At 71.2% G+C, this 57,671-nt stretch carries 50 protein-coding genes and 1 tRNA gene (2 of these 51 only partly in view); 27 read left to right on the top strand and 24 right to left on the bottom strand.

What is annotated here, in order from left to right; translation table 11 throughout:
• From K318_RS18600 to K318_RS24520, 3 genes are all read right to left on the bottom strand, one after another.
• On the bottom strand, positions 1–157 hold the 5' end (the start) of the coding sequence (locus K318_RS18600; RefSeq protein ID WP_084499494.1) for a DUF3027 domain-containing protein. It extends 896 nt beyond the left edge of the window; only the first 157 of its 1,053 coding nucleotides appear in the window; its start codon is at positions 155–157; its stop codon lies off the left edge, out of view.
• A complete protein-coding gene (locus K318_RS0101615; RefSeq protein ID WP_029088181.1) occupies positions 157–525 on the bottom strand; it encodes a cold-shock protein in 369 nt (122 codons plus the stop codon). Before K318_RS0101615 ends, K318_RS18600 begins: the two co-directional genes overlap by 1 nt.
• A 448-nt stretch (positions 526–973) precedes the next feature.
• Positions 974–1,243 (bottom strand): hypothetical protein, encoded by a 270-nt coding sequence (locus K318_RS24520; protein WP_156913735.1) that lies wholly within the window; start codon positions 1,241–1,243, stop codon positions 974–976.
• Between the two features lie 214 nt (positions 1,244–1,457).
• On the opposite strand from K318_RS24520, the gene K318_RS0101625 reads away from it, so the two are divergent.
• From K318_RS0101625 to K318_RS0101650, 6 genes are all read left to right on the top strand, one after another.
• Positions 1,458–4,196, top strand: coding sequence for a helicase-associated domain-containing protein (locus tag K318_RS0101625; RefSeq protein WP_029088182.1), 2,739 nt, complete (start codon positions 1,458–1,460; stop codon positions 4,194–4,196).
• 19 nt (positions 4,197–4,215) lie between these two features.
• A complete protein-coding gene (locus K318_RS0101630; RefSeq protein WP_029088183.1) occupies positions 4,216–5,862 on the top strand; it encodes a DNA repair helicase XPB in 1,647 nt (548 codons plus the stop codon).
• A gap of 247 nt (positions 5,863–6,109) precedes the next feature.
• Positions 6,110–8,053, top strand: coding sequence for an aconitate hydratase (locus tag K318_RS0101635; RefSeq protein WP_029088184.1), 1,944 nt, complete (start codon positions 6,110–6,112; stop codon positions 8,051–8,053).
• Positions 8,054–8,310: 257 nt separating this feature from the next.
• Entirely contained in the window at positions 8,311–9,234 is a 924-nt protein-coding gene (locus tag K318_RS0101640) for a MetQ/NlpA family ABC transporter substrate-binding protein (protein WP_051297325.1), read from the top strand.
• On the top strand, positions 9,231–10,259 hold the full coding sequence (locus tag K318_RS0101645) for a methionine ABC transporter ATP-binding protein (RefSeq protein ID WP_029088186.1): 1,029 nt from the start codon (positions 9,231–9,233) through the stop codon (positions 10,257–10,259). The genes K318_RS0101640 and K318_RS0101645 overlap by 4 nt, the downstream gene beginning before the upstream one ends.
• Entirely contained in the window at positions 10,256–10,933 is a 678-nt protein-coding gene (locus K318_RS0101650; RefSeq protein WP_029088187.1) for a methionine ABC transporter permease, read from the top strand. Before K318_RS0101645 ends, K318_RS0101650 begins: the two co-directional genes overlap by 4 nt.
• A 98-nt stretch (positions 10,934–11,031) precedes the next feature.
• Here the strand turns inward: K318_RS0101650 and K318_RS0101655 are convergent, their stop codons facing one another.
• Positions 11,032–11,940 (bottom strand): macrolide 2'-phosphotransferase, encoded by a 909-nt coding sequence (locus K318_RS0101655; RefSeq protein ID WP_035280155.1) that lies wholly within the window; start codon positions 11,938–11,940, stop codon positions 11,032–11,034.
• A gap of 264 nt (positions 11,941–12,204) precedes the next feature.
• Positions 12,205–13,407, bottom strand: a complete 1,203-nt coding sequence (locus K318_RS18605; RefSeq protein WP_084499495.1) for an EamA family transporter — start codon at positions 13,405–13,407, stop codon at positions 12,205–12,207.
• Positions 13,408–13,677: 270 nt separating this feature from the next.
• Here K318_RS18605 and K318_RS0101665 point away from each other — a divergent pair, with 270 nt between their 5' ends.
• The 10 genes from K318_RS0101665 to K318_RS18610 all read left to right on the top strand — a co-directional run bounded on the left by K318_RS0101665 (position 13,678) and on the right by K318_RS18610 (position 23,577).
• Positions 13,678–14,232, top strand: coding sequence for a CGNR zinc finger domain-containing protein (locus K318_RS0101665; protein ID WP_029088189.1), 555 nt, complete (start codon positions 13,678–13,680; stop codon positions 14,230–14,232).
• 152 nt (positions 14,233–14,384) lie between these two features.
• The gene (locus tag K318_RS0101670) at positions 14,385–15,152 is read left to right on the top strand and encodes a response regulator transcription factor (protein WP_029088190.1); all 768 of its coding nucleotides are present in this window, start codon (positions 14,385–14,387) and stop codon (positions 15,150–15,152) included.
• A 115-nt stretch (positions 15,153–15,267) separates the two neighbouring features.
• A complete protein-coding gene (locus tag K318_RS0101675) occupies positions 15,268–17,205 on the top strand; it encodes a sensor histidine kinase (RefSeq protein ID WP_029088191.1) in 1,938 nt (645 codons plus the stop codon).
• A gap of 841 nt (positions 17,206–18,046) precedes the next feature.
• On the top strand, positions 18,047–19,144 hold the full coding sequence (locus tag K318_RS0101680) for a S1C family serine protease (RefSeq protein WP_035280157.1): 1,098 nt from the start codon (positions 18,047–18,049) through the stop codon (positions 19,142–19,144).
• A 198-nt stretch (positions 19,145–19,342) separates the two neighbouring features.
• Positions 19,343–19,633, top strand: a complete 291-nt coding sequence (locus K318_RS0101685; RefSeq protein ID WP_029088193.1) for a WXG100 family type VII secretion target — start codon at positions 19,343–19,345, stop codon at positions 19,631–19,633.
• Positions 19,634–19,919: 286 nt separating this feature from the next.
• Positions 19,920–20,705: a PspA/IM30 family protein gene (locus tag K318_RS0101690; RefSeq protein ID WP_035280159.1), complete on the top strand. Its 786-nt coding sequence runs from the start codon at positions 19,920–19,922 to the stop codon at positions 20,703–20,705.
• Entirely contained in the window at positions 20,702–20,986 is a 285-nt protein-coding gene (pspAA, locus tag K318_RS0101695) for a PspA-associated protein PspAA (RefSeq protein ID WP_029088195.1), read from the top strand. The genes K318_RS0101690 and pspAA overlap by 4 nt, the downstream gene beginning before the upstream one ends.
• A 132-nt stretch (positions 20,987–21,118) precedes the next feature.
• Complete coding sequence (htpX, locus tag K318_RS0101700) at positions 21,119–22,009, top strand: zinc metalloprotease HtpX (protein ID WP_029088196.1); 891 nt, start codon at positions 21,119–21,121, stop codon at positions 22,007–22,009.
• A gap of 37 nt (positions 22,010–22,046) precedes the next feature.
• Positions 22,047–22,625, top strand: coding sequence for a PspA-associated protein PspAB (gene pspAB, locus K318_RS0101705; protein WP_029088197.1), 579 nt, complete (start codon positions 22,047–22,049; stop codon positions 22,623–22,625).
• Between the two features lie 154 nt (positions 22,626–22,779).
• Positions 22,780–23,577, top strand: a complete 798-nt coding sequence (locus K318_RS18610) for a hypothetical protein (protein ID WP_035280161.1) — start codon at positions 22,780–22,782, stop codon at positions 23,575–23,577.
• A gap of 15 nt (positions 23,578–23,592) precedes the next feature.
• On the opposite strand, the gene K318_RS0101715 is transcribed toward K318_RS18610, so the two are convergent.
• From K318_RS0101715 to K318_RS0101725, 3 genes are all read right to left on the bottom strand, one after another.
• Positions 23,593–23,913, bottom strand: coding sequence for an RNA-binding S4 domain-containing protein (locus tag K318_RS0101715; protein ID WP_342664192.1), 321 nt, complete (start codon positions 23,911–23,913; stop codon positions 23,593–23,595).
• Between the two features lie 8 nt (positions 23,914–23,921).
• Positions 23,922–24,731 carry a hypothetical protein gene (locus K318_RS0101720; protein ID WP_029088199.1) on the bottom strand — a complete coding sequence of 270 codons (810 nt, stop codon included), beginning with the start codon at positions 24,729–24,731 and terminating at the stop codon, positions 23,922–23,924.
• A 112-nt stretch (positions 24,732–24,843) separates the two neighbouring features.
• Positions 24,844–25,593: a sulfite exporter TauE/SafE family protein gene (locus tag K318_RS0101725; RefSeq protein ID WP_029088200.1), complete on the bottom strand. Its 750-nt coding sequence runs from the start codon at positions 25,591–25,593 to the stop codon at positions 24,844–24,846.
• Positions 25,594–25,726: 133 nt separating this feature from the next.
• Here K318_RS0101725 and K318_RS18615 point away from each other — a divergent pair, with 133 nt between their 5' ends.
• A complete protein-coding gene (locus K318_RS18615) occupies positions 25,727–26,365 on the top strand; it encodes a DUF1707 SHOCT-like domain-containing protein (protein WP_051297327.1) in 639 nt (212 codons plus the stop codon).
• 305 nt (positions 26,366–26,670) lie between these two features.
• Here the strand turns inward: K318_RS18615 and groL are convergent, their stop codons facing one another.
• The 6 genes from groL to K318_RS0101760 all read right to left on the bottom strand — a co-directional run bounded on the left by groL (position 26,671) and on the right by K318_RS0101760 (position 32,701).
• Positions 26,671–28,299 carry a chaperonin GroEL gene (gene groL / locus K318_RS0101735; protein WP_029088201.1) on the bottom strand — a complete coding sequence of 543 codons (1,629 nt, stop codon included), beginning with the start codon at positions 28,297–28,299 and terminating at the stop codon, positions 26,671–26,673.
• A gap of 262 nt (positions 28,300–28,561) precedes the next feature.
• Entirely contained in the window at positions 28,562–28,765 is a 204-nt protein-coding gene (locus tag K318_RS0101740; protein ID WP_029088202.1) for a cold-shock protein, read from the bottom strand.
• Positions 28,766–28,877: 112 nt separating this feature from the next.
• The gene (locus K318_RS18620; protein ID WP_051297328.1) at positions 28,878–29,474 is read right to left on the bottom strand and encodes a LytR C-terminal domain-containing protein; all 597 of its coding nucleotides are present in this window, start codon (positions 29,472–29,474) and stop codon (positions 28,878–28,880) included.
• A gap of 9 nt (positions 29,475–29,483) precedes the next feature.
• The gene (locus K318_RS0101750; RefSeq protein WP_029088203.1) at positions 29,484–29,774 is read right to left on the bottom strand and encodes a DUF3263 domain-containing protein; all 291 of its coding nucleotides are present in this window, start codon (positions 29,772–29,774) and stop codon (positions 29,484–29,486) included.
• Between the two features lie 73 nt (positions 29,775–29,847).
• Complete coding sequence (locus tag K318_RS0101755; protein WP_029088204.1) at positions 29,848–31,113, bottom strand: permease; 1,266 nt, start codon at positions 31,111–31,113, stop codon at positions 29,848–29,850.
• A 121-nt stretch (positions 31,114–31,234) separates the two neighbouring features.
• A complete protein-coding gene (locus K318_RS0101760; RefSeq protein ID WP_029088205.1) occupies positions 31,235–32,701 on the bottom strand; it encodes an aldehyde dehydrogenase family protein in 1,467 nt (488 codons plus the stop codon).
• Positions 32,702–33,017: 316 nt separating this feature from the next.
• On the opposite strand from K318_RS0101760, the gene K318_RS0101765 reads away from it, so the two are divergent.
• On the top strand, positions 33,018–33,695 hold the full coding sequence (locus K318_RS0101765; protein WP_029088206.1) for a uracil-DNA glycosylase: 678 nt from the start codon (positions 33,018–33,020) through the stop codon (positions 33,693–33,695).
• Positions 33,696–33,834: 139 nt separating this feature from the next.
• Here the strand turns inward: K318_RS0101765 and K318_RS18625 are convergent, their stop codons facing one another.
• Positions 33,835–35,643 (bottom strand): threonine/serine exporter family protein, encoded by a 1,809-nt coding sequence (locus K318_RS18625; RefSeq protein ID WP_084499646.1) that lies wholly within the window; start codon positions 35,641–35,643, stop codon positions 33,835–33,837.
• A gap of 110 nt (positions 35,644–35,753) precedes the next feature.
• The gene (locus K318_RS0101775; protein ID WP_029088207.1) at positions 35,754–37,061 is read right to left on the bottom strand and encodes an amidohydrolase; all 1,308 of its coding nucleotides are present in this window, start codon (positions 37,059–37,061) and stop codon (positions 35,754–35,756) included.
• 239 nt (positions 37,062–37,300) lie between these two features.
• Here K318_RS0101775 and K318_RS18630 point away from each other — a divergent pair, with 239 nt between their 5' ends.
• Positions 37,301–38,197 carry an SGNH/GDSL hydrolase family protein gene (locus K318_RS18630; RefSeq protein ID WP_035280163.1) on the top strand — a complete coding sequence of 299 codons (897 nt, stop codon included), beginning with the start codon at positions 37,301–37,303 and terminating at the stop codon, positions 38,195–38,197.
• A gap of 84 nt (positions 38,198–38,281) precedes the next feature.
• Here the strand turns inward: K318_RS18630 and K318_RS18635 are convergent, their stop codons facing one another.
• The 4 genes from K318_RS18635 to K318_RS0101805 form a co-directional block, all read right to left on the bottom strand.
• Positions 38,282–39,817, bottom strand: coding sequence for an NCS2 family permease (locus K318_RS18635; RefSeq protein WP_084499498.1), 1,536 nt, complete (start codon positions 39,815–39,817; stop codon positions 38,282–38,284).
• Positions 39,818–39,919: 102 nt separating this feature from the next.
• Positions 39,920–39,993 (bottom strand) — tRNA-Thr (locus tag K318_RS0101790).
• A 210-nt stretch (positions 39,994–40,203) separates the two neighbouring features.
• Complete coding sequence (locus K318_RS0101795) at positions 40,204–41,079, bottom strand: DsbA family protein (RefSeq protein ID WP_029088208.1); 876 nt, start codon at positions 41,077–41,079, stop codon at positions 40,204–40,206.
• Positions 41,080–41,198: 119 nt separating this feature from the next.
• Entirely contained in the window at positions 41,199–43,139 is a 1,941-nt protein-coding gene (locus K318_RS0101805) for a serine/threonine-protein kinase (RefSeq protein ID WP_029088209.1), read from the bottom strand.
• Positions 43,140–43,190: 51 nt separating this feature from the next.
• Here K318_RS0101805 and K318_RS18640 point away from each other — a divergent pair, with 51 nt between their 5' ends.
• Positions 43,191–44,984 (top strand): alpha,alpha-trehalose-phosphate synthase (UDP-forming), encoded by a 1,794-nt coding sequence (locus K318_RS18640; RefSeq protein ID WP_084499648.1) that lies wholly within the window; start codon positions 43,191–43,193, stop codon positions 44,982–44,984.
• 5 nt (positions 44,985–44,989) lie between these two features.
• Positions 44,990–45,802, top strand: coding sequence for a trehalose-phosphatase (gene otsB / locus K318_RS0101815; protein WP_029088210.1), 813 nt, complete (start codon positions 44,990–44,992; stop codon positions 45,800–45,802).
• Between the two features lie 46 nt (positions 45,803–45,848).
• Here otsB and K318_RS0101820 read toward each other — a convergent pair whose 3' ends face one another.
• Complete coding sequence (locus K318_RS0101820; protein ID WP_029088211.1) at positions 45,849–46,877, bottom strand: LacI family DNA-binding transcriptional regulator; 1,029 nt, start codon at positions 46,875–46,877, stop codon at positions 45,849–45,851.
• 76 nt (positions 46,878–46,953) lie between these two features.
• A complete protein-coding gene (locus K318_RS0101825) occupies positions 46,954–47,940 on the bottom strand; it encodes a substrate-binding domain-containing protein (protein WP_029088212.1) in 987 nt (328 codons plus the stop codon).
• A 162-nt stretch (positions 47,941–48,102) separates the two neighbouring features.
• Here K318_RS0101825 and K318_RS0101835 point away from each other — a divergent pair, with 162 nt between their 5' ends.
• The 3 genes from K318_RS0101835 (at position 48,103) to K318_RS23315 (ending at position 51,396) form a co-directional block, all read left to right on the top strand.
• Positions 48,103–48,948 (top strand): SDR family NAD(P)-dependent oxidoreductase, encoded by an 846-nt coding sequence (locus K318_RS0101835; RefSeq protein WP_051297330.1) that lies wholly within the window; start codon positions 48,103–48,105, stop codon positions 48,946–48,948.
• Between the two features lie 241 nt (positions 48,949–49,189).
• Entirely contained in the window at positions 49,190–50,560 is a 1,371-nt protein-coding gene (locus tag K318_RS0101840) for a CitMHS family transporter (RefSeq protein ID WP_035280165.1), read from the top strand.
• A gap of 194 nt (positions 50,561–50,754) precedes the next feature.
• On the top strand, positions 50,755–51,396 hold the full coding sequence (locus tag K318_RS23315) for a DUF4190 domain-containing protein (protein WP_051297331.1): 642 nt from the start codon (positions 50,755–50,757) through the stop codon (positions 51,394–51,396).
• 261 nt (positions 51,397–51,657) lie between these two features.
• Here the strand turns inward: K318_RS23315 and rlmB are convergent, their stop codons facing one another.
• Positions 51,658–52,632, bottom strand: coding sequence for a 23S rRNA (guanosine(2251)-2'-O)-methyltransferase RlmB (gene rlmB / locus K318_RS0101850; RefSeq protein ID WP_029088215.1), 975 nt, complete (start codon positions 52,630–52,632; stop codon positions 51,658–51,660).
• A gap of 68 nt (positions 52,633–52,700) precedes the next feature.
• Positions 52,701–54,323 carry a cysteine--tRNA ligase gene (gene cysS, locus K318_RS0101855; RefSeq protein ID WP_029088216.1) on the bottom strand — a complete coding sequence of 541 codons (1,623 nt, stop codon included), beginning with the start codon at positions 54,321–54,323 and terminating at the stop codon, positions 52,701–52,703.
• Positions 54,324–54,579: 256 nt separating this feature from the next.
• Here cysS and K318_RS18650 point away from each other — a divergent pair, with 256 nt between their 5' ends.
• From K318_RS18650 to K318_RS0101870, 3 genes are all read left to right on the top strand, one after another.
• Entirely contained in the window at positions 54,580–56,166 is a 1,587-nt protein-coding gene (locus K318_RS18650) for a sodium-dependent transporter (protein WP_035280168.1), read from the top strand.
• Positions 56,163–56,282 (top strand): methionine/alanine import family NSS transporter small subunit, encoded by a 120-nt coding sequence (locus K318_RS24135; protein ID WP_084499500.1) that lies wholly within the window; start codon positions 56,163–56,165, stop codon positions 56,280–56,282. The genes K318_RS18650 and K318_RS24135 overlap by 4 nt, the downstream gene beginning before the upstream one ends.
• A 351-nt stretch (positions 56,283–56,633) precedes the next feature.
• Positions 56,634–57,671: the 5' portion of an S-(hydroxymethyl)mycothiol dehydrogenase gene (locus K318_RS0101870; protein WP_029088217.1), read on the top strand. Its footprint extends 57 nt past the window's final position; only the first 1,038 of its 1,095 coding nucleotides appear in the window; it begins with the start codon at positions 56,634–56,636; its stop codon lies beyond the right edge, outside the window.

The following is a 57,671-nucleotide window of genomic DNA, read 5'->3' on the forward strand; positions in this document are numbered from 1 at the left end:
CGGCGGCCGAGGCCGGCTCCGCATCGCGGGAAGCGGCCTCGGCGGTGCCCGTGTCGAACAGGGCGGGCTGGGACGGCTCCACCGCAGTGCCGTCGCCCGATTCGGCTCGGGGGGTGCTCTGCACCGAGGCGATCCAGCGGTCGAACAGTCCGGACATCAGCCCTCCAGGTCGTCTGCGATTGCGCGGAGCACTTCCGCGACGCGACGGGAGTGCCCGGTATCAGGGTACCGCCCGCGGCGCAGGCCGCTCGACGTGTCCTCCAGCATGCGGATGACGTCCTCGATCATGGAGGCGGTCTTCTCCGGGTTGCGGCGGACCCGTGCGGGGGCCTCGACGATGCGGGCCTTGAGCACCTGCTTGCCCTTGCGGCCGTCCACGACGTCGAAGTCCAGGCGGGTGCCGGGGGCCACCTCCGTGCCCGCGGGCAGGGAGGAGCTGTGGAGGAAGATCTGCTCGCCGTCGTCGGCGGTGACGAAGCCGAATCCCTTTCCGGCGTCGAACCACTTCACGCGTCCAGTGGGCATGTGCGTTCCTTTCGTGTGTCTGGTCTGGGTGGGAGGGTCTTGGTGGGTCGGTGATGTGCTCGCCCCGGGGCGGGGGCCTGAGTCCCCGCGGGCGGCCTGCGCTCCGGAATCTCTGAGATCGGCGCTCGCCGCGCTCGGGCTTCCCTGTGCGGATCCCCGCATCTCAGCCGAGGCGGGCCCTCTGTACGGGAGCGGCGCGGGCGGGCGGGGAACGGTCCGAATCATCACTGCGCACTGAGCATCGTCAGGGTGTTCGCCTGCGGGTGATCACCGGACCGCTGCCGGTCGAGTCCGGGGCAGCTCACTCCGCATGGGTGCAGCAGGGCGCTTCGACAGCCGATCGGAGCCGGTCCGGTCGCCTCAGGCCGAGCTTCCCAGGAGGGGCGAGTCTCAGCAGTCCCGCAGCCCGGGCGACATCAGCTCCGTCCGGTCGCTGGGCGGGTGGGTCTCAGGTGATCCGCGTGCGCCTGACGATCTGCATGACGAGGACGATCATCAGGAGGACGAACGCGATCGGGAGGAGGACCAGTCCCGCCCAGGTGAAGACCGGCGAGACGACCACCCCCATGAGGCCCGTCACCACGACGAGCGCGAGGCTGAGGAGGCCGATGCCCGCAAGCACTGCAGCGATCCACCCCGTCACCGCGCCGGGCGGTCTCTGCGCTGCCGAACTTGCGCCTGTCTGCGCGCCGGCCTGTGGTTGGGCTGCTGCTGACATCGGACACCTCCTCCGCGGGTGACGAAACCGGTGTCCGCGCGGCACCGCTGAGCGGTCCGGGGATCACCGGCGTGGGCTGTGGGCACGGCGTGGAACGCCGCGCGCTGATCATTATAGCCCTCCACGGCTGAGCGTGCGGAGGTGAGGGGCGGGCGAGGCTGAGGGAGGTCGCTGTCCACCGCCGCTCGCCCCTCTCCCGCGTAGAATCGGGAGGATGCGCGAAACACTCTCCTTCGTCGCCTGGCTGGCCGCAGCGCCGGCACCCTGGTTCGACCGGATCGCCCGCACCCGCACGGACCTGCTGCGCACCGACGCGCCCGATGCCCGCCGCTTCGCCACCCTCGCCGCCTCACGCGCCGCCGCCGCTGCGGGACTGGAGATGCTCGACGCCGCCGCCCTGCGCATCGTCCATCGCGCCGCCGTCCGGTCCCGCATCGCACCGGACGTACCCCGGGAGCACCTCGCGGACACCGCGACCGGCGCGCCGGGCGCCGCGCCAGGCGAGCCGGGCGCCGGGGGTTCACAGAGGGAACTTCACGCAGTCGCCGAGGGGCACGCAGGAACCACTCGCAGCGAAGCGGGGCCAGCCGCGGAGGCAGCGGCCGAGACAGGGGCGGACCCCCTCGCCCCCGCCCTCACCGCGGCCATCGCGGCCGGGCTGCTCTGGCCCGCCTTCTCGGAGGAGAACGCGGGCGTCACCCAGGCGACCGCAGATGCGTGGCCGCTCACCGCCTCGGCGTACCGGGTGCATCCGGAGGTCGCCGCACTCCTGCCCATGACCGCGGCCGAACGCGCCTCGGCCCTGCCCTGGGAGACCGCGCGGGATCCCCGCCCCCTGCACACCGCGCAGGTGTCCGCACCCCTCCTGGACAATGCGCAGGCGGCCGGAGCGGCGGGTGCCGTGGCGCGGGCGCTGGCGGCCACCGGCGAATTCGCCCGGCACGAGGTCTCCCAGCTGGTCAGCGGCGGCGTCGGCAAACGCGATGCGCAGGTCCTCGCCCGCGCCGTGGGCCTGAGCCCCGCGCGCTTCGCCCTCACCGCGGAGCTCGCCTCCCACCTCGGCTGGCTCGGCGCATCGCCCGATCCCTCCGATCCCCTCTGGCTGCCCACGCCGACCTATGACACCGCCGCCGCGGCACCGCGCGAGGAGGTCTGGGCGCAGCTCGTGTGGGCATGGCTCACCCACCCCGCCGATGTGGTCCACGTCCTCGCCGGCAGCACCCCGGCGGGCGAGCGCGTGCACCTCCTGGGACGCGATGAGCACTCCCGCACCGCTTTCCCCGGCTTCCCCGTCTCTCACCCGCAGATCCTGCTGCTGCGCCGCCTCGTGCTCACCGCACTGCTGGCCACGGACGAGGCCGGAGCCGGAGCCGCAGAGGCGGGCAGAAGCACACGGGTCGGCACTGCACCAGGCGGCACCTCAGAGGCAGCCGGAGCCGCGGAAGCCTCCGGTACCGCATCTGGCAGGGCCGCGACAGCCTCGGGCGAGGGCGTCGAGGAGGATGATCTGCTCGCCCTCCTCACCTTCTCCCACCCGCTGCTGGCGGTGCTGACCTCCGATGAGCTCGCCGAGGTGCTCGACGAGGCCGAATCGTTCGGGCTCACCGCCTCTCCCCTGGGCCGGGCACATGCGCACGCGCTCACTCCTCTGGGCCGCACACTCGCCCGCTGGCTCCGCGACGACCCCGAGGCGCCCCGTGCGGCAGGCCCCCGCGCACCCGCACCGGAGCCTCTTCCGGCGGATGCCGACGAGGCTGCGCCCTCCACCACGACGGCCCCGGCCACTCGCCCCACAGCATCGCAGGCACGGCGACCGGCCTCCGCCGAGGACCGCCACCGCACCGCTTCCGGAACGCGGTCGCAGACCGATGCAGGGACCTCGACCACTCCCCTGCCCGCAGACCTCCTGGCCGCCGTCGCGGCCCTCCTGCCACCGCTGGAGACCACGGTGACGCTCCAGTCCGATCTCACGGCGGTGGCCTCGGGGCCCCTCGAGCACACGGTCCAGACCCGGCTGGAGGCACTGGCCGAGATCGACACCCGCGGGCAGGGCACGGTCTTCCGCGTCACGGACGAGACCATCGCCGCGGCCCTGCGCGCGGGCAGGGACGCGGAGTCCCTTCTCGCCGACCTCGCCGAGCTCTCCTCGACCGGCGTCCCCTCGACGCTCACGCACATGGTCGAATCGCAGGCCTCGCGGCTGACCCGCATCCGGGTCGCCGCGGCGCGCAGCGTCATCGTCGTCGACGACCCCGCGGACCTCGACGTCATCTTCGACGATCCGGCCTCCGTCGCCACCGGCATGCGCAGGCTCTCCCCCACCGTGGCGATCGCTTCCGCACCCGCGGACCGGGTGATGGCGCTCGTGGAGACGGAGGACCGCCCCGTGCTCCGCGCAGACACCGAGAGCCGCGGCACCCGCTCCGACCGGACCGCCGCCCCCGTGCGACCTGAGCCTCCGGTCGTCCGGAGCACGCGCGTACAGCCGCAGGACGCCGAGGCGCACATCGCCCGGCTGCGCGCCAGCCGCACCGCTGCCGCGAGTCGCAGCGGAACCGGGCGCGGTCGCACTGGTCCGGCAGCGGCCGGCACCGGGACGGCTGTGTCAGACGAAGGCGCCCAGCGCAGGGCGGGCCGAGAAGCGGCAGGTGCGGCAGACGCGCGGTCCGTTTCTCGTGAAACGGCCGCTGCGGCACCGGGCACCGCCGGGAATGCGGGGGCGGCCTCGGCGGTTGATGCCGGAGCGGGCCCGGAGGAGGTCCTCGCCGAACTGAGCGAGGCCGCCGCGGTCCGCGCACCGGTCGACCTGGTGGCGGTGAGCTCGGACGGCTCGCTGCGGCGCATCCGGATGGTCCCGGAGGCGGTGCGGGCAGGACGGGTGCTGGGACGCTCCTCGGCGGGGAGCGCGGTGCGGATCGCCGCCTCGCGCATCGTCGAGGTGGAACGAGTGTGAGCCGAGCACGAGGAGGAGCATGAGCATCGAGCCGAGCGTGACCACGGGAGGTCCCCTCATCGTGCAGTCGGACCGGACGGTCCTGCTCGAATCCGACCACCCGGACGCCGCCGAGGCCGCGATCGCCATCGCCCCCTTCGCCCAGCTGTCGAAGACCCCGGAGCACATCCACACCTACACGATCACGCCGCTGGGCCTGTGGAACGCCCGGGCCAGCGGGCACGATGCCGAGGGCGTGGTGGACGTCCTCCTCGACTACGCGAAGCATCCCGTGCCGCACGAGCTCCTGCTCGACATCGTCGACGTCATGGACCGCTGGGGCGTCCTCACACTGGTGCGCTCCCCCGTGCACGGGCTCGTCCTCGAGAGCACGGACGCAGGCCTCCTCACTTCCCTCCTCGAGCAGCCGGACCTCGCCGGCAAGACGGGCACGCGCCTCGACGAAAGCTCCGTCGTGGTCCACCCCTCCGAGCGCGGCGAGCTCAAGCACGTCCTGCTCAAGCTGGGACATCCCGTCGCCGATGCGGCCGGCTATGTGGACGGCGAGGCGCACGCGATCGAGCTCACGGACGGCGACTGGCAGCTGCGCCCGTACCAGACTCGCGCCGTCGACACCTACCTCGCGGGCGAGTCCGGCGTAGTGGTGCTGCCGTGCGGTGCCGGCAAGACCATCGTGGGGGCGGCGGCGATGACGCGGGTGAAGGCGACCACGCTCATCCTCGTGACGAACTCGGTCTCGGCCAAGCAGTGGAAGGCGGAGCTGCTCCGCCGGACCTCGCTCACGGAGGAGGAGATCGGCGAGTACTCCGGCAGCGTCAAGGAGATCCGCCCCGTCACGATCGCCACATATCAGGTGCTCACGACCCGCCGCAAGGGCTCCTACCTGCACCTGGAGCTGCTCGATGCCAGGGACTGGGGCCTCGTGATCTACGACGAGGTGCACCTGCTGCCCGCGCCCGTCTTCCGCCTCACGGCCGGACTGCAGGCCCGGCGGCGGCTGGGGCTGACCGCCACCCTCGTGCGCGAGGACGGCCGCGAGGACGAGGTGTTCTCCCTCATCGGCCCCAAACAGTTCGAGGTGCCGTGGAAGGAGATCGAACAGGCCGGCTTCATCGCCCAGGCCGCGTGCCACGAGGTGCGGGTGCGCCTCGACGCCGGACTGCGGCGGGCCTACGGCAGCGCCGAGGGCGAGGACCGGTACCGGCTCGCCGCGACCGCGGATGCGAAGATCCCGGTCGTGCGCGATCTCGTCGCCGCCCACCCGGAGGCGCAGATCCTCGTGATCGGTCAGTACCTCGATCAGCTCGAGGAGCTCGGCGCGGCGCTCGATGCACCGGTGCTGACGGGGAAGACCCCGGAGCGGGAGCGCGAGGAGCTGTACGCGGGCTTCCGCGCGGGCACCGTCCGGGTGCTCGTGGTCTCGAAGGTGGCGAACTTCTCCGTCGACCTGCCCGAGGCCTCGGTCGCCATCCAGGTGTCCGGCTCCTTCGGCTCGCGACAGGAGGAGGCGCAGCGACTCGGCCGCATCCTGCGCCCCAAATTGCACGCGCAGGCGGCCACGTTCTACACCGTCGTCGCGGCCGAGACGGTGGACGAGCGCTTCGCCGCACACCGCCGCCGCTTCCTCACGGAGCAGGGCTACGCGTACACGATCGAATCACGGTGAGGCGTCTCACCCCTGTCGCGCACGACGCCGTCTCCCCGTCCGGGTTCGTCGAGCCTGTCCCGAGGCCCCGCGCGGAGTCCGCCTGACACAGCCGTTCCCCTCCGCCTACCATGGGAGTGGAATCCGGCGCAGGCGCCGCTTCCGCCGAGGCCCCGGCCGAGCCGCAGCGCTCATCCGGACCGATCGCTTCCGCGCAGAACGGCGCCCGCTCCGGGAGGACGCGCGACGGACACGGGAGGACACGATCATGGCCCAGAACGTCACCGAGAAGCTCATCGCCGCACACCTCGTCGAGGGCGCCATGGAACCGGGCGGTGAGATCGCCCTGACGGTGGACCAGACGCTCACCCAGGACGCCACCGGCACCATGGTCATGCTCGAGCTCGAGGCGATGGGCCTCGACCGCATCAGGACCGAGCTCTCCGTGCAGTACGTCGACCACAATCTGCTGCAGACGGACGAGAAGAACCCGGACGACCACCTGTTCCTCCAGTCGGCGGCACAGCGCTTCGGGCTGTGGTTCTCGAAGGCCGGGAACGGCGTCTCGCACCCCGTGCACCAATCGCGGTTCGGCAGGCCCGGCGCCACGATGATCGGCTCCGACTCCCACACCTGCGCGGCGGGCGCGCTCGGCATGCTCGCGATCGGCGTGGGCGGCCTGGAGGTGGCGATGGCGATGGCCGGCCAGCCCCTCTACGTCACGATGCCCGAGGTCTGGGGCGTCGAGCTCACCGGTGAGCTGCCGGACTGGGTCTCTGCCAAGGACGTCGTCCTGGAGATGCTGCGCCGTCACGGTGTGAAGGGCGGCGTGGGCCGGGTGATCGAGTACCACGGGCCCGGCCTGGCCGGGCTCACGGCGATGGACCGTCATGTCATCGCCAATATGGGTGCGGAGCTCGGCGCGACCACGAGCGTGTTCCCGGCCGACGAGGCAGTCCGGGACTACCTCACCGCCGTCGGACGCCCGGACGCCCACTCGCACCTCGTCGCGGATGAGGGGGCGACCTACGACCTCACGGAGCGCATCGACCTCTCCGCGCTGGTGCCGCTCATCGCCAGGCCGTCCTCGCCGGGCGATGTCGTGCCGGTCGCCGAGGCCGCGGGCGAAGAGGTCTCCCAGGTGGTCATCGGCTCGTCGGCGAACCCCGGACTGCGTGATTTCGCCGTCGTCGCCGAGATGCTCCACGGCAGGCAGAGCGACCCCGGAGTCTCCGTCGACGTCAACCCGACCTCGCGCGAGGTGCTCGCCGACCTCATCTCCGGCGGCTGGCTCACCTCGCTCGTCGCGGCCGGCGCGCGCATCCACCAGTCCGGCTGCATGGGCTGCATCGGCATGGGGCAGGCGCCGGCGAGCGGGCGCAACTCGCTGCGCACCATGCCGCGCAACTTCCCCGGACGCTCCGGCACGGAGGAGGACGCCGTATGGCTGTGCTCGCCGGAGACCGCGGCAGCCGCAGCCCTGACCGGTCGGATCACGGACCCGCGCACCCTCACCGAATCGCACGGGATGCCCTATCCCAGGCCCGCCATGCCCGAGCGCTTCAGCGCCTTCGACGGCATGCTGCTCGCGCCCCTCGACCCGGACCGGGCGGCAGAGGTCGAGCTCGTGAAGGGACCCAACATCGCCTCGCTGCCTTCCTTCGAGCCGCTCGAGGACCGGCTGGACGTCCCCGCCCTGCTCGTCATGGGCGACGACGTGTCGACGGACGAGATCATGCCCGCCGGCTCACGCGTGCTGCCGTACCGCAGCAACATCCCCCGCATCGCGGACTTCAGCTTCGTCCGGATCGACCCGAGCTATCCCGAGCGGGCGAAGGAGACCCCGGGCGGCCATGTCGTGGTCGCCGGCGAGAACTACGGGCAGGGCTCCTCCCGCGAGCACGCCGTCATCGCCCCGCGCCACCTCGGTCTGCGTGCGGTCATCGCGAAGTCCTTCGCACGGATTCACTGGCAGAATCTCGCGAACTTCGGCGTCCTCCCCCTCGAGTTCGAGGACCCCGGCGACTGCGACGCGGTCAAGCAGGGCGACGAGGTCGTCCTCGAGGGCATCCGCGAGGCGCTCACCGGCGGGCACACTCTCATCGCCCGCATCGGCGGACGCACTGTGACGCTGCGCCACCGGCTCTCGGACCGCCAGGTCGAGATGGTGCTCGCCGGGGGCCGCATCCCGCTCACCGCGCAGTCCGTCTGAACCCGACCCGCCGAGTGAGCGGTTCCTGTCGGTTTCAGACGGGTGAATCCTGCAGAAACCGCTCACCCGGCGAGACCGCAGGGCGAGGCCGCGAGGCGGGCCCATTCCTCGTGTGCGGAAGGACACAGCCGCAATGTGACGGTCCGTGGCAGGCCTGTCGCAGGAGGGCACCGTGCTGATTAGCGTGGCCCCTGCTTCGACAGACTTCCCTGCGGCGCGCGATCCGCGACCGCAGGCCCCGCACACGAGGAGACCTCATGTCAGTTTCGCTCCCCACCTCTCCGCGACGCCTCCGCCGCGGGCTCGCGGTCGTCGCCGGGCTGACCGCGCTCTCGCTGACCTCCGGCTGCTCCGTGTTCGGCGGCGGTGACGCCGCGGACGACGATGTGATTCGGATCGGCGTCACCACGCCCAACGAGACGCACCGCCTGCTGGCCCAGATCGCCACGGACGAGCTGGGCCACGAGGTCGAGATCGTGAGCTTCGACGACTACAACCAGCCCAACCCCGCGCTGAAGAACGGCGACCTGGACGCCAACTGGTTCCAGCACATCGCCTACCTCGCCAACTACAACGTCGCGAACGACGACGACCTCACCATGATCGGGTCGACGGAGATCATCCCGCTGCCCCTGTACTCGGAGGTCTACGACTCCGTCGAGGACTTCCAGCCGGGCGATGAGGTCGCCATCGCCAATGACGAGATCAACCAGGCCCGCGGCATCAACGTGCTCGTCGCCGCCGGGCTCGTCACCCTGAAGAACGATGTGCCGGAGCCGCGTCCTGCGGACATCGACGAGGAGGCCTCCACCGTGACGGTCCACCCCGTCGACGCCGCGCAGACGGTGAACGCGCTGCAGTCGGTCCAGGGCTCGATCATCAACAACGGCTTCGCCGCGGACGCACAGCTCGACCCCAATTCCGCGCTCACCGCGGACGACCCCGAGGACCCGGGCGCCTTCCCCTTCGTCAACGGCTTCGTGGTGCGCGCGGAGGACCGCGATGATCAGGTGCTCCAGGACATCGCCGCGCTCTACCACGACGAGCGCGTGCTCGCCTCCGCGGACGAGCTCTCCGAGGGCACCTCCGTCCCCACGCAGGCCGACCGCACCCAGATCGATGACGCCCTCGCCGAGTACGAGGACTTCCTGCGCGAGACGGCCGAGGACGCGGACGCGTGAGCTCCGATCATCTGATCGAGTTCAAGGAGGTCACCCGCACCTTCGGGAGCGGGGAGAGGGCGGTGACCGCGGTCGACAGGGTCTCCCTGCACGTGGACCGCGGCGAGGTCTTCGGCATCATCGGCTTCTCCGGCGCGGGCAAATCCACGCTCATCCGCATGATCAACGGCCTCGAGAAGCCCACCTCGGGCTCCGTGACCGTGCTGGGACAGGAGATCTCGGCCATGCGGGAATCGCGGCTGCCCAAGGTGCGCTCGCGGATCGGCATGGTGTTCCAGCAGTTCAACCTCTTCCACTCGCGCACGGTCTCCGGCAATGTCGCGTACCCGCTCAAGGTCGCCGGCTGGTCGAAGGCCCGCCGGCGCGAGCGGGTCGCGGAGCTCCTCGAGTTCGTGGGCCTGGCAGAGAAGGCCGGGCAGCACCCCGAGGAGCTCTCCGGCGGCCAGAAGCAGCGCGTCGGCATCGCCCGCGCCCTGGCCGCGGAACCCGACATCCTGCTGGCGGACGAGTCCACCTCGGCACTGGACCCCAACACCACCGGCGAGGTGCTCCGCCTGCTGCGGCGCGCCAATGAGGAGTTCGGCATCACGATCGTCGCGATCACGCACGAGATGGAGGTCATTCGGGCCATCGCGGACCGCGTGGCCGTGATGGACCGCGGCCGCATCGTGGAGACCGGCCGCGTCTACGACATCTTCTCCAATCCCCGTGAGAGCGCCGAGGCCGGCTTCGTCGAATCCGCCCTCAAGGACCGGCCCAGCGCCGAGGACGTCCAGCGCATCCGCGAGACGGTGGGCGGCAGGCTGGTCACGGTGTCGCTGCAGGACTCGGGCGCCGTCAGCACCGTGCTGGGCAGCGCGAGCGCGCACGGGGTCACGTTCGAGATCGTCCACGGAGGCATGAACACCACCAAGAACGCGTCCTACGGCCTCCTCACGGTGGCCGTGGACGGCGCGGACGCCGCCGTCGACGCATTCATCGCAGAGCTCTCGTCGGCCGGCCGGGTGCAGGAGGTGCACGGATGATCGAGACGTACAGGGACCTCGACTGGTCCTACTACGGCCCCGAGCTCCTCGGGGCGATCGGCGACACCATCTACATGGTGGCCTGGGCCTTCGTGTTCGGAGGGATCATCGGCCTGGTGATCGGGCTCGCGCTCTACACCACGCGGGCCGGGGGCCTGCTGGCCAACCGCCCCGTCTGGCTGCTCACGAACTTCGTGGTCAACCTCATCCGCCCCATCCCGTTCGTCATCCTCATCGCCGCGCTGCAGCCGGTCACCATCGCGGTCATCGGCAGCGGGATCGGGAACGACGCGGTCGTGTTCGTGATGATCTGGGCCTCGACCTTCGCGATCGCCCGCATCGTGGAGCAGAACCTCGTCTCCATCGACCCCGGGGTCATCGAGGCCGCCCGCGCCATGGGAGCCTCGCGCACCCGGATCATCCTCACGGTGATGCTGCCCGAGGCGCTGGGACCGCTCATCCTCGGCTACACCTTCGTCATCATCGCGCTCACGGACATGTCCGCGCTGGCCGGCATCATCGGCGGCGGCGGGATCGGAAACTTCGCGATCGTCGAGGGCTACAACCGCTTCCGTCCGGAGGTCACCTGGCTCGCCGTGGCCGTCGTCATCGTCTTCGTCCAGTCCCTGCAGATGGTGGGCAACTGGGCCGCGAAGAAGGTGTTGCGGAGGTAGCGCGAGAGGCGCATCCCCACGTCCCCACCCCTTGTGCCGCTGGACACTCCGATACGTCGGAGCGTCCAGCGGCACAAGGGGTGGGATGCTTCGCCGGCTCACGCATCTGTGGGTGTGAGCTGTGCCTGTGCGGCGGCCGCGTGCTCGGGATCGCCCGTCGTGAGCGCGTACTCGGCATAGCTCAGCGGCCCAGCGGAGAGGAGGGCCTCGCACCGCTCCCCCAGGCGCCGCGGCACCCGCCCGGTGAGCTCCGCATAGGCCTCGACCGCCAGCCGGAAGGCCTCCGGGCCGGAGAGCATGTGGTGGTACATGAAGTCGACGGCGGGATCGCCCACCTTCGCGGTGGTCCAGTCGAGCACGGAGCGGACTTCGCCGTCGGAATCCAGCAGGAGGTGCGCCGGGTAGAGCTCGCCGTGGGTGAGGGCGGTGAACTCCGGCCACAGCCCGTCATCGTCGAGCCAGACCTCCCAGCTCGCGCGCAGCCCATCGCTGATCGCGAACGCCGCCGAGGCCCGCTCGAGGCGCGCACGCCACTCCGCGCGCTCCTCGTCCGCGGTCCGGACCGAGACTCCCGCCGCCCTCGCGTCCTCGGCGCCGATCCCGTGGAGGTGCGCGATGAGCCGGCCGAACGAGCGCGCATAGTGCGGGTCCTCCCGGTCGAAGTGCCACTGGGGCTCTCCGTCCGTGCTGAGCGTGAGACCGGGCTCGCCCGGCAGCCGCGGATAGGCGATGAGGTCCGGCCCGCTGATGCGCCAGTCCGGCACGGCGGCGGGCAGCCGGTCCCGCACCAGCCCGAGGATCCGCGCCTCGTCCGCGACCTTCTCGGAGACGTCCGCCCGGCGCGGGATCCGCAGGACCCATTCCGTCCCATCCTCCGCCGAGGCGAAGGCGACGCGGTAGTCGAGGCCCGCCTCGACGGTCCTCATGGTCTCCGCGTCCACGTCGAGTCCGTGGGCGGCGGCGCGTTCGGCGATCTCGGCCCGCAGGGCGGAATCGGGGGCAGTCATGCGATCACTCTCCTCGGGCGCTGGTGTCCGGAGCGCTGAGTCCGGACGATGGTGCCTGGGCGCTGGTGTCCGGACGATGGTGTCCGGGATGCACTCAATGGTGGCAGATGCACTCATCCGCCACACCCTGCGCACCGCCAGCCACCCCAAACACCACAGGTTGCCACCCAAAGTGCCGCTGGACGCCCCGACATATGGGCGCGTCCAGCGGCACTTTGGGTGGCGAGCGAGTTGTGGTGCGAGGCCGACGGCGCGGGGCCGCTGCTACACGGAGACGCTGCGCACCCGCGCCGCGTCAGCGCCCGAGGCAGGCTCGCCTTCCCCCTGAGCCCAAGCCTCGGCGGCATCCTCCACTCCGCCGCCCGAGGCGCCACCCGCCTCGGCCACGCCGCCCGTCCCCGCCTCGGCCACGCCGCCCGTCCCCGCCTCGACCACGCCGCCCGTCCCCGCCTCGGCCGTGCTGTCCGCCCCTGCCTCGGCTTCGCCCTCCGTCCCTGCCCGCACGGCGGCGAGCGAGAGCGGACCGGTCGCGGGATCGGAGAGGACGACGGCCCGCTGGATGCGGCGCTCCTGGCGCACCTCGCCCCACTTGATGAACACGACGCCGGCCAGGATCCCCAGTCCGCCGTACATCTGGATGTGGGTGGGCAGCTCCGCGATGAGCAGCCACGCCACGATGACGGAGAAGGGCACCTCGGTGAGGTTGACGAACGCGCCGACGGTGGCACCCACGAGCCGCAGGCCCCAGATGCCGAACACGTAGGCACCGGCCGTGAACAGCACGATCTGCGTGAGCGGCACCATCCAGGACACGGACACCGCGCCCATCTGCACGGGTGCCGCCGAGAAGTCCGCGGGCAGCACGCCCAGCAGGATGATGAGGGCCATGACCACGGTCCCCACCGCCATGCCCAGGCCGGTGAGCGCGACGGGCGGGATGCCGGAATCGGCCTTGGCGGAGACGAGGAAGTAGCTGGAGAGGCACACCGCCGCACCCATCGCGAAGAGCACGCCCGTGACCGAGATGTGGCTGGAGGAGGGATCCAGGATGAGCATGAGGCCCAGGAGCGAGAGCGCCATGCCGATGAACGTCACGGTCGCGGGCCGGATGCGCGTCGTCGCCCACAGCCAGAACACGATCAGCAACGGCGAGGTCATCTCCAGCAGCAGGGCCACGGCGACGGTGAGCTCCTGCACCGCGAGGAAGTACAGCAGCTGCACGCCCACCATCGAGACGATGCCGTAGGTGACGACCATGCGCCAGGACCGCACCACCTCGCCCCAGCGGCCGCGCAGCGTCACGAGCGTGGGGATGAGCAGGATGAGCGCACTGCCGGCGAGCCGCACGAGCACGACCGCGCCGGGCGACCAGCCCGACGCGTACATGGTCTTCGCAATGGGCCCCGAGACCGCGAAGAAGAACGCCGACAGCAGCATGAAGCCGAATCCGATCAGGGTGCGGTTCATTCCCAGGACCTCCTCGAGAGTGCGTGAGGACCCGCGGCCGCCGGCTCACGGCCCCCACCGCGCGCCGGGGCGCCGGTCGCAGCACCCGCACTCCGCAGGAAGCAGGGGCGCTGCGGGCGCAGGTCGGACCGGGCAGGAGGCTGCAGGGTGGGGTCGAGGCGGACGGGAGTCCTTCTCCGGCCGCGGAACAGCGGCGCACGATCCATGAGACACGAGCACGGAGTCATGAGTCAAGGTGCCGATGGTCCTTACATGTGCGAGACTCACCACATGCAGATCTCCACGCACAACAGGTCCGTTCTCGGGATGCTCACCGAGCTCGCGAACTCGCACCTCGAGGAGGAGACGATCGGGAACTCCGCAGACGTCCGCGACCTCGCCCGGCGCCACTCCTTCTCACCCCCGCTGCACGCGGACGAGGCGGACGCCGAGGCCCTCCGCATCCTGCGCGAGGACATGCGCACGGCGCTCCTGGAGGAGAAGGGGGAGGAGCGCGCGCGACGCACGGCCGCCTTCGTCAACGAGCTCTACCGGCGGACGCGCACGCTGCCCGAACTGCAGAAGCACGGCGAATGGGACTGGCACCTGCACGCGGTGCCCAATGAGGCGGCCCTCTCCGTGCGCGTGGCCGCGGACATCGCCGTGGCGCTCACCGACCTCATCGTCGACGGCGAACTCAGCCGCATCGGCACATGCGCAGCACCCGGCTGCGGAGGGGTCTTCATCGACTTCTCCCGCAACAGGTCGAAGCGCTTCTGCGACCGCGGGAACTGCGCGAACCGCACACACGTCGCCGCGTATCGCGCCCGCCTGTCGCAGGACTGAACCAGCCCCGCCCACCGCGCGCCCAGCCCGCGGCCACTCCGCACACAGCCGGAACTCAGAACCGACAGACCCTGGATGAAATGTGACGTACGCAACAATCATATTCAGCCTTATTCCAGGAAACATCCAGACTGCGGGTTCAGACTGACGTTATGAGTACACAGAACCCCCTCTCCCAGGAACCCGACACCGAGGCAACCCTGCTTGTCGTCGACGACGAGCCCAACATCCGCGAGCTGCTGTCCACGAGCCTGCGCTTCGCCGGCTTCGACGTCCTCTCCGCCGCGAACGGCACGGACGCGCTGAAGATCGCGGAGCAGAAGGAGCCGGACCTCCTCGTCCTCGATGTGATGCTCCCGGACATGGACGGCTTCGCCGTGACCCGGCGCCTGCGCCAGATGGGCAAGCACATCCCCGTCGTCTTCCTCACGGCCCGGGACGACACCTCGGACAAGATCACCGGCCTCACGGTGGGCGGCGACGACTACGTCACGAAGCCCTTCAGCCTCGAGGAGGTCGTGGCCCGCATCCGCGCCGTCCTGCGCCGCACCCACAGCCTCGAGGAGGAGGAGAGCGCGGTCATCGAGGTGGGCGAGCTCGAGCTCGACGACGACACCCACGAGGTGCGCCGCGGAGGCATCCTCATCGACCTCTCCCCCACCGAGTTCAAGCTCCTCCGCTACCTCATGCTCAACGCCAACCGCGTGCTGTCGAAGTCGCAGATCCTCGACCACGTCTGGGAGTACGACTTCGGCGGGGACACCGGGATCGTGGAGTCCTACATCTCCTACCTGCGCCGCAAGATCGACGTCGCCCCCACGACGGACGAGGCCGGCACGCCCATCGAACTGGAGTGGAAGCCCATGATCCAGACCAAGCGCGGTGTGGGCTACATGCTCCGCACGCCGGAGAGCAAGTGACGCGGAGCCGGCTCGGACCGGCTCCCCTCCCGCGAGTGCACGAGCCCGGGAACGCACCCGGGCCTCGGCACAGGCGGTCGGACGGAACCCAGCGATCAGGGAGCACCCCGCAGACGTGAGCAGGCACACCCGACGACGCCGGAGAGTGATCTGGGACGAATGGTCGCTCACCGCCAAGCTGCTGACGATCATGATGACGCTCATGCTCATCGTGATGTCAGGGACCAGCGCCTGGGTGCTGGAGAACCTCCGCTCCAGCCTCATCGAGCGCACCGACGCCCGCCTCATCCAGGCCTCCGACGCACTGGCCATCCAGGCCGCGGCGAGCGTCTCCCCGGAGGAGGACCTCTCCGACGGCGCCGTCGGCTCCCCCGCGGAGGACTCCCTGCGCCAGCTGCTCCCCGAGTCCTACTACGTGCAGTTCTACGACGCCGCCGGTGAGAGGCTCTTCCCTCCCGTCGCTCCGGGCACCGACAACACCCCGCACCTGCCCTCGATCAACGAGGACACCGTCACCGCGATGCAGGGCACCCCCTTCACCACGGACGGGACGTCCTCGAAATGGCGGGTCCGCGTGCTGCGGGTGACGGACTCACCGCTCCTCGTCGCGATCGCGGTGCCGTTCGAGCAGGACATCGACACCGTGAGCGAGCGGGCGCGCAACACCATCCTCGGCATCGGCATGCTGGCGCTGGCCCTCGTGGCGGGCGTGGGCTACTTCGCGATCACCAACACGTTCCGGCCGCTCAAGGACATCGAGTCGACGGCCTCCAAGATCGCGGCCGGCGATCTGTCCCAGCGCGTCACTCCGTATCCGGACAACACGGAGCTGGGCAGGCTCTCCGCAGCGCTCAACACCATGCTCGGCCACATCGAGGACTCCTTCGACGGCCGCACGCGTTCGGAGAAGCGCATCCGCCAGTTCGTCTCCGATGCCTCCCACGAGCTGCGCACGCCCCTCGTCACGATCCGCGGCTACGCCGAGCTCTACCGGCAGGGCGCGATCACGGACCCCGAACAGGTGCGGCAGGCGATGGACCGGATCGAGGCCGAGGCCAAGCGCATGGGCGTGCTCGTCGAGGACCTCGTCGTGCTGGCCCGGCTGGACGAGCGCAGGCCCGCCGAGATCGGGCCCGTCGACATCGGGGGCATCGTGCGCGATGCCGCCGCCGATGCCGTGGCTCAGGCCCCGGACCGCGACATCAGCCTCGTGGGCCTGGACGGCGGCGATGCGCAGGAGACGCCCTCGGTGCTCGGCTCCGAATCGCGCCTGCGCCAGGTCATCGTCAACCTCTCCGGCAACGCGATCCGGCACACGCCGGACGGCACGGCGGTGGAGTTCGCCGTGGGCGTCCTTCCCCCCGCAGGCGGCGGGGCACCGGGCGAACCGGCGACCGGCGCCTCGGCCGGGTCCTCCTCCGAACCGGGCAGAGGCGGCCGACAGGCGGGCAGGAACGGCGGCCGAGGCGGCGGGCGGGCCACCGGCAGGCTGCCCCGCCTGTTGCAGGGCGGCTCGCACGGCGGTTCGCAGGCCGATGCCGGCGTTCCCGGGGGAGGTCCCAGCGGCGCCTTCGCAGTGGGCCAGACCGGCTCCGCGCCGACCGGCCCGGCCTGGACGAGCGCGGGGACGGCGGGCCCGGATCAGTCCGGCCGGGGTTCGGCGGACCCCGCAGGGACCGCACAGCCCGCCCCCGTGCAGGCGCAGATGACGAACTCCAATCCCTTCGTCACCGGCCCGCTCGAACTCGGGGAGGATCTCTCCGGCTTCCCCTACGGCCGCGTCCGCTTCGAGGTCCGCGATCACGGCGAAGGAATCGAGCCCGACCAGGCGCACCGGATCTTCGAGCGCTTCTACCGCCTCGACGCCTCGCGCACGCGGGACACCGGCGGTTCCGGCCTGGGGCTCTCGATCGTCAAGGCGATCGTCGAGAACCACTCGGGCACCATCTCCGTCCATCCGACCCCCGGGGGCGGCGCGACCTTCCGCGTCGACCTCCCCGTCCCCGGCGCGGACTCCGTCCGGCGCCCCATCACCCCCACCTCCGGTTCCTGAGACCACCGAACCCACACAGTAAGGAACAGCCATGACTCAGCCTCCCGATCTCCCCCGCTCCACCGGTCGGCACGCGAACGGGTCCCGGCAGACGTTCCCCGCCCCGAGCACGCCCCCGCCGCACGAGGACGGAACAGGGGCGGCGGAAGGGACCTCGCCCGCAGCCGCGGGCTCCGCAGGGGGTTCCGGCTCCGCAGGCAGCCCAAGTTCCGCGGGCGGCCCTGTCCCTTCGGGGAGCCCGGGGTCGACGGACCGCGGAGAGCCGGGCTTCTCCGCCGGCACCTCGCCGAGGCCGGCCCCGGACACCGGGCAGCCCACCCGGGTGAGCCCTCAGATCGGCTCCGATGCAGCCGTGCCTCCGCCTCCGTCCGGGACTCCCGCAACCGGTTCCGTGCCGGCAGTCCCACCCCCGGGCGCGTACGGTGCCCGTCCGCCCCACGGCGCGCCCGCTCAGGGCTCCGCACCGGAGGGCGCCGCGCAGGGCTCCCACGCCGCTGCCCCCCATGAGTGGCAGCGCGCCCGCCCCGGAGCCTCGGCAGCTGAGGGCACAGCCCCTCACGGAGCCGGGTCCGCAAGCGCACCGCTTCCGGTCACAGGCCCGCAGGGTTCGGGCACATCCAATGCAGGCGCCCACGGCCCCGGAGGACCCGCCCACGGCCCCGGAGGCCCCGGTCACGGCACCGGCATTCCCGTTCCCGGTGGCCCCGGTCCCGGCGACTCAGGTCCGCACAGCGCCGCCCACGGCGCCCATGCTCACCACGACCAGCAGCACGACGGGGCGCCCGGCGGACCGCGACGCCGCAGAGGACCCGGCTGGGGCGGCGTCATCGGCATCGCGGCGGTGGCCGCCCTCCTCGGAGGCGTCCTGGGCGGTGGCGGCGCCCTCCTCGCCGGAGGCCTCGAGCTGCCGGGCACCTCGCAGGCCCAGGAAGACGGGGGCGACGGTGAGCCCTCGACCAGCCAGCCGCTGGAACAGACCACGGAGACGCCCGACTGGGCGGGCATCTCGGACGCGGTCTCGCCTGGCGTGGCCGCGATCCAGGTGGGCGTGAACGGCGAGATCTCCGGCCTCGGCTCCGGTTTCGTCTACGACGAGTCCGGGCACATCGTCACCAACAACCACGTCGTCGCTCCCGCGGACACGGACGGCGGCGAGATCCAGGTGGTGTTCGGCGACGGCAGCACGATCGATGCCCGCCTCGTGGGCCGCGATCCGGAAACGGATGTCGCCGTCCTGGAGCTGGAGACCGTGCCGGAGGATCTCACGGTCCTCGAGCGCGGCGCCGCGAGCAGCCTCCGCGTGGGCGATCCGGTCATGGCGCTGGGCAATCCCCTCGGCCTGGCCGACACCGTCACGACGGGCATCGTCTCCGCCCTTGACCGGCCCGTGACCACGCAGAACATCGGTGATGTGAGCGAACAGGAGATCGCCACGACCATCACGAGCGCAATCCAGACCGATGCCGCCATCAACCCCGGCAACTCCGGCGGGCCGCTCGTGGACGGCAACGGCCGGCTCGTGGGCATCAACTCCTCCGCCGCGACCATGAGCGCGCCCGGCTCCGAGGACCAGGGAGGCTCGATCGGCATCGGCTTCGCGATCCCCGTGGAGCAGGCGGTGAGCATCGCGGATCAGCTCATCAGCACGGGTGAGGCCCGGCACCCGTTCCTCGGCGTGACGATGCAGGACTCCCAGGTCGAGGTGGGCGGCATCGCCCACGGTTCCGCGCAGGTCCAGGAGGTGGAGTCCGGCACCCCCGCGGAGCAGGCCGGGCTCCAGCCCGGCGACGAGATCATCGCGGTGGGCGACAAGCCGGTGAACTCCGGCGTCTCGATGCAGGCGCTCGTGCGCTCGGCAGCACCCGGGGACACCGTGGAGGTCACGGTGGTGCGGGGCGGCTCGGAGGAGAAGCTCTCGGTCACGCTCGCCGCACGCTGAGCCCGACGCTGAGCCGCTCGGCGGTTCCCGCTCAGCGGCTGCGGGCCGAGGTCACAGGCGGCTTCCGCGCAGACCCCGCGATGTGCACATCTGCCCTGTGGACGGACGATCGCCGTCCACAGGGCGGAGGCGCCTCTGGTGCAGGCGCACCGTGCAGGGCAGGGTGGGCTCACCCGCACCCACCTCGAGGAGGCAGCCGTGTCCCTGTTCGAAGTCGACTCCGACCGTGTCCTGACCACCGCCGCGCACGCCGCAGTCACAGCCGGCGAGCTGAGCGCCCAGTCCGATGCGCTCATGGCACAGCTGCGCTCCCTCGCCGACTCCTGGAAAGGTGCGGCGGCACAGGGCTTCCAATCCGTCGCCGAGGAGTGGGCAGGGGTCAACCGGCACGTGCAGGACTCGCTGCGGTCCATCAACGAGGCCCTGCGCGCCGCCGGCCTGCAGTACGAGGAGGTCGAGGCCGCCAACACCCGGCTCTTCAACCCCTGAGCGGCCGGCCGGTCCCGTTCGCTCCGCATCCGCCGAGCACCCGTCGCGCATCCCCGCCTCGTGCCCGTCGGCGACTCCCGCTCCGCCCCTGCCGCGTGCCTCCCGCCACCGGCCCGGCACGCCCCGTCCCGCGCCGTTCCGCTCCCCGTCCACGGCGGAAAATCTCAGCGTCACGCAGTAGGGTTGACGGGGAGAAGCTGACGCGGTGCCAGCTGTGCGCTTCCACGACGACACAGCTCATCGCGCGAGCGGTGGTGCGGAGAACGGAGCAGTAGAAGGAATGAGCATGTTCCAGCGACTGAAGACCATCTTCGGGGCGAAGGCGGACAAGGCCCTCGACAAGATGGAGAACCCCAACGAGACCCTCGACTACTCCTACAAGAAGCAGCTCGAGCTGCTCCAGAAGGTGCGCCGCGGCGTTGCGGACGTCGCCACGAGCCGCAAGCGCCTCGAGCTCCAGATGAACCAGCTCACCCAGCAGCAGGAGAAGCTGCAGGGTCAGGCGCAGAAGGCGATGGAGATCGGCCGCGAGGACCTCGCCCGCGAAGCGCTCACGCGCCGCTCCGGGCTGGGCGGGCAGCTCAGCGATCTGCAGGCCCAGCACGAGAACCTGCAGGCGGAGGAGCAGAAGCTCACGATGGCCTCGCAGCGCCTCCAGGCGAAGGTGGACTCGTTCCGCACCCGCAAGGAGACCCTCAAGGCCACGTACAACGCCGCCGAAGCCCAGACCAAGATCGGCGAGGCCTTCACCGGCATCTCCGAGGAGTTCGGCGACGTCAACATGGCCATCCAGCGCGCCGAGGACAAGACGCACGAGCTGCAGGCCCGCGCCGGCGCCGTGGACGAGCTGCTGGCCTCGGGCGCGCTCGACGATGTGACGGGCACCCCGCGCGATGACATCGCCGCTCAGCTCGAGTCCCTCTCCGCCGATCAGGACGTCGAACTGGAGCTGCAGCGCATGCGCCAGTCGCTGCCCGGCGGGTCCGCTGGCGGCCCGCGCGCGGCGCTCGAGGCGGAGGATGCGGAGACCTCACCGGAGACGCAGACCGGCCAGGGAGGCGGTCAGGCATGATCATCCGCATCCTGGGCGAGGGCCAGTTCGACCTCACCGACGCCAGCGCCTCCGATCTGCAGAAGTTCGACGACGAGGTGGAGCAGGCGTTCGAGTCCGGCGACGAGACCGCGGTGCACTCGGCGCTCTCCCGCCTGCACGAATTCATCGTCACGGCGGGCGCGCCTGTGCCCGACGACTTCCTGGGCGGCTCCGATGTCGTGGTCCCCGGTGAGGACGCGACCATCGCAGAGATCAGGGAGATGCTCTCCGGCGAGGGCTTCGTCCCCAACGGAGGCTGATCCTCTCCCGCGGGCCCGGACTCCAGCGGTCCGTGCCCGCGGGACGCAGACACCCTCCGCGCCGACCGCGCGGAGCACATGAGCCGCAGGCCCCCGGGCCGCGGCACCGGACCGCTGCCGGAAGGAGCGCACATGGCCCGTTCGCGATTCGCCAAGGACGCAGGACTCTCGTTCCGCATGGGCCTGACGATGTTCCTCAACGGGCTCATCTACGTGGTGCTCATCCTGGGCATCTGGTGGGCGTTCGGGGGCAGCTCGGGCGGAGTCGTCGTCGCGGTCCTGCTCTCCGCGGGCATCTTCTGGTTCCAGTGGTACTTCTCCGACTCGGTGGCGATGCGCGCCATGGGTGCTCGCGTCGTCACTCCCGAACAGGCTCCGGAGCTGCACTCCCTCGTCGACCGCCTGTGCCAGCAGGCGGACATGCCCAAGCCGAGGGTCGCGTTCGCCGACACCCGGGTGCCCAATGCCTTCGCCACCGGACGGTCGCCCCAGCATTCCGTGGTGTGCGTGACGCGCGGCCTGCTGGACCGGCTTGAGCCCAAGGAGGTCGAGGCGGTCCTCGCCCACGAGCTCTCGCACGTGGCCCACCGCGATGTCACGGTCATGACCGTCGCCGGGGTCACCGGCGTCGTCGCGAGCCTCATGATGCGCACGTTCCTCTACACCGGGGGCGGCAGGAGCAACAACAACAACGGTCTCCCGGTGCAGCTGGTCCTCATGCTCGTGGGCGTGGTCGTCTACGCGCTCAGCTTCTTCCTCATCCGAGTGCTCTCCCGCTACCGCGAGCTGGCCGCCGACCGCGCCGCCGCCCTGCTCACGGGCAGCCCCTCGACCCTGGCCGCGGCACTCGTGAAGATCAGCGACTCCGCCTCGCAGCTGCCCAAGCAGGATCTGCGCAGCAGCGCGGGCGCGGCGCACCTGGCCTTCTTCGAGTTCGGCAGCCTGTTCTCGACCCACCCGAGCCTGGACAAGCGCCTCGCCCAGCTGGACCGGATCAGCCGGCAGCTCTCCAGCGAGTACTGATTCCTTCCACCCCTCCGGCACAAGGACGCACACGCACATGGGATTCCTCGACGCGATCTTCGCCCGCTCCAAGCCCAAGGAGCCCAACCTCGACGACCTCTTCGCCGTGCCCCCGGCCGCGCTCACGCTCGAGGCCCGCACGGGACTCCGACCCACCGGTGTGGGAGCGGTCGCGTTCCGCGAGGTGGAGGGCGGCGCGTTCGACCGCGCGGAGGAGGAGGCCAGGGCGCTCATCTCCGCCGATCCCAATACGGACGTCTCCCAGGTCAACGACGGGTTCGGCTACACGTGGCAGGTGGTGAGTCAGGACGTCCCCAGCGCACCGGACCTCGTCACGAGCCTCCACGCGGTCAATGCGGCGCTCGAGGCGCAGGGCTTCGGCCCCATGCTGCTGTGCTCCGTGGTCTACTTCCGCGCGGAGTCCTCGCCCCGCACGCTCGCGCTCGTGTACCTGTACAAGCGCGGGACGTTCTACCCCTTCGTGCAGGCGGGCCAGCACAGGCGCGATGAGGCCTTCGAGCTGCAGATGCGCGGGATCCTCGACGAGGACCTGCCGGTGGAGAAGGAGCTCTCCAAGTGGTCCCCGCTCTGGGACGCCCCCGGCATGGACCGGTGAGCGGCCGCCGCTGAGCGGAGCCGGGGGCATCCCCGCTGCATGGAGTCGCCGAGCGGAACCGTCCCCGGCGGAACCGCTGCCGAGGCGGGAGGCGCCTGCGGTCCCGGTGCCGGAAGATCCGCCCGCAACCGCCGCGACCGCCTAGGCTCGGTGCATGGAGATGACGCACAGGGCACCCCCGGTCCTCGCCTGGCTGCTGCTCTGCACCGCTCTCGCACAGGCGGCGGTGCCCCTCGTGCCCGCGCTAGGCCCGGGCGCGATGCCGAACGAATCGACCACCCCGCTGCTCATCACCCCGGCCGGGTGGACCTTCTCGATCTGGGGGCTGATCTACGCGCTGACGCTGGCGCTGGCCATCATCGTCCTCGTGCGCGGTCTCCGCGGGCAGGCTTCTCACGGGCCGGGAGCAAGGGAGCACCTGGGCAGTGCGCGGTCCGAGGAGATGCGGCTCCAGTCGCGCCTGCTGGCGGACCTGGTGATCGCCTGCGCGGGTGCCGCTGTGTGGATCGGATTCTCAGCGGCGGAGTGGAACTGGGCCACCTCTCTCGTACTTACGGTCATGGCCGCCGTTCTCATCGATGCCGTGCGCCTCGCTGCCGCGCCCCTGCTCGGCACGCCGCGCATGCTCCTGCGCGCCACTGTGGGGATGTACGCGGGCTGGGCCACCGCGGCCGCCGCACAGAACTGGGCTTCGGACCTGGGGGCGGGCATTGCGGACCCGCAGGCGGCTCCCTGGCAGACCGCGGTCCTCATCCTCGGCGCTCTGGTGGGCGTCCTCGTCACCGCACGCTGGGGTGCGCAGCTGCCGCTGTATCCGCTCACCCTCGGCTGGGCCCTCGTCGGCATCTGCGCGAACGGGCGGGGCTCCGCCTCCGTCCTCATCACCGCGATCGCCGGGCTGGTCGTCGTGGCGGCCGCATACGCATGGTCGGTGCACCGACTGCATCGGTGAAGGAGCGGGGCGCTCTCAGGCGCGGGTGGCGACAGTGAAGACCTCGCCTGCGGCGTCCACGACGTCCCCGGGACGGATCTTGGCACCGCGGCGGGTCTCCACCGCATCGTTGACGAGGACCGCTTCCGCCGCGAGCATGTCCTTCGCCTCGGCGCCCGTGCCTGCGATGCCGTGCAGCTTGAGCAGCTGGCCCAGCGTGATCGCCTCATCGCGGATCTCGACGGTCTCGATGCCCTCCGGCACATCCGCGGTCGCGCCCTGAGCGCCGAAGCCGGCGGTCGCGCGCGCGGGTGCGCCTGGCTCAGGCATCGCCGCTCCGGTTCCCTGCTGTGTCATCTCGCCCATCAGAAGCCGAAGTCGAAGTCCATGCCGCCGCCGTCTTCGAAGCCGCCGCCCATGTCGCCGCCGAAATCGCCGCCCATGTCTCCACCGGCGTCCCCGCCCATCTCACCGGCGCCGTCCATCCCGCCGTCCCAGCCGCCGCCGAATCCGCCGAACAGCATGGCGCCCATGAGGACGCCGGGCAGCAGGCCGGAGCCCGCATAGGAGTTGAAGTAGCCGCGGTTGTACTCCGCATAGGCCGGACCGGCCTCCCAGTAGGCGCGGCGCTGGAGGCCGTTGCCCACGGGCACGGTGCGGACGGCGGGCTCGGCGCCGCAGCTCACGCGCTCAGCATCCGCGGCGCAGACGGGCACGGGCCGGGGCTGGCCTCCCGCCGGCGCCCAGTCGACGTCCTCGACCGAGGGCCCGTGCTGGGGGTTGAAGAAGCACGGCGGGCGGCGCACCGGGAGGGGCTTGCCCTCGACCCGGGCGCGCACGCACTTGGCGGCGTAGCGGCCGTCCTCGATCGCCTCGGTCACATGCCGGATGTCCTCCGGCCGCGAGAGCTGCGAGAGGGTCTCCTTGGCCCGGTCGTAGCAGTCGAGCGCACGGGAGTAGTCCTGACGCCCGCCCTCGTCGAGCTCCGCGCCGGCGGTGACGATGTCGAGGTCCGCGACCTCCTCGCCGAAGGCCGTGACGTCCTCCTCCGCGGTGCGGCTCACACGGGTGAGCTCCTCCTGCAGCTGCGCCTGCTTCCTCGCCTTCTCACGGCGGCTGCCGATGAGGAATGCCGCGCCCACACCGAGAAGGAGCAGCAGGAAGACGAAGGACATGGCGACACCTCTCGACGCGGAAGCGGATCGAAACTCCGGTTCCGAGTATCCCAGTCCAAACTGAATGACGACTGTGTGGGACCCGGCCCGGAGCCGCCCGGGATGTGCTCGCTCAGAACAGCCCCAGGCCTCGGCCGATGGTGAGGAGCCCGCCCAGGAAGGCGAGTGTGAGCATGCCCGTGCGGGCGGTGCTCACAGGGGTGAATCGGGAGAGCCACTCCCCCAGCAGCTGGCCCAGCACGAGCGCTGCGAGGATCATGAGCCAGGTCCCCGGGCTGAGCGCGGGCCAGGCGGAATGGTCGAGCAGCAGCTTGGAGGCCACGGCGAAGGTCGCCATGACGACGAAGACCGGCTGGATGGATGCGGCGAAGGCGCGCTGGTCCCAGCGGGTGAGGACCGCGAAGGAACTCAGCGCAGGACCGCCGATCCCCGCCGCCGAATTCATCGCGCCCGAGGCCAGGCCGGCCGCAACCGCCCCGCCGCGCCTGCGCGCCAGGGGCCTCGTGAGCAGCCTCCCCAGCAGGAGCGAGGTCGCCAGCGCGGCCACCACGAGCACGCCGATGAGGATCTCCAGGGCGTGCGCCGGCAGCGCGACGGCCAGCATGGCGCCCGGGAAGGTCCCCACGAGGCCGCCTGCGGCGAGGCAGGCCGAGAGCTTCCACTCGACCTCCCGGTGCGTGCGCCACAGCACGATGATCGAGGACACCAGACCGCACAGGTTCACGAGGACCACGCCGGGAACCGGTTCGAGCAGGAGGACGAGGAACGGTCCGGAGACGAGCGCGAAGCCCATCCCCGTGATCCGCTGCGCCAGCGCTCCCACCAGGACGGCCAGGAGGATGAGGGCGATCACGAGCTGCATGCGCTCAGACTATCCTCGGCCCGCTCGCGGCCGGCGAGCCGGCCCACCTGCGCGCGGCGGGGGCAGGAGCTGCAGCCGGGTCCGCGCGCAGACACCCCAGCCGCAGGCACCGGGACTGGAGTACCGTAGTGACATGCCTCTCGACGAGGGAATCTGGGCGGAGTTCAGCGCCGATCCGCACCGACAGCCCGAGCTGCGCGCCTCCGACTCCGACCGCGCCGTGCTCTTCGACGCCGTCGGCGAAGCCTATGCGCAGGGACTGCTCGATGCCGATGAGCACGACGAGAGGCTCACCGCCGCCGGAGCGATCAAACGCCTCGGCGATGCGGTGCCGCTGCTCGAGGACATCGCGCCCCCGCCTTCCCACGGTGCTCCGGGCACCGAACTCGACGCCCGGACGGCTCAGGCCCTCGCCCGGCTGCGCGAGTCCGGGGACCCGGTGCCCACCACACCGGAGGCCATCGACGAGGCAGCCCGCGCCTACTACTCCGCCCGGGTCAAGCGCGAGGCCTGGGGGCTGCTCGCCGGCCCCATCGGCATCTGCCTGGCGATCTGGACATTCACGGCCATCGGCTCCGGCGGCTTCTACTTCTTCTGGCCGCTCTTCGTCATCATCGGCGTGGGCAGCGGGTTCGTCTCGACGCTCGCGCGCCGGCAGTCCATCATCGAGGAGCGCAAGCGGCTGCTCACGCTGCGGGCACGCGCACACCTCGGCGACCCGGAGGCCCAGCGGGAGCTCGAGGAGGGCGGAAAGCCCGAACCGGACGAGTAGGCTGCGGTCGGCGAGCAGGTCCCGCGGATCCGCGAGCCCTCGCCGGCCGGTGCCCGTGCGGATCCGACGCCGCCAGCACGCGCTCGCCGCCGGCTCGGGTCCGCCGGCCCGCGCTCGCGGCTGTGGTCTGCCGCACCAACCGGAATCAGCCGTCTGCGCGTTCGGACGGCAGACCACAACCGGAGCAGGCAGCGCAGAGCGGAAAGCGCAGAGCGGAAAGCGGACAGCGCAGCCGCCGGACAGCACGGAGCCCCGCGGGCGCATGCGCTCACGGGGCTCCGGTGTCCCAGCAGGACGGGTCGGACTCAGAAGTCCATGCCGCCCATGCCGCCGGTCGGGTCGGCGCCGGCGGCCGGAGCGGGCTCCGGCTTGTCCGCGACGACGGCCTCGGTGGTGAGGAACAGGCCGGCGATGGAGGCCGCGTTCTCCAGTGCGGAGCGCGTGACCTTCACCGGGTCGTTGACGCCGGCGGCCAGCAGGTCCTCGTACTCGCCGGTCGCGGCGTTGAGGCCGTGGCCGGCGGGCAGCTCGCGGACCTTCGCGGCGACGACGCCGGGCTCGAGGCCGGCGTTGAAGGCGATCTGCTTGAGCGGCGCGTCCACCGCGACCTTGACGATCGAGGCACCGGTCGCCTCGTCGCCGGAGAGCTCGAGGCCCTCGAAGGCGGTCTTGCCGGCCTGGATGAGCGCCACGCCGCCGCCGGCGACGATGCCCTCGTCCACCGCTGCCTTGGCGTTGCGGACGGCGTCCTCGATGCGGTGCTTGCGCTCCTTGAGCTCCACCTCGGTCGCGGCACCGGCCTTGATGACGGCGACGCCGCCGGCCAGCTTCGCGAGGCGCTCCTGGAGCTTCTCGCGGTCGTAGTCCGAGTCCGAGGCCTCGATCTCGGCACGGATCTGGGCCACGCGGCCGGCGATCTCCTCCGAGTCGCCCGCACCCTCGACGATGGTGGTCTCGTCCTTGGTGACGACGACCTTGCGGGCGGTGCCCAGCAGGTCGACGGTGGCGTTCTCGAGCTTGAGGCCGACCTCCTCGGCGATGACCTGACCGCCGGTGAGGATCGCGATGTCGGCGAGCTGCGCCTTGCGGCGGTCGCCGAAGCCCGGGGCCTTGACCGCGACGGACTTGAAGGTGCCGCGGATCTTGTTGACCACGAGCACCGCGAGGGCCTCGCCCTCGACGTCCTCGGCGATGATGAGCAGCGGCTTGCCCGACTGCTGAACCTTCTCGAGGACCGGGAGCAGGTCCTTCACGTTCGAGACCTTGGAGTTGACGATGAGGATGTAGGGATCCTCGAGCACCGTCTCCTGGCGCTCCGTGTCCGTGACGAAGTAGCCGGAGATGTAGCCCTTGTCGAAGCGCATGCCCTCGGTGAGCTCGAGCTCGAGGCCGAAGGTGTTGGACTCCTCGACAGTGACGACGCCTTCCTTGCCGACCTTGTCGATGGCCTCGGCGATGAGCTCGCCGATCGCCGGGTCGCCTGCGGAGATGCCCGCGGTCGCCGCGATCTGCTCCTTGGTCTCGACCTCCGTGGCGGAGTCGAGCAGCACGTCCGTGACGGCCCTGACGGCCTTCTCGATGCCGCGCTTGAGGCTCAGCGGATCAGCGCCGGCTGCGACGTTGCGCAGACCCTCGCGGACGAGCGCCTGGGCGAGGACGGTGGCCGTGGTGGTGCCGTCGCCTGCGACGTCGTCCGTCTTCTTGGCGACCTCCTTGACGAGCTCCGCGCCGATCTTCTCGTAGGGATCCTCGAGTTCGATCTCCTTGGCGATGGACACACCGTCGTTGGTGATCGTGGGGGCGCCCCACTTCTTCTCCAGGACGACGTTGCGGCCACGGGGGCCCAGGGTCACCTTGACGGCGTCGGCCAGCGTGTTGAGGCCGGTCTCGAGGCCGCGACGTGCCTCTTCGTCGAATGCGATGAGCTTTGCCATGTGGCTTGCTTCCTCCCTCTTGCGGGTGGTGCGTCTCCCCCGACCCGACATGCCCGCGACGGCCGGACCCGCCTCCCTGCTCCATGCCGCAGAGACGCGGTGCCCTCTAGTCGTGTGCGAGGTTCACAGTCCAATTTTTAGCACTCTCACCCCGAGAGTGCAAAAGATTCCGCTGAGGGCGAGCACGTGCTCGCCCTCAGCGGAATCCGGTGCGTGCGGCCCCGCGCCGGTGCGGGAGCCGTGTCCTGGCAGAGACCCCAGGTCAGAGAGGCGTGACCTGCTCCGCCTGGGGGCCCTTCTCACCCTGACCCACCGTGAACTCGACCGTCTGGCCCTCCTCGAGGGAGCGGTATCCGTCCATCTGGATGGCGCTCCAGTGGACGAAGACGTCCTGATCGCCGCTGGCGTCGGTGATGAAACCGTAGCCCTTCTCAGCGTTGAACCACTTGACTGTTCCCTGAGCCATAGCTCTGTGCTCCGTTCCGGATACTGCATTTCCGCCGGGCAGCGTTCAACGCTGTACGACTCGATCAGCCTATCCCGCAGCGCGCTGCCCCGAATCGGCGCGCGGACCCGCGTTACTCATTCGTTACTGCCGGCGGGCCCTGCTCCGCGATGTCCGAGGCGATGACGGCGGTGATGTCCTGGGGGAACTCCGCGGACTCCTCGATGCTCTCGATCCCCAGCTCCTCCGCCAGCACAGCCGCCTGCGCCTCGTACTCCGGGGCGGAGTAGAAGACCGTGGAGGTGCTGTCCGGTGTGGAGTAGGTGACGACGTCGTCGACGGACCAGCCCTGCGCCGAGGCGGCCTCCCCGAAGGCCGCGCCCGCGCCGTTGACGCCGGAGCCGTTGTAGATGCCCACGGTGACGGTGGTCTTGTCCACCTCCGCGCTCGCTTCGTCCGTCGCCTCCTCGCCGGGCACCTCCGCGTCCTCCTCGCCCCCGGGCTCCGCGGGCTCGCTGGCCGCCGGCGGCTCCGCCACGTTCTCCTCCGGATTGCTGAAGGAGGTGCGAATGATGTTGACGACGGCCACGACCAGGAGGACCGCGATGACCGCGACGACCGCGATGATCACATAGGCGCCGCGCTGCCCGGGCTCCGCCTCACGCCGGTGCGCGCCTCGGCGGCCGGTCGGTGCGATCCGGTCGAACTCGTCTTCGGGGTAGGTGGGCACTGGGTCTCCTCAGCGTGCGACGCGGGCGTGCGAGCGGTTGCGCTGCCGTCCGTCCCGGATGCGGCGCAGGCGCTTGATCAGGACGGGGTCGTGGGCATAGGCGGCCGGATCGTCCAGGAGCGCGGCGAGCCGCTGGAAATAGGCTCCCGCGGACATGTCGAAGCGCTCGCGGATCGCGTGGTCCTTGGCACCGCCGTAGGTGAACCACGTCCGCTCGAACTCCAGGATCTCCCGGTCGCGGTCGCTCAGTCCGGCCGTGCCGTCCTGCGACTCCGCGGAGTCCTTCCTCTCCTCAGCCATACCGCCTCCTTCGAGGGCCGAGTCTACCTGTGCACCGCCTGCGCGTCCGCTCGTTCCGGCACGTGCCTCGCGCTCAGACCGCGAGCAGCGCTCCCGCGAGGAGGCCCGCTGCCGCGACGAGGCCCGCGATCGCCGAGGCCGCCCGCCAGGACAGCGCTCTCCCCACCATGATGAGGGAGGGGAGGCTGACCGCGCTGAGGCACATGAGCGCCGCCCCGGTCGGCCAGGGTCCGGCGCCCGCGGCCGCCAGCGCGAGGAGCACGGGGATCTCGCCGCCCGTGGGGATGACGAGGAGCACGCCGAGCAGGACGAAGGCGAGGACGGCCAGGACGGTCCACTGCGCGTCCGCGATCGACCACTGCCCCAGATGGGCGACGGCGCCCACCGCGAAGACGAGGATGAGGTACTCGGGGACCAGCGTGAGCGAGAATCGCGCCAGCTCCCGGCCGAAGCGGGCGAGCGGACCGCGGACCCTCCCCTCGGCTGCCGCGCCTGCGCCCGAGGCCGAGCCCTCCGCCGAGGCCGGTGCGGGGTCGGCCCTCGAGGCCGCGCCTGCCCCCACGGCAGGCGCCTCGGCCGCCGGGAGGGAGCCCGGCGAGGGCGGCAGGAAGGGAGCTGACTCCCCTTCCGGAGCAGCCGCACGGTCCGCACGCGCCGGGAGCGTCACCGCAGCCGGTGCTGGAACCGGGGCCGCCGCCGGTGCTGGGGCCGCCGCCCTGTCGGCCAGGATCCCGGCGATGCATGCACCGCCGGCCACGAGCGCGATGCCGACGACGAGGCGCGCCAGCGACCACTCCGCGGGTCCGACGAGGAGCAGGAAGACGATGACGGCCGGATTGAGCACCGGGTTCGCCAGCCAGAACGCGGTCGCCGCGGCCGCGGAGGCACCCGCCCGCCTGAGGCCCACCACCACGGGGGCCGTGCAGCATGTGCACATCATGGTGGGCAGGCCGAGGATCGCGGCCCTCAGCGGCTCCCGGCCGCGCCGATGCCGCCCCCGCCCCCGCAGGAGCGCCGCCATCCGGTCCGAGCCCACGAACGCCTGGACGGCCGCGGCGAGGACGAGGGCGACGAGGAGCGCCTTCCACACGGAGGCCGTGTACGCGACGGTGAACTCCCAGCCCGCGCTCCACCACGACTCCGACCGCACCGCCGTCTCGATGAGCGGTGCGGCCGTCCAGCCCTCGCCGCCGAGCAGGCCGGCCGTCCTCTCCGTGTACGGCCACCACTTCGCCCACACGAGTCCCGCGATCGCAAGGCCCACGGCCAGAGCGGCGAAGCCGAGCGCGGGCAGGGCCCGGGAGCGCGGAGCACGGGAGGCGAGAGCCTGGGCGGTCATGGCACGAGCCTATGCCGCGTCCACCACGGGCAGCACACCGCCCCCTCAGCCCGGCAGCAGTGCGCACATGAAACCGCCCCACCATCCCTGACCTGCGGGGATGGTGGGGCGGCAGACTCGATCAGCCGAGCTTGACGTTGATCTGCTTGATCTGTGTGAAGCCCTCGAGCATGCCCTCGAGCGAGGCCTCCCGGCCGAGGCCGGACTGCTTGTACCCACCGTACGACTGACCGGCCACCTGGCCGCCGCCCTGGTTGACCTGGACCCAGCCGGACTCGATCCGGTTGGCGGTCGTGAGCGCCGCATCGAGGTCCTTGGAGAACACGAATGCCGCGAGGCCGTACTCGTTGTCGTTGGCCATCTCGACGACCTCGTCCGCATCGCTCCACGGGATGACGGAGAGCACGGGACCGAAGATCTCCTCCTTGGAGGTCTGCCAGTCGTTGCTCGCCCGCGAGAAGATGATGGGCGCGTGGTAGAAGCCGGGCTCGCCCGCCTCGAGCGTCTTCCGGCCGTCGTAGGCGATCTCCACGCCCTCCATCGACTCGCCGATCTCGATGTAGTTCTGGATGGTGTTCCACTGCTTGGCGGAGTTCACCGCACCGATGTCGCTGGCCTCGTCGCGCGGGTCGCCCACCTTCATCGCCGCGACGCGCTCGACCACCTTGGCGAGGAACGAATCGTAGATGTCCTCGTGGATGAACAGCCGCGAACCCGAGGTGCAGGACTGCCCCTGCCTGGCGAAGCGGGTCGTGAGGACCACCTGGTCTGCGACGGCGTCCGTGTCCGAGTCCGGGAACACGATCGTCGGCGACTTGCCGCCGAGCTCCATCGAGGAGTGCGCCAGCCGCCTGCCCGCGATCTCCGCGATGTGGCGGCCCACTCCGGTGGAGCCGGTGAACGAGACCTTGTCGACGCCGGGGTGCACAGCCAGGCGCTCGCCGATCACGGAGCCCTTGCCGGTGACGATGTTGAGCACGCCCGCCGGGAAGACGTCCGCGATGATGCGGCCCATCTCCAGGATGGTGAGCGGGGCGTCCTCGGCGCACTTGAGGACGAGGGTGTTGCCCGCGGCGAGTGCGGCCGGGGTCTTGAACGCCGCGATCATGAGCGGCGAGTTCCAGGGCAGGATGCCCGCGACCACGCCGAGGGGCTCGCGCCGGGTGTACTGCAGCTGCTCGTCCCCGGCCGGGAGGGTCACGCCCTTGACCTCACCGGCGACGCCGCCCATGTAGCGGAAGATGTCCACGAGGGTCTGGGCCTCCGGCCGCGCCTGCGTGCGCAGCGCGTTGCCGGTGTCGAGCGCCGTGAGCTGCGCGAGGTCCTCCATCTTCGCCTCGAGCGCGTCCGCGGCCCTGAGCAGGAGCTTCTGGCGCTCCTTGAAGTGCAGGCCCGCCCAGGCGGGGAACGCCGCGCGTGCGGCCTCCACTGCGCGGTCGGCGTCCGCCTCCTTGCCCTGGGGCACGGTCGCGATGACGACATTGCGGTCGATGGGGGTGATGACGTCAGCGGTGGAGCCGTCAAGCGCATCGACCCACTCGCCGCCGATCAGCATCGGCCAGTGCTTCTTCTCCGGGAATCCTGTCATTGTGCCTCCTTCGTACGTCGGCGCCTCCGCACCGCGTGAGCGGCACCGCTGCCGGCCTCCGCCCCGAGGGCGCACGGCGTGAGCGCGGTGTTCGTCACTGAACTGCCTTCCGAGCATAGCCATCCGTACGCAGTGCGCGCATCGCCGTCTCCCGCACGGAGCGCACCGGACGAGAGCGATGCCCGCACACCCGCTGTGCGCGTGCGCGCGGCCGTCCCCGTGGGAGCGATCCCCGCGGCAGGTGCCCCGCAGGCGCAGCCGGTGCCCCGCCGGTGCGGGGCGGCGTCCGGAGCCCGGCGCCCGTATGCTGGCATCCATGTCCGCAGAACCGCTCGAGACGATCATGGCCGAGGACTGGGCACAGGCGCTCGCCCCCGTGGAGCCCGTCATCCGCACGATGGGCGCCTTCCTCCGCGAGGAGAACACCGCGGGCAGGGGCTATCTGCCGCCCGGGGACCGCATCTTCGCCGCCTTCGAGAACCCCCTGGCCGAGGTGAAGGTCCTCGTGGTCGGCCAGGACCCCTACCCCACCCCGGGCCACCCCATCGGGCTCTCCTTCTCCGTGGCGCCGGACGTCCGTCCCCTGCCGCGCTCGCTCACGAACATCTACCGGGAGCTCGCCGAGGACCTTGGTATCCCGCCCGCGCAGACCGGCGATCTCCGCCCCTGGGCGCGGCAGGGGGTCATGCTCCTGAACAGGTGCCTCACCGTGATGCCCGGCAAGCCCGCTTCGCATCGCGGCCGGGGCTGGGAGCAGGTCACGGACCGGGCGATCGAGGCCCTCGTCGAGCGCGAGCAGCCGCTCGTCGCGATTCTCTGGGGGCGGGACGCACAGTCGCTGCGGCCGCGGCTGCGGGGTGTGCCCACCGTCGAGTCCGCGCATCCCTCGCCGCTGTCGGCCTCCCGCGGGTTCTTCGGCTCGCGCCCCTTCTCCCGCACGAACGCCCTGCTGGAGGAGATGGGCGCAGCGCCTGTGGACTGGCGCCTGGAGTGAGCCTCCGGCGCGGGTCGGCAGCCGCCCGCACGGCGGAGGCCGGCAGCCGCTGCCGAGGCGGGCACCCGCTCGCACCCTGCTTCAGCCGGCAGTCCGCGCCTCATGCCCCGTCCCCGCGCTCAGCGAGCGGGTTCCCGGCTCATGAATCCGCCTCGGCGGCGCTCTTCCCACGCCTGCGCATGAACCGCCGCCCCGCCTTCCCGTAGGGCAGGGCGGTGGCGAGGAAGCCGCCGAACACGCCGCCGACCGCGAGCGCGGCATTCGTCGCGACCGCCGTGAACAGCGCGGAGAGCCCGTCGGAGAGGTTGACCCCCTCCGCCGGCTGGACGATCGTGTACGCGGCGGTGAAGATCGAGAGTCCCGACAGGATCGGGTAGATCCCCGGGATGAGGATGACCGAGGGCGGCGCGCCCAGCCGCAGCGCCGTGGGGCGTGCGAGGAGGCCGACGACGGTGGAGGCGAGGAAGCTCGTCAGCATGCCGTGGAGGCCCGCCACCAGGCACAGGACCATGACGACGAAGCCCGCGAGGCCGATGAGGCTGGTGGGCAGCAGCAGGCGCTTCGAGGCCTGCATGCCGATCGCTCCCCCGGCGGCCACCAGCAGGGCGGCGAACAGCGAGACGAGTGTCGTGAGGAACTGCGTGCCCGTGCTCGGCAGCGTCACCTCGATGGTGCGCAGCCCCACCGCATCGCCCACCGTGATGCCTGCGGCGATGCCGGTGACGATGGCGGTGAAGGACAGCCCCACCTGGATGACCCTGCCCGAGGCGGTGAGCGGGAAGTCCGTGAGCGCGTCCTGCACGGCGGAGACCAGCCCCATGGTGGGCAGGAGCAGCACGATGCCGGAGGCCACGAGGAACTGCGGCGTGGAGATGAGGTGGAGGGTGTTCGCGAGCATCGCGATGACCGTGATCGCCATCGCCTGGAAGACGACGATGAAGAAATAGGGCATGCGGGTCCGCCCCAGCAGCGTCCCGAACCGCATGTTCGCGAGCGTGATGACGAAGCCCAGCAGGGAGGACACCCAGGAACCGCCCACGAGGTTCACGAAGCCGGCCACGAGCGCGCCCCAGGCCACGGACACGAGCCATTCGGGGTACGGCCGCTTCTGCCGGCGGATCGCGTCGAGGCGGTCGCGGGCCTCCTGGTAGTCGAGCTTCCCGTCCACGAGCTCGGTCACGAGCGCGTGGACGGCGGAGAGCTTCGCGAAGTGCAGGGACTCCTCGCGGTTGACCCGCATGACGGTGAGCATGCGCCCCTCGGGGTCCATGTAGTGCACGGTGAGCGAATTGGAGGTGAGGTCGACCTCCGCCGTGGACAGGCCCAGGGAGGTGCACACGGCGATGACGGACACCTGGACGTCCTGTGTGGACGAGCCGGCGCGCATCATGATCGCGCCCATGTCGACGGCGAGGTCGAGGATCCGTCGGGCCTCGTCCTCGTTCTTCGCGGCCGCCTCCACGGGCGCGGAATAGGGCGTGCCGCGCAGCACCGCGACGATCGGGATGGGATTGGTGCTGGGCTGCGAGTCGTCGACGATCTTCGTCACCGCGCGGCGGGCGATCCGCTGCGCGGCCCGGGCGGGATTGACGCTGGGACGCTGACCCGAGGTGCGGCCCAGCAGGCTCCGCACCTGCGAACGCCGTGCCGACCCTCCGGTGCCGACCCCGCCCACCGGTGCAGTGCGTGCATCGCCCGTCGGCGGAGTGGGGCGGCCGCCGGTCGGGGCGGTTCCGGCCTCGCTGTCCGGCACAGAGCCGCGGACTGAGTCGGGAGCGGTGCGGGCGGCACCCGTGGGTGCTGTGCCGGCCTCGCGGCCCCGACCGGCCTCACGGTCACTGCCGGCCTCCCCGCGCACCCTCGCCGCCGAGGCGCCCGTGGGCGCCGTGCCGGCCTCACCGGCGGAGCGGCCCGCACCACCGGAGCGCGCCTCATTCCCGGAGCGCACCGTCCTCGCCGTGCGCTCGCCCGGGGCACGGCCGTCTGCGGGCGCGCTTCCGCGGGGTCCGTCGGATGCCGACGGACCCCGCTCATCCTCGGGCGTCCTCGGGGCCTGGGTCACCGGCCTCCGACGCCCCTCTCCGCGGAGCCGGCCGGCTGTGCTGCGCGCGTGGGGCCGAACGGGTCGGCCACCTCGGCCTCCCCGCTCGCGGCGTCCCAGCGGTACACCTCGCGTCCGGAGACGTAGACGCGCTCCGCACGGGCGTGGACGTCGAGCGGGTCGGCCGACCACACCGCGATGTCGGCATCGCGTCCCGGCGCCAGCGAGCCCACGCGGTCGTCGAGACCGAGCATCGCAGCCGGGTTGATCGTGAGGGACTCGAGCGCGACGACGGGGTCCAGGCCCTCCTTCACGGCGAGGGTCGCCTCGTGGATGAGGAAGTTGATGGGGATGACCGGGTGATCGGTGGTGAGGGCGATGCGGACGCCGGCCTCGGCGAGGGCGGCCGGCGTCGCGAGCGTGCGCTCCCGCAGCTCGACCTTCGACCGGCTCGTCATGAGCGGGCCCACGATGACGTCGACGCCCTTCTCCGCGAGGAAGTCGGCGAGGAAGTGCCCCTCGGTGCCGTGGTTGACGACGAGGCGGTAGCCGAACTCCTCGGACAGCCTCACGGCGGTGGCGATGTCATCGGCGCGGTGGCAGTGCTGGTCCCAGATGAGATCCCCGGACAGCACCGAGGCGAGCGTCTCCTTCCCGAGGTCCCGCGCGAAGGGCTTGCCCTCGACATGGGCGGCCGCGCGCGAGGCCACGTAGTTCTGCGCCTCGACGAAGGCCTCGCGCAGGACCGCGGCCACGCCCATCCGCACGGACGGCAGGCGGCCCTTCTCGCCGCCCACGCGCTTGGGGTTCTCGCCCAGCGCGGACTTCACCGACACGTTCTCGCGGATGACCATCTCGTCGACGATCCGGCCCCACGTCTTCACCGCGACGGTCCGGCCGCCGATCGGATTGCCGGAGCCGGGCTTGACGACGGCGGAGGTGACGCCGCCGCGCAGCGCGTCCCGGAAGCCCAGCTCGCGCGGGTTGATCGCGTCGAGGGCGCGCAGCTTGGAGCCGTCGGCCACCGTCATCTCGTTGGTGTCGTCGCCGGACCATGCCTCGCCGTCCTCGTGGACGCCGAGATGGCCGTGCGCCTCGACGAGGCCGGGGGTCACCACCCGGCCCTCGCAGCGGACGACCTCGACGCCGGCGGGGATCTCCACCTCGGAGGCCGGTCCCACCGCCGCGATCCGCCCCTCCCGCACCACGACCACGCCCGCGTCGATGGGTGCCGCCCGTCTTCCCTCGGCATCCGCGACGGGCAGGACGCGGCCTCCCGCGAAGACGATGTCGCGGACTGCGGGAACGGGAACGGAGCGGTACACGGGACCTCCTGAGGGGCGACGCGGCTGGGACCGGTGCCGTCGCTGATCCGCGGTGCGCAGTGCCCTCGCGCGGTGCGGCGGCGTCTCCCGGACTACGTTACCGCCGGACCTCCGCTCCCGTGGCAGGTGCCCTTAGGATGGCGGGGACGTGGGGGAAGCTCTCACGGTTCCCGCAGGAGGTCTGCGGACCGCGCCGCCCACGCCTCCCGCCCACCGGATGCCCCAGGAGTGCACACGTCATGACGTTCGCAAGCTACGTGGCCATAGGCGACTCGTTCACCGAGGGCCTCATGGACGTCCACGCGCCCGCAGGCGCAGCCCCCGAGAGGACCGCGGGGGCGACCGCCGAGGCCGCGGCCCTGGGTGCGAGCCTCGCCGAGGCCGCGGGCACGGCCGCCCTCGAGCCCGCCCAGTCCCAGGAGCGGTTCCGCGGCTGGGCGGACCGGCTCGCGGAGCAGCTGGCCACCTCGCCCGCGGGCTCCGAGGACCTCACCTACGCGAACCTCGCGATCCGCGGGCGGCTCGCCGATCAGGTGCTCGCGGAGCAGCTGCCGCGCGCGCTCGAGCTCGCGCCAGACCTTGTGAGCATCTGCGCCGGCGGCAACGACTGCCTCCGGCCGTACACCAGCATCGACGCGCTGGCGACGGAGATGGAGAACGCGATCGTGGCCCTGCGGGAGGCCGGGATCACCGTCCTCATGGTCAACGGCTACGACACGGAGACCTCGAGCCCTCTGCTCAAGGCGATGCGGCCGCGCGTGGCGACGTACAACAGCCACCTGTGGACGATCGCCCAGCGGCACGGCTGCTACATGCTCGACGTCTGGGGCATGCGCGATCTCTACGCCCCCGAGATGTGGGCCGAGGACCGCATCCACCTCAGCCCCGCCGGGCACGAGCTGGTCTCCCGGCAGGCGCTGGCCACCCTCGAGGGGACGCCGGGCACCCGCTCGGGCTTCGCGATGCCGGAGCGGCCGGGCCGGCAGGTGCGCCAGGCCGTCGCCGAGGAGGCTGCATGGGTGCGCACGCACCTCGCGCCCTGGGTCTCGCGCCGGCTCCGCGGAGTCTCCTCCGGTGACGGGCTGGAGCCCAAGTACCCGCAGCTCACCCGCGTGCGGGGAGAGAACCGCGGCTGATCCGCACGGCAGGGCCCGCATATTCCCTTCGGCACCCAGGCGTGGTCGGGTGTCAGAGGGAATATGCGGGCCCTGGGCCGAGCGTCAGCCGCCGGCCAGCAGGTCCTGCAGCGGGCCGGAGATGAAGTACACGGCGAACAGCGCCGCGGTGAGGTGCATGAGCGGGTGCACCTCGCGGAACCGGCCGCGCACCAGCATGATGACGACGTAGGTGATGAAGCCCGCGCCGATCCCATTGGTGATCGAGTAGGAGAACGGCATCATGACGATCGTCATGTACGCCGGGATCGCCAGCTCGAGGTCCTTCCAGTCGATGTCCGTGATCTGCTGCATCATGAGGAAGCCCACGAGGACGAGGGTGGGCGAGGCGGCCTCGGTGGGGATCACGGCGGCGAGCGGGGCGAGCAGGATGGTGAGCAGGAACAGCACGCCGGTGACGACGTTGGCCAGGCCCGTGCGCGCGCCGTCGCCGGCGCCCACCGTGGACTCGATGAAGCCGGAGTTCGAGGAGGTTCCGCCCAGGCCTCCGCCGATCGCGCCGAGAGCGTCGGCCACCATGATGCGCTTGGCGTGCGGGATCTCGCCGCGCTCATCCTCGATGCGCCCGGTCTTCGAGACCGCGACCATCGTGCCGAGCAGGTCGAAGAAGTTCGCGAGCAGCATCGTGAAGACCGCGAGCGCGGCGGAGATGATCCCGATGTGGGCCCAGGAGCCCAGCAGGTTGAAGGAGCCCAGCACGGAGAAGTCCGGGAGGCTCAGCCACTGCTGGTCGAGCGTGGGCACGGACAGGCCCCAGCCGTGCTCATTGGCGACCTCGCCGTCGGGGCCGGTCTGCGGCCCCACGCGGAACACGGCCTCGAGGACGAGCGCCACGACGGTCGCGCCGATGATCGAGAGGAGGATCGCACCGCGCACCTTCGCCGCCCACATGACGAAGAGGGCGAAGAGGGCGAGCAGGAAGATCACGAGCGGCCAGCCGGAGATGTAGCCGTTCATGCCCAGCTGGAATCCGGGGCCGCCCTCATAGGAGATGAAGCCGGTGTTGATCATGCCGATCATCGCGATGAACAGGCCGATGCCCACGCTGATCGCCGTCTTCAGCTGCGCGGGCACCGCATTGAAGATCGCGGTGCGGAAGCCCGTGAGCACGAGGATGAGCAGGATGACGCCCTCGATGACGACGAGGCCCATCGCGTCCGCCCAGGTCATGCCGGGCAGGGCCACGATGCCGTAGGTGAGCAGGGCGGAGAGGCCGAGGCTCGAGGACACCGCCATCGGGAAGTTGCCGACGAGGCCCATGAGGATCGTGAGCAGGCCCGAGACGAGCGAGGTGGCCGCCGCGATGGCCGGGAGGTTGGGGTCGGCTCCCCCACCGAGGAACTCGCCTGCCGAATCCGCGACCGTGCCCATGATGAGCGGGTTGAGGACGACGATGTAGGCCATCGCGAAGAAGGTCGCGACGCCGCCGCGCACCTCGCGCCCCACCGTGGAGTTGCGGGTGGAGATCTCGAAGAAGCGGTCGAGGAGGCCGGGGCCGCGGCCCTCGGATTCTGCCGTCGAGGCCGGGCCGCGGTTCTGCTGCGAGGTGCTGTCTCTGCTGGGAGTTCCGGGTGAAGTCACCGCCCCATGCTAGCGAGTCCGGGCACCGCGGGCCGCGATCGTACGGAGAAGGCCCTCCGACCTGGAGCGATGCCAGGTCGGAGGGCCTTCTCTCCGTCAGGGAGCCCCCTGCCGGATTCGAACCGGCGACCCTCTGTTTACAAGACAGATGCTCTGGCCAGCTGAGCTAAGGAGGCGCTGCTCCGCGCGTGCGCCACAGGCGAGCTCACCCGACCGAACTCGCGGACGCCGCACACAGCGCTGAAAGTCTACGACACGGAAGCGGTGCCGCGCGAACCCGCCGACCCCGTTCCCGCGGACGCGAGCCACCCGAAACGCCGCTGACCGCCCCGTCATATGTGGGCGGCCAGCGGCGCATGGGGTGGGATGCCGGAAAGCAGCCTGCCTCAGCCGATCGCGCGCACCAGGTCCGCCGCGAACGCCTCGGGATTGCCCCAGTCGCCCTCGTAGGGCTCGCCGTCGATCGTGATGTACGGAGTGCCCTGCAGCCCCTCGTCGTTCAGAGCCGTCTGCGTCTCCGCCGCCACGTACTTCTCGAAGGCCACCTCCGTGGTGCACTCGGTGACGGTCAGCCCTTCGCCCGCGGCCTCGGAGACCTCGGCGCCCATGTCGGCACCGGCCTCCTCCGCGATGCCCATGAGGTCCTCATCGGACATGCCTTCGGTGCCCTCGGCCGGCTGCTGCGCGAAGAGCGCCGCGAACACCTCGGGCAACACTGCGGCCTGGCCGGAGTCGGCGAGGCACGTGACCATGTTCGCCGAGCGCGTCGAGTACTCATTGCCCATCGAGAAGCGGTCCAGGATCGCCACCGGCTCGTACTCGAGGATGATCGAGCCCTCTTCGGCAAGCCTGTTCACCGTCTGCGCATTCGCGTCCTCGAACGCCGCGCAGCCGGGGCACTGGAAGTCGAGGTACACCTTCACCCGCGGCGCATCGGCAGGCGTCTGGCTCTCCTCGACCCCCGGCAGCCCGGACGCCTCGACCTCTTCGGCCGCTGCCTCCGGTGCCACGGCCATGAGCCCGTCACCGTCGCTCGCAAGGGCGAAAGCGCCCGAAGCCAGGTTCTGGGGGGACGCCGTGGGCCGCGTGGAGTTCCACACGAGAGCGCCCACCACCACGAGCACCGCCGCCACCACGACGGCGATGCTCGAGTACACGATGACCTTCACGGTCTTCTCCCGCTTGGCCTGCGCCTCGGCGATCTGCCGCGCCTGCTCCCTGGCCGCACTGCGGCGCTCTTCACTCGAAGACTTGTTCGCCATGCTTCCTCACGGTCGTTGATGTTTCAATCGTCAGTTCCGGGACATCGTCTCATCGTCCGCGCCCGTGCGCACCTCCGCTGCTCCCACAGCGATATGTGCTGTCTCTGTGCGCGCGGACATCAGCGCATCCCCGGCTCCGGCAGGAACTCGAAGGGGCTGCCCTGGATCGGCCACCACAGGGTCGCCGCCCCGCCGAGCACAGTGCTCAGCGCCACGACGGACAGGAGCAGGAGCACTCCCGCCCAGATCCACTCCCGCGCCGTCGTCCGCACCGCCGGTGCCACCAGCGCCCGGGAGCCCCGCCGCAGGTTCGCGGATCCCGGTCCCAGCCAGAGGACCAGACCGAACACGGCTGCCGCCGCCCAGATGCTCCAGTCCGAGCTCCTGCCCGCAGGCACGATCCCCAGCACGTCCAAGCGCATGAGGACTGCGGCCGCACCCGCGGCGATGAGCGGCAGGAGTGAGGAGAAGACGGTCGTGAACACGGACGCGATCGCCGCGCCCGGGGCCTTCGCCGCCGAGCTCCAGCCCGAGGCCGCCTGCGGTCCGTACTCCGCCAGCCGCCGCCGGTGCGCGAGGAACAGCCGGCCGGCCGTGCGTGCGAGGATCTGCCACACCCCCGCGAGCGCGAGGACGACGAAGGGGCCCAGTGCGGCCAGCGCGATCCCGAGCACGTTGAGGCCGAGCAGCAGCCATGTGCCGCCGCCCCGCCGCTCCGGGGACGCATACGGCTGCGGATAGCCGGGGTCGTAGCCCACCGGCGCAGTCGCCTGCCGCTCACCGTCCCGCTGATCGAGCGTGAGCGCACCGTAGGGCCGCTCCCCGGAGCCCGACGGGGGCGGAGAGCCATAGGCCCCTTGCGCACTCGGACCGGACAACATCGCACCGGACTGCATCGCACCGGGATGCGCGGGGCGCATCCGCGCGGCGGCATGAGGCGATCCCACCTGCGGGGCGGGCACGGCATGCGCATATCCCGCAGGGGCCTGCTGCACCGCAGGCGCGTAGACCTGCGTGCCCTGCGGACCAGCCGCCTGGCCCGAGGGGCCGAACGTCCTGCCGGGCAGATCGGAGCCGTGGGCGCCGTGGGTGGGCCGCGGCTGGCCCATCTGCCCGCCGGCGTGCGCCGCGCCGGACATCCCCGCCGAGGCGCCCCCCGCCAGTGCACCGCCGGCCAGTGCACCGCCGGCCAGTGCACCGCCGGCGAACCCGGCCGCCTGGCCGGGCTGCGGGATCTGGGTGCGGGCGCTCCCGCCCAGCTCGGGGACGCGGCCGGACTCGATGTCCACGAGCGCCTGGAGGATCATGGCCCCGGAGGGACGTCTCTCCGGCTTGGGCTCGAGACACGCGCGCAGCAGCGGGACGAAGCGCGCGGGCACGTCCTCGAGATCGACCTTGCCCATCGCGACGCGGCCCAGCACCGCCTCGAGCGGGCCGGAGCCATAGGGGTTGCGGCCTGTGGCGGCGAACACCATCGTCGCCGCCCAGCCCCACCAGTCCGTCTTCTCGCTCGAGGCCTTGCCGTCCGCGATCTCCGGGCTGAGGTAGCCGGGCGTGCCCATGACGAGGCCGGTGGCGGTGACCTTCACCTCGTCCGCGACCTGGGCGATGCCGAAGTCGATGACCATCGGCTCGCCGTCCATGATCATCACGTTCGCCGGCTTGAGGTCGCGGTGGACGACGCCGGCGCGGTGGACCGCGCTCAGGGCGTCGAGGAGGGCGTGGCCGAAGTGGACGAGCTCGTCCTCCGCGAACGGCCCGTTGTCCCGGACGTCCGCGGACAGGGTGGTGCCGTCGACGAACTCGGTGACGATGAAGGGACGGTCGGAGTCGAGTTCCGCGTCGAGGACCTCCGCGATGCGGGGATGGTGGATGCGCCGCAGGGTGCGGACCTCGCGGGCCAGGCGCTTGCGCGCGGTCTCGTCACCGGAGATATGGGGATGGAGGACCTTGACCGCCACCGGGGAGCCCTCCCCGTCGACGCCCAGATACACCACACCCATGCCGCCCGATCCGAGCTGCTCGATGAGGCGATATCCGCCGAGTTCCTCCGCTTCCACGCGTCTAAGCTTAGGGGAGAGACCTGAGGACTTCTCAGAGAGGCGGAGATGATGACTTCCACCGAGACCACCACCGCCGCGGGCGCCCCCGGCGCCCTGTTCGACTTCGTCGTCATTGCGAACAGGCTGCCGGTCGACCGCGACGACACGCAGGACCCGCCCGCCTGGAGGACGTCGCCCGGCGGGCTCGTCACCGGCGTCGCCCCCGTCATGCAGCAGCGCAGGGGCGCCTGGGTGGGCTGGGCCGGAGCCGCGGATGCGGAGTTCGCCCCCTTCGACCTCGACGGCATGCACCTCGTGCCCGTGCCCCTGAGCGCGAAGGAGCTCGAGCGCTACTACGAGGGCTTCTCGAACGCGACCCTGTGGCCGCTCTACCACGATGTGATCGTGCACCCGGAGTACCACCGCACCTGGTGGGAGGCCTATGTGCGGGTGAACGAGCGCTTCGCGCGGCAGGCGGCGGAGATCGCGGAGCGCGATGCGACCGTCTGGGTGCACGACTACCAGCTGCAGCTGGTTCCGCAGATGCTGCGGGAGCTGCGCCCGGATCTCGCCATCGGCTTCTTCAACCACATCCCGTTCCCCGCGTGGGAGATCTTCGCCCAGCTGCCGTGGCGTTCGCAGATCGTGCGCGGCATGCTGGGCGCGGACCTCATCGGCTTCCAGCGTCCGGCCGATGCCGCGAACTTCCGGCGCGCCGTGCGGATCGGCCTCGGCAGGCCCACCCGGGACACCGCGATCGCGGTCCAGGACGACACCGGCGCGCATTCGCACACCGCGCACGCGCGCGCCTTCCCCATCTCCATCGACGCCACCTCCCTGGACGAGCTCGCCCGCAGCGAGCGCATCATCGCCCGGGCCGCTGAGATCCGCAGGGAGCTCGGCGATCCCGAGGTGCTGCTCCTGGGCGTGGACCGGCTCGACTACACGAAGGGCATCCGGCACCGCATCAAGGCCTTCGGGGAACTGCTCAACGACGGTGCGATCCGTCCGGGCGAGGCCACGCTCGTGCAGATCGCCACGCCCAGCCGCGAGCGGATCGACCAGTACGTGAAGATCCGCCACGACGTGGAGCAGGCGGTGGGCCGGATCAACGGCGAGCACTCGACCCTGGACCACCAGGCGGTGCACTACTTCCACCATTCCTACCCGCGAGACGAGATGGCCGCCTACTACCTCGCCGCCGACGTCATGCTCGTGACGGCCCTCCGGGACGGCATGAACCTCGTGGCGAAGGAGTACGTGGCATGCCGGACGCACGATGACGGCGTGCTCGTGCTGAGCGAGTTCACAGGTGCCGCGGAGCAGCTCACCCAGGCCGTGACGGTCAATCCGTACGACATCACGGGGCTCAAGGCCAAGATCCTCGCCGCCGTGCGGATGCCGGCGGCGGAGAAGACCCGGCGCATGAAGCAGATGCGCAAGCGCCTGCGCTCGGACGATGTCCGCACATGGTCGGCGAACTTCCTGGGCACCCTCGACTCCCTGGCCGAGGACCGCCGCGCAGCCGGCTGGGAATCCGAGACCGAGGCCTGGGAGGCCGACGAGGACCGCGAGACCCGCACCGGACGCGAGGCGCGGCTCGACCGCGAGGCCGGTGAGACCGCCGAGGCCCGGCTCGACCGTGAGGCGGCCGAGGTCCGCCAGGCGGCCCAGAACGCCGAGGCGGCCGGGGTCGCCGGTGTCGCCGAGGCGGCTGGGGGCACCGAGGCGAGCGCTGCTGCGGTGGCGTCCTTCGCCGCCCCGGGCTCCTCGGGCGGACGCGATCCGGTCTCCCCCGGACAGGGCGGCACCGGACAGAGTGCCTCCGGGCAAGGCGCCTCCGGGCAGGGCACCGCCCGATGACCGTCATGCGCACACCGGGCGCGATCGACCTCTCGCCCCTCACGCAGGCGCGCACGACGCTCATCGCGCTCGACTTCGACGGTGTGATCGCGCCGCTGCAGGACGATCCCGCGACCTCGGCCCCGCTGCCGGCCTCCGCCGAGGCGGTGCGCGCGCTCAGCGCGCTGCCCCTCACCCCGGTGGGCTTCATCTCCGGCCGTGACCTCGCGGTGCTCCGCACGCTCTCCCGGGCGCCGGAGCCCACCCTCTTCATCGGCTCGCACGGACTGGAGACGGACTTCTCCGCGCTGGAGGCGTCCTCGGCGACGGCCTTCTTCGCACCGCTGACGGAGGAGGAGCGCGGGGCCCTCGCCGCGCTCGATGCGGCACTCGAGAGGATCGCGGCGGAGGACCAGGGCGGACCGGGCGGGCCGCTGCGGATCGAGCGCAAGCCGCTGGGCCGCACGGCGCACACGCGCGGACTGCCCGCCGCACGCGCCGCTCACCTCACCGCGCGGCTGCGGGAGCTCGCGGAGGCGATGCCCCGCCTGCGCAGCTTCGCCGGGCACGACATGACCGAGTTCGCGGTGCGGATGGAGACGAAGGGGGACGGGCTCGAGCGCATGATCGCGGCCACCGGCGCCGAGGCCGTGCTGTTCATCGGCGACGACGTCACCGATGAGGACGCCTTCGCGCGCCTGCAGCGCAGCACGGCGGACTCGGTGGCGGTCAAGGTGGGAGAGGCGGACACACTCGCCCCCTTGCGGATCGCGGACCCCGAGGCCGTCGCGGAGCTGCTGGGCCGCCTCGCCGTCGAGCGCGCGGCAGCCCTGCACTGAGCAGGACGGTGGACATCCGAGCACGCGGACGCCCGTGCCGCCGTCCTCACCGCCGCTGGACGGGCCTGACCGAGGCGCGGAGCACGAGGTCCGGCACCACGGCGAACTTCGCGGGCTCGCCGGGATCCCGTCCCGCGGCCTTCTCCCCCGCGATCCGCAGGAGCTCGGCCACCGCGGACTCGGCCAGGCTCGTCCAGTCGTAGGTCACCTGCGACATGGGCGGATCGAGCACATCGGCGTCCGGGATGTCGCCCACCGTCAGCAGGGAGAAGTCCTCCGGCATCCGCAGCCGCGCCCGCTCGGTTGCCTCGAGGAAGCCCATCGTCAGCGCGGGGGTGGAGCTGATCGCCGCGGTGCAGCCGCGCTCGAGGAGCTCCTCCGCGGCCTGGGCACCTGCCAGTAGGCCCGACCCGGCCAGAGCGACCGGCGCCTCGGCGCGCGTGGCCTGCACGTGGAGCGTCTGGGCGATCTCACGGCGGAAGGCGCTGATCCGCTCGTCCGCCGCCGAGTTCTTCGCCACCGCGAAGCCGATCCGGCGGTGCCCCATGTGCACGAGGTGCCGCACGGCGGTCGCGATGCCGCTGGAGGCGTCGAGGACGAACTGCGGCAGCCCCGCATGCCGCGCATTCGATATGCGGACCACCGGCAGTCCGGCGCTCGCGAACCGCACCGCCTCCCGTCCCGCATGCGCACCGCCGAGCACTATCACCCCGGCCGCTCCGCGCTCCAACAGCGGCGTCAGGAGGTCGACGGCACCGGCCGCGGGCAGCCCGGCGGTGGACCGCAGCGCGATGTGGCCGAGGGAGAAGATCCGCCGGTTGAGGGCGAGCGCGACCGTCTCATAGGGATCGACATCGGGCCCCACCAGCGCATTCGAGACCACGGCGATGAGCTCGGGGCGCGGACCGCTCCCCGCCGGGGCGGCGGGCGGCTCCACACCGAGGCTGCGCAGCACGTTCGCGACCGCCTCTCGTGCCGCAGGAGAGGTCGCCTGCCTGCCGCGCAGCACCCGCGAGACGGTGGACTCGGACAGACCGCTGAGCTCCGCCAGCCGCTTGAGCGTCGGCCGGCTCATGCGCGCACCCCCGCTGTCCTTCCCGCCGCGGCTGCCGAGGCCGGTGCCGCGTGCACGGCCGATGAGGCCTCCGCGCTCATCGCTGCACCGCCGTGGTCGAGCGCCGGGCGATGAGCATGGGGCGGAAGGTGGGCGGTACGGACGGCAGTCCCGGCCCCGGCACTCCCAGAGCGGTGCGCGCCCCCGCTGTGAGCGCCTCGGCCATCGCGTCCGTGTCGAAGCCGAGAACGGTGGCAGGCGGGCGGATGAAGCGCACCGTGAGCGAATCCCCGAGCCCCACGACGGAGAGGTCGCGCGGCACTGCGAGCCCGCGTGCGGCGATCCCGCGGAAGACCCCGTACAGCTGCAGGCCCGACTGCACGATGGCGGCCGTGCACGTGCGGTCCTTGAGCGCGATCGCGGCCTCGGTGCCCCCCGAGGCGGATTTGGGCACCCGCGCGATCCACTCCGGGAGGCGCTCGGAGAGGCCCGCCATCGGGTGCTCGCTGAGGAAGCGGTCCTGCAGCTGATCGGCCAGCATCCCCGTGTCATTGCAGATGAGGCCGATCCTCCTGTGCCCCATCTTGGACAGGTGATCGAACGCGAGCGAGAGCCCGCCGGTGAGGTCGATGCGCGCGGCGATCCTCTCGCCGCTGTGCGCGGGGCGGTCCTCGGGCCGGGCGGTGGCCTCGGCGAACCGGACGACGGGCAGCGGCACGTCCAGGGGTGCGAAGGTGGGTGTGACGACGAGGGAGGCACCCGCGCGGACCGTGGCGCGCAGCTCGCTGAGATCGGCGCCGAGCGCCGGCGCGGAGGTGAGCATGCCCATCTGCTGCAGGGCGTCGGAGACTCTGCCCATGACCTCGAGCTGCCAGTGCTCCGGCCGCACCGGCACCCCGACGGCGACGAGGGGATGGTGTGCGACGGGCAGCAGGGTCGAGCGCGAGTAGCCGAGCTCCTCCATCGCCTGCCGCACCCGCGCCGCCGTGGCGGCAGCGACCGGGCCGCGGTCGTTGATGACGCGGGAGACAGTGGTCGCGGACGTCCCCGCGCGCTGCGCGACATCCCCGACAGTGACCGCCATGGCCCCCATCCTAGTGCGGCCGCGGCACCTCGATCCGGTATGCGGACGTCGCCGCGCACGTGCCCGCGGAGTGCGCCACCATGAGCGGTGACACACCCACGAGGGGCGAGTCGGGCATCATGAGGATGCGACCCGTCCGGCAGTGCCGCAGGAAGGACACCCATGACCGCTTCGCAGAACCCCGTCCCCCAGGAGCACCACGACGGGCTCCCCCGCATCCCCGCACTGTTCGACCTCGGCGGGCAGACGGCCGTCGTGGTCGGCTCCGCCTCCGGCCTGGGCCGCGCGACCGCCGTGGGGCTGGCCGATGCCGGCGCCCGTGTGGTCTGCGCCGACCTCGATCTCGCCGGCGCCCGGGAGACCGCGGAGATCATCGCGGCTCGGACGCACGGCGCGCACGAGGCGAACGGGCCCGAGGCCGTGGAGCTGGACATCACCTCGACCGCGGCCGTCGACGCCCTCGCGGAGCGCTTCGCGGAGGCGCAGGTGCTCGTCATGACGCCCGGCCTCAATGTGCGCAAGCGGCTCACGGACACCGTGGACGCGGAGTTCGACCGCGTCATCGACGTCAACCTCAAGGGCACGTACCGGCTCATGCGGGCGTTCGGCGCGCGCATGGCCGAGCGCGGGCGCGGTTCGATCGTCACGTTCGCGAGCTTCCGCGCCCTCGTCGTGGAGCCCGGTCAGGGCATCTACGCCGCGGCCAAGGCGGGCGTGGTCCAGCTGACCAAGACCCTCGCGAGCGAGCTGGGCGGCTCCGGCGTCCGCGTGAACTCGATCCTGCCCGGCCCCTTCGAGACGCCGCTCACGGAGCAGATCAAGGCCGATGAGGAGTGGTGGAACGCCTACGCGACGAAGGGCGCGCTGGGCCGCTGGGGCTCCCTGCACGAGATCGCGGGCCCTGTGCTGTTCCTCGCCTCGGACGCCTCTTCCTATGTCACCGGCCACTCGCTGCTCGTCGACGGCGGGTGGATGGCGCAGGACGGGCGCTTCACCCCGCGCGTCTGAGCTCTCCTTCACCGCATCCCGCCGAGTGAGCGGTTCCTGTCGGTCTGAGCGTGGCATACCGACAGGAACCGCTCACCCGGTGAAGGAGGGGCTGGCCCCCCTGTGCCTCCGATGCGAGATCCGTCACGTCATAACGGATCGGAGCGACATCCGTCGGGGCGCTGTATAGGCTTCGCGAGGGCGCACGGCCGGCGCAGGCCTCCCGCCCGCGCCCTGCCTCCGTCCCGGGAACGCACTCATCATGGAACTCACAGAACCAGACACCCTGCTCACCACGATCGGCCTGCTGTCCATCGCAGCGACCGTGGGCCTCCTCATCTGGGGCAAGGTCTCGCCCGTCGTCGCGATGGTGGTGGTCCCGCTCCTCGGTGCGATCGCCACGGGTGCGACCTTCACCGACCTCCAGGAGTGGTTCGACGGCGGCCTGGCCTCGGTCATGAGCGTCGTCGTGATGTTCATCTTCGCGATCATCTACTTCGGGATCCTCTCCGATGCGGGCCTGTTCGATCCCGTGATCCGCGGGCTCATCCTCGCCACGCGCGGCCGGGTGGTCCTCGTGACGGTGGGCACCGTGCTCATCGGCGCGGTCGCGCACCTCGACGGCGCCGGCGCCACGACCTTCCTGCTCACGATCCCCGCGCTGCTTCCCCTCTACACCGCGCTGGGGATGAGCCGCTACCTGCTCCTCCTGCTGCTGGCTCTGTCCGCCTCGATCATCAACATGGTGCCGTGGGGCGGTCCGCTCGCCCGCACAGCGACCACCACGGGCATCGACCCCGCCGAGCTCTACCGCGAGCTCCTGCCCGTGCAGGGCGCGGCGATGGTCCTGCTCCTGTGCCTCGCCGTGGTGCTGGGAATCCGCGAGAAGAGGCGGATCGCCGTGCACTCCGGAGTCGCGGCGAGCAGCGGGCCCGTCGACGTGCGGAAGATCGCGGACGACTTCACCGCCCGTCAGCTCGCCTCCCGCAAGGAGGTGCAGCGCGACATCGCCGGCGGACGCCTCGTCTACTGGACCAACGTGCTCCTGACCGCCGCTCTGCTCACGGTCATGCTCGGCGGCTGGCTGTCGCCGGCCCTCACCTTCCTCATCGGCGTCGCACTCGCTCTGCCGCTGAACTTCCGCACCGCGAAGATCCAGACGGACCGCATGAAGGTCTACGCCCCCAATGCGCTCATGATGGCAGCGGTCATCATCGCCGCCGCTGTGTTCCTGGGGGTGCTGCGCGACTCCGGCATGCTCGAGTCCATCGCTCTCTCCCTCCTGGCAGTCATCCCCGATGCCGTGGGCAGCTACCTCCACATCATCGTGGGCTTCCTGGGCGTGCCGCTGGACATCATGACCTCGACGGACGCCTACTACTTCTCCGTCCTGCCGCTGGTCGACGCGACCGCGAGCCAGTTCGGCGTCGCCACGACCTCGACCGCGTTCGCGCTGCTGCTGGGCAACATCATCGGCACCTTCGTCAGCCCGTTCTCCCCGGCCCTGTGGCTCGCCCTGGGCCTGGCCGAGGCGAACATGGGCAAGCACCTGAAGTACTCCTTCTTCATCACGTGGGCCTTCAGCATCGTGCTGCTGATCATCGCGATCCTGATGGGCGTCGTCCAGGTGTAGGCGTCGCCCACTCCCGCTTCCCACCCTTTGTGCCGCTGGCCGCCCGTACATATCCGGGCGGCCAGCGGTGCAAGGGGTGGGGAGAGCGTACGCACCCACAGTGGTCATCTTGGAGGAATGAATTGTCACAGCAGTTTCCATACGGACAGCAGGCTCCGCACCCTCAGCCCTACTGGAACCAGGGACAGCAGGCCGTGCAAGAACCCACCGGCCTGCAGATCACGGCGATCATCATCGCTGCCGCCGCATTTCTGACCGGGCTGATTCCGTTCCTCGGTCTGGTGTTGGGCGCAGTCGGCGTCATCCTGGCGATCATCGCGATGCGACGTAGGCGCCTGCGGCCTATGTCAGTCACTGGGCTGGTGCTCTCGGCACTGGCCCTCCTGACATCCGCGGTCACGTCTCTTCTGCTGATACTGGCTCTTATCGCTTCGGCCCCACCGCCCGCTTCGCAGACGGAGGGCCTTGAGCGCAGCGATTTCGCCGAAGTCGAAGACCGTGACTTCGCTCAGATCGCGAAGGCGCCGGACGACCACACAGGCGAGCACATCGTGGTCTACGGTCAGATCACACAGCTCGACTCCGCGACCGGGAAGTGCACGATGCGCGTGAATGTTGCGGAATCCCGGCAGAACGAGTTCTACGAATACGATGAGAACGCAGTCGTCTTTGCAGGGGATCGAGTGAGCGACTGCCCAGCGATGGACTCGCTCGTCACTGACGACGTCGTGAAACTGTGGGTGACAGTGGAAGGGAGCTACAGCTACACAACGATGATCGGCGGATCCACGACAGTTCCCGCCTTCGGCCTGTTCGAGGTCGAAGTGATCTCCTGACACTCCCGCCGGCGTCGCACCCCTTTTGCGGCAGCTTCCAAGCGGCATAACGCCCATTTTTCACGCAGACGCCCAGCTGTTCCTGCGAACAGCTGGGCGTCTGCGTGAAAAATGGGCGTGGAGCGCGAAGCACCAAAGCGCGGAGCCCCGAGGCGAGATCGCGCGCCCACTCCCGCTTCCCACCCTTTGTGCCGCTGGCCGCCCGTACATATCCGGTCGGCCAGCGGCACAAGGGGTGGGAACGCCTCAACTGCCGCGCAGTCACTCCTGCGCGGCGGCCTCCTGGCCGGCACCTCGGGCGCGTGCGATCTCGTAGAGGCTCACGGCGGCGGCCACACCGGCGTTGAGCGATTCGGTCGTCGCCGCGATCGGGATCGACACCACCTGGTCGCAGACCTCGCGCGCGAGGCGGGAGAGGCCCCTGCCCTCGCTGCCCACCACGAGGCACACGGGCTGATCCGCGAGCGCGAGGCCGGGCAGGGACACGTCCCCGTCCATGTCGAGCCCGAGGACGAACACGCCCTGCTTCTTCAGCTCCTGCAGGCTGCGGACGAGGTTCACCACCTGGGCCACCGGGATGCGGGAGGCCGCACCGGCGGAGGTCTTCCACGCCGCGGCCGTCATCGCGGCCGCGCGACGCTCGGTGACGATGACGCCGTGCCCGCCGAACGCCGCCGTGGAGCGCACGATCGCGCCCAGGTTGCGGGGGTCCGTGATGCCGTCGAGGGCCACGAGCAGCGGCGTCTCGTACCGGTCGGCGGCCAGCCGGAGCAGATCGTCCGGGTGCGCATACTCGTACGGCGGCACCTGGAGGGCGATGCCCTGGTGGATCGCCCCGTCCGTGAGCCGGTCGAGGTCCTGCTTGCCGGCCTCGAGCATCGCCACACCCCGGTCCGCGGCGAGCGCGATGGCCTCGCGCACGCGCTCGTCCGAGTCCGCGCGCGGGGACACGTAGAGCGCAGTGGCGGGCACGCCCTCGCGCAGCGCCTCGACGACGGAGTTCCGGCCGGCGACGAGGTCCGCGCCCGCCTCCTTCTTCCGCCGCTTCGACTGCTGACGCTGCTGCTCGCGCCGCTTGTCCTCGGGGCTCTTGTACGCCTTGTGGTAGACGCGGTCCTCGGCCTTGGGCGTGGGGCCCTTGCCCTCGAGCGCGCGCCGCCCCTTGCCCCCGGAGCCCTTCGTGGGGCCCTTCTTGCCGCCCTTGCGGATCGCTCCGCCGCGTGATGCCGGTGCCATGGTGTCTCCGTAGTCTCTCGTGTGGGCCGGTGCCGGCATGGTGCCCGCGCGGCCGGTGGAGGCCTGTCTCAGGCCAGATCGTAGCGGTAGCCGTCCGGGGTGTCCTCGATGAGGACGCCGGCCTCCCGCAGCTGTGCACGGATCGCGTCCGCGGTCTCGTAGTCCCTGTCCGCCTTGGCCTGCGCGCGCCGGCTCGCGAGGAGCTCCACGAGCGCGGAGACGACCTCGCCGCCGCGCCCTCCCTCTGCCGCCGAGGCCTGCGCGGTGCCGCGCTCACCCTCCCAGGCCGGATCGGTGGGATTGGTGCCGAGGATGTCGAGCATGAGCTCGGTCTGCGCGAGCGCATGCGCCAGCCGGAGGCCGAGGATGCGCACGTCCGCGCTCCCGCTCGGGTCCGTGCCCTCCTCCCCGCCCACGGCGGAGGCGAACAGCTCACGGCTGAGGACTGCCGCCTCGGCGTCCCCGCCTGCGGCAGCCGCGCCCGAGGTGCCGGCTACCGCCGACTCCGCCTGCCGCAGCTGCGTGAGCAGCTTGGTGCCGGTGCGGACCGTGGCGAAGACGGAGGCCAGCGCCCGCGGGATCGAGAGGTCCTCGTCCATCGCGATCGCGAAGTCCTCGGGCACGTCGACGAGGCGGTCGTCGTAGCCGACCGCGGCCTGCGGGACCGGCACCTCCAGACCTGCGCGCACCAGCGCCTCGCGCGCGCGCTCGACGAATCCGGACACGCGTTCGTAGGCCGCCCGCTGCCGTTCGACGAGCTCGGGTGAGAACTCGAGGACCGAGCGGTAGTGGGCGGTGGAGAGGAAGTGCCGCAGCACGGCGGCGGGGAAGCGCTCCAGCAGATCGTGCGCGAACACGGAGTTGCCCAGCGACTTCGACATCTTGTCCCCGTCCACGCTGAGCAGGCCGGAGTGCATCCAGATGTTCGCGAAGGCGTCGCCGGCGGCCGTGGACTGCGCCAGCTCGTTCTCGTGGTGCGGGAAGCGGAGGTCGAGGCCGCCGCCGTGGATGTCGAACTGCGCACCCAGATACTTCGTCGACATCGCCGAGCACTCGATGTGCCAGCCCGGCCGGCCCCGGCCCCACGGCGAGGGCCACGACGCCGTGTCCGGCTCCGTCTCCTTGTGCCCCTTCCACAGCGCGAAATCGCGGACGTCGCGCTTGCCGCGCGGATCGGCGTCCGCGGCGTCGGCCATGTCGTCGACGCTCTGGTGCGTGAGCGCACCGTAGTCCGGCCACGAGCGGACGTCGAAGTACACGTCGCCAGAGCCGTCCTCGGCGGCATAGGCGTGCCCGGCGGCGATGAGCCGGCCGATGAGCTCGACCATCTCCGTGATGTGGCCGGTGGCCCGCGGCTCGTAGGTGGGCGGCAGGACGCCGAGAGCGGCATAGGCCGAGGTGAAGACCTGCTCGTAGCGGTAGGCGTGCGCCCACCACGTCCGCCCCTCCTCCACGGACTTCGCGAGGATCTTGTCGTCGATGTCCGTGACGTTCCGGACGAGGGTCACCCGCAGGCCCCGGTAGAGCAGCCAGCGGCGCAGCTGGTCGAACACGACTGCGGAGCGCATGTGCCCGATATGCGGTGCCCCCTGCACCGTGGCACCGCAGACGTAGATCCCCACTTCACCGTCGGTGACGGGCGTGAGGGGAACGAGGTCGCGGGCGGCGGTGCTGTGCAGTCGAATGGTCACCGCCCCAGTCTATCGGGGAGGGCGCACCTCCCCGGGGGCGAACGCGGTCGGGCACAGGGCGCCTTCATCACAATCGGGCGACGACTGCGCCGGACTCGGCCGCCCGGCATTGCATCGCCGGGTGACCTCTGACACGATCCTCATACGCTTCACAGCTCACGGTGATGTGAGACGTAGAATCCGTTGCGCTCACTCAGCCTCTCCTGCCGGGATGACCCATTCCGCGCACCGAGGCGAAACGAAAGGACCCCTTCCCATGTCGGCAGTGAAGGCACCTGAACGTCAGGTGTTCGTCAGCCGCACCGCCTTCATCCTGGCCGCGATCGGCTCTGCGATCGGTCTGGGCAACATATGGCGATTCCCCTATGTGGCCTATGACTCGGGCGGCGGCGCATTCATCATCCCCTACCTCGTCGCACTCCTCACGGCGGGCATCCCCCTGCTGTTCATGGTGTACGCGATCGGCCACCGGGCCCGGTCCTCGGCGCCGCTGGCCTACCGCTCCCTGCACCGGGCGGCCGAGCCCATCGGCTGGTTCAAGACCGGCATCGCCGTCTGCATCGGCATCTACTACGCCGTCATCGTCGCCTGGGCGATCTCCTACACCGGCTTCTCCTTCACGCAGAGCTGGGGCGAGGACGCCGAGGGCTTCTTCATCGCGGAGTACCTCCAGCAGAGCGGGGAGGCCGGGTTCTCCGGGAGCTTCGTCCCCGCGGTCATGATCCCGCTCGTCGCCGTGTGGGTGGTCTGCCTGGTCATCCTCATCGCCGGCGTGCAGAACGGCATCGCCCGGTTCTCCAAGGTCTTCGTGCCCCTGCTGGCGGTCATCTTCGCGATCATGGTGGTCCGCGCGCTGTTCCTGCCCGGTGCCGCGGCCGGGCTCGATGCGCTGTTCACCCCGGACTGGGGCGCGCTGGCCAGCCCCACCGTGTGGGTCGCGGCCTACGGGCAGATCTTCTTCTCCCTGTCGATCATGTTCGGCATCATGCTCACCTACGCGTCCTACCTGAAGAAGAAGACCAATCTCACCGGCTCCGGCATGGTGGTGGGCTTCGCGAACTCGAGCTTCGAGATGCTGGCCGGTGTGGGCGTCTTCGCCACGCTGGGCTTCATGGCCCATGTGGCCGGTGTGGGCGTGGACGAGGTCGTGAGCAACGGCGTCGGCCTGGCCTTCATCGCCTTCCCCACCATCATCGGCGAGATGCCCGGCGGCGCGATCTTCGGCGTGCTGTTCTTCGTGTCCCTCATCTTCGCCGGTCTCACCTCGCTCGTCTCGATCATCCAGGTGCCCATCGCGGCGATCGCGGACAAGACCGGAATCAGCGAGCGGACCTCCACCATCGTGGTCGGCGGCCTCATGGCCGTCGCCTCGATCCTCATCATGCCCACGGCCACCGGCCTGAGCGTGCTCGACACCATCGACGCGTTCACGAACAACCTGGGCATCGTCGGCATCGCGCTCGTCGCGATCATCGCGGTGGGCTGGCTGCTGCGGGCGCTGCCCCGGCTGCGCGACCACCTCAACAGCATCTCCTCCTTCAAGGTGGGCCGGATCTGGATCATCTGCGTCTGCGTCATCACGCCCGTCGTGCTGGGCTTCATGCTCGTCCAGCAGGTCGTCGTGTTCGCGCAGGAGGGCTACGAGGGCTATCCCACCTGGCACCTCGTGCTCTTCGGCTGGGGACTCCTCGCCGTGCTCGTGTGCCTCTCCATCCTCCTCAGCCTCGTCCCATGGCCCAGGAAGAGCCTGGAGCGGGTCGAGCGGGCGCGGGCGGAGTTCGAGGCCGAGGAGGCCGCCGCCCCGGAATCCGCAACCAGGCGCACTGGAGGTGAGAACGCATGAGCGCGGCCGCAGTCGTCATGATGATCGTGTCCCTGGGCACCATCTGGGGAGGTCTGACCTGGTCGATCCTCCACCTGCGCAGGCATCCCGACGCCACCGGCGGCGACGCCGGCTGAGTCCGCCCGCGCTCGTCCCGCCGGCGGCCGAGGCGGAGCCTCCTCCTGCCGAGGCGGCCCCGTCTCGTCTCACCGGGGCGAGACCGTCCGAACGACACCCGAGGCCCGGGGCCGGTGATCCTTCCGCGATCACCGGCCCCGGGCCTCTGCAATGCCCTGCGCGGGGCCTTGCGCGGCGCGCTGCGGACCCCGGTGTGCCGCGTCCGTCCTCACCGATAGAGTGGGAGGCGCCATAACCCCCTACCTTCGTCAGCGGCTCCCCAGTGCACTGCCGTTCCGCACCGTCGCGGCGGCACGGAACGGCGACGCGGCCGGGAGCCGGCACACAGAGAACATCTGAAGAGGAACACTATGCCTGCAACAGTCAAGGGAGTCATCTCCCGTGCCAAGGGTGCACCGGTCGAGCTCGTGGACATCGTGGTGCCGGATCCGGGACCGGGCGAGGTCGTCGTGGACGTGAAGTCCTGCGGCGTCTGCCATACCGATTTCCACTACCGCGAGGGCGGCATCAGCGACGACTACCCGTTCCTGCTGGGTCATGAGTCCGCCGGCGTCGTCTCCCAGGTGGGCGAGGGCGTCACCCACGTCGAGGTGGGCGATTTCGTCATCCTCAACTGGCGTGCGATCTGCGGTGAGTGCCGTGCGTGCAAGCGCGGTGAGCCCTGGTACTGCTTCGCCACCCACAATGCCACGCAGAAGATGACTCTCGCCGAGGACGGCACTGAGCTCACCCCCGCGCTCGGCATCGGCTCCTTCGCGGAGAAGACGCTGGTGGCCGAGGGGCAGTGCACCAAGGTCCCGGAGTCCGATCCGGCAGTCGTGGGCCTGCTGGGCTGCGGCGTCATGGCCGGCATCGGCGCCGCGATCAACACCGGCGGCATCACCCGCGGCCAGACCATCGCCGTGATCGGCGTGGGCGGCGTGGGCATGGGCTCGGTCGTGGGCGCCCGCCTGGCCGGTGCGAGCCGGATCATCGCGATCGACCGCGACGACACCAAGCTGGAATGGGCGAGGGAGCGCGGCGCCACCCACACCATCAACTCCGCGGGGCTGGACGAGGACGGCGTCGTCGCCGCGGTCCAGGAGCTCACGGGCGGATTCGGAGCGGACGTGGTCGTGGACGCCGTCGGCCGCCCGGAGACCTGGCGCCAGGCCTTCTACTCGCGTGACCTCGCCGGCACCGTCGTCCTCGTGGGCGTGCCCACACCGGAGATGGAGCTGAGCGTCCCGCTGCTGGACGTGTTCGGCCGCGGCGGCAGCCTCAAGTCCTCCTGGTACGGCGACTGCCTGCCGGAGCGCGACTTCCCCATGCTCGTGGACCTCAGCGAGCAGGGCCGTCTGCCGCTCGAGAGCTTCGTCTCGGAGCGCATCGGCATCGACGGCGTCGAG

Origin of the sequence: Brevibacterium album DSM 18261, assembly GCF_000426445.1 — a bacterium.
Classification (GTDB): Bacteria; Actinomycetota; Actinomycetes; order Actinomycetales; family Brevibacteriaceae; genus Brevibacterium; species Brevibacterium album.

Bases quoted from the DNA above. Each gene is read 5' to 3' on its own strand.
- groL (WP_029088201.1), bottom strand. From the start codon at position 28,299: ATGGCAAAGCTCATCGCATTCGACGAAGAGGCACGTCGCGGCCTCGAG.
- htpX (WP_029088196.1), top strand. From the start codon at position 21,119: ATGGCCCGTTCGCGATTCGCCAAGGACGCAGGACTCTCGTTCCGCATG.
- K318_RS0101670 (WP_029088190.1), top strand. From the start codon at position 14,385: ATGAGTACACAGAACCCCCTCTCCCAGGAACCCGACACCGAGGCAACC.
- K318_RS0101650 (WP_029088187.1), top strand. From the start codon at position 10,256: ATGATCGAGACGTACAGGGACCTCGACTGGTCCTACTACGGCCCCGAG.
- K318_RS24135 (WP_084499500.1), top strand. From the start codon at position 56,163: ATGAGCGCGGCCGCAGTCGTCATGATGATCGTGTCCCTGGGCACCATC.
- K318_RS0101690 (WP_035280159.1), top strand. From the start codon at position 19,920: ATGTTCCAGCGACTGAAGACCATCTTCGGGGCGAAGGCGGACAAGGCC.
- K318_RS18610 (WP_035280161.1), top strand. From the start codon at position 22,780: ATGGAGATGACGCACAGGGCACCCCCGGTCCTCGCCTGGCTGCTGCTC.
- K318_RS0101835 (WP_051297330.1), top strand. From the start codon at position 48,103: ATGACCGCTTCGCAGAACCCCGTCCCCCAGGAGCACCACGACGGGCTC.
- otsB (WP_029088210.1), top strand. From the start codon at position 44,990: ATGCGCACACCGGGCGCGATCGACCTCTCGCCCCTCACGCAGGCGCGC.
- K318_RS0101755 (WP_029088204.1), bottom strand. From the start codon at position 31,113: ATGACCGCCCAGGCTCTCGCCTCCCGTGCTCCGCGCTCCCGGGCCCTG.
- pspAB (WP_029088197.1), top strand. From the start codon at position 22,047: ATGGGATTCCTCGACGCGATCTTCGCCCGCTCCAAGCCCAAGGAGCCC.
- K318_RS18615 (WP_051297327.1), top strand. From the start codon at position 25,727: ATGCCTCTCGACGAGGGAATCTGGGCGGAGTTCAGCGCCGATCCGCAC.
- K318_RS0101725 (WP_029088200.1), bottom strand. From the start codon at position 25,593: ATGCAGCTCGTGATCGCCCTCATCCTCCTGGCCGTCCTGGTGGGAGCG.
- K318_RS0101720 (WP_029088199.1), bottom strand. From the start codon at position 24,731: ATGTCCTTCGTCTTCCTGCTGCTCCTTCTCGGTGTGGGCGCGGCATTC.
- K318_RS0101625 (WP_029088182.1), top strand. From the start codon at position 1,458: ATGCGCGAAACACTCTCCTTCGTCGCCTGGCTGGCCGCAGCGCCGGCA.
- K318_RS24520 (WP_156913735.1), bottom strand. From the start codon at position 1,243: ATGTCAGCAGCAGCCCAACCACAGGCCGGCGCGCAGACAGGCGCAAGT.
- K318_RS0101715 (WP_342664192.1), bottom strand. From the start codon at position 23,913: ATGACACAGCAGGGAACCGGAGCGGCGATGCCTGAGCCAGGCGCACCC.
- K318_RS0101795 (WP_029088208.1), bottom strand. From the start codon at position 41,079: ATGGCGAACAAGTCTTCGAGTGAAGAGCGCCGCAGTGCGGCCAGGGAG.
- K318_RS0101760 (WP_029088205.1), bottom strand. From the start codon at position 32,701: ATGACAGGATTCCCGGAGAAGAAGCACTGGCCGATGCTGATCGGCGGC.
- K318_RS18640 (WP_084499648.1), top strand. From the start codon at position 43,191: ATGACTTCCACCGAGACCACCACCGCCGCGGGCGCCCCCGGCGCCCTG.
- K318_RS0101765 (WP_029088206.1), top strand. From the start codon at position 33,018: ATGTCCGCAGAACCGCTCGAGACGATCATGGCCGAGGACTGGGCACAG.
- K318_RS0101840 (WP_035280165.1), top strand. From the start codon at position 49,190: ATGGAACTCACAGAACCAGACACCCTGCTCACCACGATCGGCCTGCTG.
- K318_RS0101665 (WP_029088189.1), top strand. From the start codon at position 13,678: ATGCAGATCTCCACGCACAACAGGTCCGTTCTCGGGATGCTCACCGAG.
- K318_RS18605 (WP_084499495.1), bottom strand. From the start codon at position 13,407: ATGAACCGCACCCTGATCGGATTCGGCTTCATGCTGCTGTCGGCGTTC.
- K318_RS0101750 (WP_029088203.1), bottom strand. From the start codon at position 29,774: ATGGCTGAGGAGAGGAAGGACTCCGCGGAGTCGCAGGACGGCACGGCC.
- rlmB (WP_029088215.1), bottom strand. From the start codon at position 52,632: ATGGCACCGGCATCACGCGGCGGAGCGATCCGCAAGGGCGGCAAGAAG.
- K318_RS18630 (WP_035280163.1), top strand. From the start codon at position 37,301: ATGACGTTCGCAAGCTACGTGGCCATAGGCGACTCGTTCACCGAGGGC.
- K318_RS0101820 (WP_029088211.1), bottom strand. From the start codon at position 46,877: ATGAGCCGGCCGACGCTCAAGCGGCTGGCGGAGCTCAGCGGTCTGTCC.
- K318_RS0101615 (WP_029088181.1), bottom strand. From the start codon at position 525: ATGCCCACTGGACGCGTGAAGTGGTTCGACGCCGGAAAGGGATTCGGC.
- K318_RS0101825 (WP_029088212.1), bottom strand. From the start codon at position 47,940: ATGGCGGTCACTGTCGGGGATGTCGCGCAGCGCGCGGGGACGTCCGCG.
- K318_RS0101635 (WP_029088184.1), top strand. From the start codon at position 6,110: ATGGCCCAGAACGTCACCGAGAAGCTCATCGCCGCACACCTCGTCGAG.
- K318_RS0101640 (WP_051297325.1), top strand. From the start codon at position 8,311: ATGTCAGTTTCGCTCCCCACCTCTCCGCGACGCCTCCGCCGCGGGCTC.
- K318_RS0101630 (WP_029088183.1), top strand. From the start codon at position 4,216: ATGAGCATCGAGCCGAGCGTGACCACGGGAGGTCCCCTCATCGTGCAG.
- K318_RS18650 (WP_035280168.1), top strand. From the start codon at position 54,580: ATGTCGGCAGTGAAGGCACCTGAACGTCAGGTGTTCGTCAGCCGCACC.
- pspAA (WP_029088195.1), top strand. From the start codon at position 20,702: ATGATCATCCGCATCCTGGGCGAGGGCCAGTTCGACCTCACCGACGCC.
- K318_RS0101740 (WP_029088202.1), bottom strand. From the start codon at position 28,765: ATGGCTCAGGGAACAGTCAAGTGGTTCAACGCTGAGAAGGGCTACGGT.
- K318_RS0101655 (WP_035280155.1), bottom strand. From the start codon at position 11,940: ATGACTGCCCCCGATTCCGCCCTGCGGGCCGAGATCGCCGAACGCGCC.